The sequence below is a fragment of the Kribbella antibiotica genome, from assembly GCF_004349055.1.
In the GTDB taxonomy this organism is placed as follows: domain Bacteria; phylum Actinomycetota; class Actinomycetes; order Propionibacteriales; family Kribbellaceae; genus Kribbella; species Kribbella antibiotica.
Genome location: NZ_SMKX01000046.1, coordinates 1 through 52,954, shown reverse-complemented (window position 1 = coordinate 52,954; position 52,954 = coordinate 1). Strand labels below are relative to the sequence as shown.

Genomic DNA, 52,954 nt, shown 5'->3' with positions numbered 1-52,954 from the left:
GCCTCGGCCGGTTCACCGCTCGCCGCCCGGCACTCGTGGCAGTCGCCTCCGGCGCCGTGATGGTCGCGCTGGCCCTTGGCACACTGGGGATGAAGGTCGACTACGACGCCTTCAGCCAACTCCCGAAAGGCACCGAGTCCGCCCGCGCCGTCAAGGACCTGCAGGCCGGCTTCCCAGCCGGCGCACTCAACCCGACCACGGTCTTCGTGCGGAGCACCGACGGTACGCCGCTGGATCCGGCCGAGCTCACCCAGTACGCCGGGAAACTCGCGAAGGTCGACGGAGTCGGCGCCGTACTCCCGGCCGACGCGAAGGGCGGGCTGGCACTCCTCAACCCCGACAAGACGGTTGCCCAGATCAACGTCGTACTGAATGGGGCGCCATACGCGACGGCTTCACTGGATCTGGTCGACGGGAAGCTCAAGGACGTCGCGCATGCAGATGCGCCGGCTGGGACGACCGCGCTGGTTGGCGGCGTCACATCGAGCTACACCGACATCCGGGCCGCGAACACGCGCGATCTCTCGGTGATCTTCCCGGTCGCCGGCGGCCTGATCGCGATCATCCTCGCCCTGCTGCTGCGATCGCTGATCGCGCCGCTGGTGCTGATGCTCGCGGTGGTGCTGAGCTTCTTCAGCTCGATCGGGGCGACGGTCTTCGTCTTCCAGGGCATGGCGGGGCATGCCGGTGTGACATTCTCGCTGCCAATCATGCTCTACCTCTTTGTTGTTGCCATCGGCACCGACTACAACATCCTGATGATCGCGCGGCTCCGCGAAGAGGCTGAACGTGGCACCGATCCACGCGAGGCCGCCGACCTCGCGATCGAGCACGGCGGGCCTTCGGTCGCGTCCGCCGGACTCATCCTGGCCGGTACGTTCTCGTCGCTGATGCTCGCCGGGATGGCGTTGCTGACCGAGATGGGCTTCTCGGTCGCGGCCGGGATCGTCGTCTCGGCGTTCGTGATGTCGATCTTCCTGGTGCCGAGTGTGACCGCACTGCTCGGGAAGTGGGCTTGGTGGCCCCGCAAGATCAAGGTCCGTCAACCTGCCGCCGAGGACCGCGAACTCGAGTCCGTCGGCTCTTGAAGCAAGGGGATCCCCGGGCCCCCTGGTCCGGGGATCCCCTTGCCGTCTAGGGGGTCTTGAGGCGGACCGTGAACCAGGGCAGGAAGATCTGCAGCAGCGGCCCGACCGAGAGCGCATAGAGGACGGTGCCCAAGCCCACCACACCGCCGAGCAGGAACCCGATCGCGACCACGGTGACCTCGATCGCCGTACGGATCACGCGGACGCTCAGTCCGGTACGGCGGACCAGGCCCGTCATCAGGCCGTCGCGCGGGCCGGGGCCGAGCTGAGCGCCGATGTAGAGAGCGCCGGCGAGCGCATTGATGACCACTCCGGAGACCACGAAGACGATCCGGAGCCACAGGGCGCCCGGCTGGTCGACCACCGCCAGCGTGAAATTGGCGGCGATCCCGATCACGATCGCGTTGCTCACGGTGCCGAGCCCCGGCCACTGCCGCAGCGGGATCCAGGCCAGCAGGACCACGAAGCTGGTGATGATCGCGATCGTCCCGAAATTCAGCGGCACGTGCCTGGCGACGCCGGTGTGCAGCACGTCCCACGGGCCTGGCCCGAGGTGACTCTGGACCATCAGCGCCATCGAGGCGCCGTACAGGACGAGACCGACGTACAACTGGACGAGGCGGCGCGGCAGGTGGCCTGCTTTGAGCTGCTGAAGGGGGTTGATCGCGGCAAGCTGACGGGGAGGGGCTGCGGAAGTGGCGGTCACCTGCCCAGTTTGCGGGCCAACTGGCCTGGTGATCGATAGCCAATTGCGCAATAGTGGACTGCATGATCGGTCAACAGCTTCCCGCCAGCACCCTCGATGGCCTGCTCGGCAACTGGTCCACGGACGCCGGACCGGCGTACCGGGTGCTTGCCGACCGGCTCCGCCTGCTGATCGCGGACGGGCGCATCATGCCCGGCGCGCGGCTGCCGAGTGAGCGCGAGCTGACCGACGCTCTTGGAGTCAGCCGTACGACGGTGGCATCGGCGTACCGGGAGTTGCGGGACCGCGGCTACCTGGTGAGCCGGCGCGGGTCCGGGAGCGTGACCGCGCTGCCGTCGAAGGTCGGTCCGGAGCTCGGGCGGCACCATGCGCCAGGGATCGACACGGAGGGGTTGTACGACTTCACCTGCGCGGCGCCGGCCGCCGTACCGGGGATCAGTACGGCGGTCGCCGCGGCCTCGACGCAGTTGCCGGTGCACCTCGCGACGCCGGGGTATCACCCACAAGGGTTGCCGGAGCTGCGGGCGGAGGTTGCTGCCATGTACGACGATCGCGGGCTGCCGACGTCGCCGGATCAGATCATCATCACCGCGGGAGCATTGGCGGCGACCTCGATCGCGATCCGGGCGTTCACGCAGATCGGCGACCGGGTGCTGACCGAGAGCCCGACGCACCCGAACTCGGTGGATGCGATCCGGCGCAGCGGTTGCCGCGTTGTGGCCGCACCGATGAGTCCGGGCGGCTGGGACCTTCCGTTGCTGGAAGCAACCATTCGGCAGACGGCGCCGCGGGCGGCCTGGATGGTGGTCGACTTCCAGAATCCAACCGGTTGGTTAATGCCGGCGGCCGAGCGGCAGCAACTGGCGACCGCATTCGCGCGCAGCCGGACGACGGCGATCATCGACGAGACACTGGGCGAGCTCTGGCTCGACGGGCAGGAGATGCCGCCGCCGTTCGCCGCCTACCACCCGGAGGGCGTGATCACGGTCGGGTCGGTCAGCAAGTCGTACTGGGGTGGGCTGCGGATCGGCTGGATGCGGGTTCCGTCGTCGCTGGTCGCCCGGGTGCTGGATGCGCGGGCGTCGCTCGACCTGGGCGCTCCGGTGCTCGACCAGCTCGTGGTCGCGGAGCTGCTGCGCGACCGGGCCACCCTGCTGCCAGAGCGCCGGGCGGACCTGGCCAGGCGACGTGACGCGCTGGCTGCGGCGGTGTCATCAGAGCTGCCCGACTGGCGGTTTGAGCTCCCCGGTGGCGGGCTGTCGCTGTGGTGCGAGCTCCCTGAGCCCGTGGGCTCCAGTCTGGTCGGGGTGGCGCAGCGGAACGGCGTACTGGTCGTGGCCGGTTCACGCTTCTCCCCGGACGGTGGGCTCGAGTCGTTCATCCGGCTCCCCTACACGCTGGAGCCCGATGCACTCCGCGACGGCGTCCGGCAGCTGGCCGCGTCGTACCGGTCCCTCACCGGCACCCAGAGCAACCCAGGCTTCACCCCAGCGATGATCGCGTGACGTCATCGTCCCGTAAGGGGTGCGGGGAAGGTTCGCCTCAGTGGTCGTGTTGAGAGACTATGAGAGTCAACTGCGAGAGGCGTGAGAATGTCGTTCTTCAAGCGGAACACAGCCCTGGTCGAGCCGGAGCGTGCACTGCCCGGCCGCCCCACCGCCGGCTACAGCGTGCCGGCCGAGAACATCGTGCTGCACACACCGCAGACCGATCCTGCCCCTGAGGGGTTCGAGGAGGTCTGGTTCGGGACCGGCTGCTTCTGGGGCACCGAGGAGATCTTCTGGCAGCTCCCCGGCGTCTACACCACCGCAGTCGGGTATGCGGGCGGCTACTCCCCCAACCCGACGTACGAAGAGGTCTGCACCGGCGGCACGGGCCACACCGAGGCCGTCCGCATCGTCTACGACCCCACCAAGACCACCTTCACCGACCTGCTGAAGGTCTTCTGGGAGACCCACGACCCGACGCAGGGCATGCGCCAGGGCAACGACCTGGGCTCCCAGTACCGCTCCGCCATCTACTACACGACGGACGCCCAGCGCGCCGAGGCCGAACGCACCCGCGACCTCTACGCCCCCGTCATCAAGCCCCTCGGCTACGGCGACATCACCACCGAGATCGCCCCGCTGGGCACGCACTACTACGCCGAGGCGTACCACCAGCAGTACCTGCACAAGAACCCGAACGGCTACCGCTGCCACAGCAACACCGGAGCGCCGTTCCCCAGCTAGTCCTCCGGGCATCCGCCCGTCGCGCTACTTGCGACGGGCGAGGTGCACGTGCACCTGCGCGTCGAGCTCCACGCTTTCGGGCAGTACTTCGAGGGTCCGGCGGAAGACCTCGTCCCGGTCTGTCGGCGCGAGCATCACGTACGCCGACACCGTCGAGAGGTGGCCGACGTACTCCTCGGCGCTGATCGTCAGCCGCCGTTCGATGATCGTCTGCCGGACATCGGTGAACCACTCGGACTGCAGAAGCTCCGTCCCAGGCCACTGCATCGGCTGATCCGCAGGCGTCCCGTCGGGCGAAGGCACCCCGTCCTCCTCCAGGTACGGCGCCCGCGCCGCCCGCGCGATTTCCCTGAGCTCCGGGTCCGCCAACCCGACGGGTATCCCGAACGAGGCGAACACCCCGCCCGGCCGGACGAGCGCCGCCATCCGCTCCCAGCGCCCTTCCGGCTTGGTCCAATGCAGCGCAGCAGCCGAATACACCAGCTCGTACGACGTATCCAGCGGCAGGTCCTCGAACGCGGCCAGCGCAGTCGTCACATTCGCCGGCACGTGCTTCCGCATCTCCGCAAGCATGTCCGCATCCGGCTCCGTCGCCGTCACCGCAATCCCAGCCCCCGCGAACAGCCGCGTCGCCTTGCCAGTCCCAGCGCCAAACTCAAGCGCAGTCCGAATCGGCGTACCGGCGTACTCCGTCACAACGTCGACAAGCTCCGCCGAATACCCAGGCCGGAACCGTTCGTACGTCTCCGCCACCGACCCAAAACTCAACGCCCGCTCAACCATGCAAGCATCCTGGCAGCTCCCCCGACCCCACCGCCTGCCATTTTCCCTGCTCGAATCAGCCGCGATCCGGAAGCTGGGGAGTGTTACCAGTCGTTTCGGGTTCGTAGCGCTCCCCGGCACCAAGACGCCAGCCACCCTTGAGCACCCCTCAGTCGACTTCCGGCCCGATCCGTGACTGAACCGTGCTCAAGGAGGCTTGTCGCGGAGTCCGCGCGGAGACCGGCTGGCCGAACTTGGGGTGCACCAGCCGGTGCGCGATTGACTCGTCAGGTGCGAACGACCGACTGCGGGAAATCGAAGGCGTTGGCTGGGTCGTAGGACTGCACGGTGGACTTGAGACGCGCGCGGTTGCTGCCCCAGAACGCCGTACCCCAGTTGGTTTGTTCGGGGTGGATGTAGTTCACGTAGGAGCCGGATCCCGCCACCGGCGTGAGAGCGTTCTGTACGGCGGTGACGCCGGAACCGTTGCTGGCGTTCCAGGTGTAGATCTGGACGGAGGCAACGGCGGAGCGGTGCGGGTAGGCGGTGTCGGTCGCGCTGAGCGCCTTCACCTTGCCGCCGACACCGTCGAACAGAAGGACCATGTCGCGTTGGTTGCGCATGATGTCGACGACCTGGTCGGCCTTCGACTTGCTGAGGGTGGTGGCGAGCACGCGCGAACCGGCGCGGAAGGTCTCGCGCGTGATGGTGCCACCGGGCTCGGTATCGAGGTAGCAGGCCTGAATGGCCTTGTCGGCGCAGCCCGCGAAGTGCTGCATGGTGTTGAGGTAGGTGCTCTTTGTGGTCGTGCGCTTGCTCGGCGACGAGCCGACCGCGGAGACCAGCGTGTTGAGGTGCTTGTCGAGATCGCTGCTCGAGCCGGTCCACACGCCGGTGATCTCGTTACTGGGCGACGATCCGGCGCCGACGGACAATGTCGTCGTGAGACCGTCCGGCGCGTTGGACTGCCAGGAAGTCCACGAGGACAGGACACTCGCGGTCTTGCTCGCCGAGAACGCGAGCTCGAACCTGATCGGGCTGGGCGCCGGCGCGGTGCTGAACACGAACTCCGTGACGATCCCGGCGTGACCACCGCCGCCACCACGCAGCGCCCAGAACAGGTCGGCGTCCCGGTTCGCATCAACAGTGTGTACGGCGCCGTCCGCCGTCACGATCGTCGCGGACTTGAGCAGGTCACAGGTCAGACCGAAGGCCCGCGTCAGTACGCCGACGCCGCCGCCGAGCGTCAGTCCGGCGATCCCGACCGTCGAACACGTGCCACCCGGCAAAGCCCGGTTACTCGCGGCCAAACCGGCGTACACGTCGATCAGTTTGGCGCCCGCACCGATCGCCACGGTGTTGTCGGAGCGCACGTTGACATGTTTGAGCGCGGCGACATCGACCACCACACCCTGATCGGGCGTCGAGTAACCGGCATAGCTATGCCCACCCGACCGCGCCGCGAACGGCACCCCACGACCGGCCGCCTTCTGAATGCACGCAATAACATCAGCCTGGTTGGCCACCTGCGCGATCGCCGCCGGCTGCCGCGCCGGCAACGCGAGATTCCAGGTGCGCGCAGCCTCGGCGTACCCAGAGTCCCCAGGCCGCAGCAGCCTTCCACTCATTGCAGCCTTCAGGCCTGCGTAGTCGATGTCCGCGGCGGCAGCAAGCGCACTCCGAGTACCGACCGCAGCCGCTCCTGCAGCGGCCGCACCAAGCGCAAGAAACCGACGTCTACTGAATCCGGATCGGGTATTCACGGAATCCTCCGAAAGCTGAGTCGCGCTCCTCGGGGCGGAGTGCGCGGCGAATCCCTGGAGGCTACTGGCAGCCCTCACCCCAACGCGAGCAGTGACCACACGCCCGCGGCAAGCGCTTACCCGAGCGGCCTCAAGAATCTCCGCGCCCTCCTGCGGAATCCCCACCCATTCCATTCGCCGCAAATGAGAGCGGGCTCACACCGCACAGGCCTGCAACAGTTCCAGGTGTACCGATCAACGGGTAGTGGTCGGCGCGACCGCAGCAACCCAGGCGCACCGACCCGCCGAAAGGCCGTTCGGCAGGCACCACTACCCGTTCATCGGTACGGCGTCTGTGGCAGCATGCGCCGAATGGGTCTCTACATGCGTGCGGTCATCACCAGTTGGCCCGAGCACGAGTTCGCCGCCCTCGGCACATTCATCGGCGAGCAGGACGAAGGGTTCGTGGTGAGCGGGCTCGATTGGCCCGACTTCGAGATCCACGATGCGCGCGGAAACGCCGTATTGGTTGCTGATCTGACGCTCGGCGACGACGTCCGCGAGGAGCTTGCCGAAGAGCTGGAGGCCCTCGAGGACCTCGCGGGATCACCCGCCGCACGCCAAAAGGTCGAGTCGCACCTCGCAACCGCAACGGCCGTGGTCGGCATGCAGATCCTGATGTCGCGCTACGACGACTCCGTGGCCGCCGCCAACCAGCTCATCACCTTCCTCGAACGAACTCCCGGCGTACTGACCCAGGTAGACACCGTCGGCTGGTACGACGGCGACGACCTCATCCTCCAGGAACCCGAGTGACTACTCCGCCGGTCCTGGTTGAACTGAAGGAGTTCAATGAGCCGCCGAATGCATTTGCGCGGTGGATCTAGCTGGGAATCCCTGCTGGCAGGTGGCTCTCGTCGTTGAACATCAGGAGAGCTGCAGGGCGGTTGGGGGTGTAGCGGATCACGGTGAGGCCGCAGTTCGAGTGGTTGAGGGTTAGCCAGCGCCAGGGTGGGGCGTCGAGGGCGTCGCGGACGAGCCAGGCGATGAGGAAATTGTGGGTGATCAGGAGCTCGTGATTGCTGGTTGACGGACCGGTGAAACGGGCCACGGCCCGCTCAGCAATATGAGGGCCTTGGGCAAGTTCTTCAGGCGTTGCCTGGTGGAGGAAGTCGAGGTAGTAGTCGGCGGAGTCCGTGGGCAGCTCGTTCCGCAGCGGGACGTACGGGATGTGATCGCCGGCTTCTTCGGAGGCCTGCAAGGGTGCCTGGTGGTTGAGTAAGCGCGCGGTTTGGACGGCTCGTGGGAGCGGGCTGTGGTGGATCGTGGTGAACGGGATCTCCTTCAGGCGTTGGCCTAGGCGGGCCGCCTGATCGCGGCCGCGGTCGGTGAGCCCGGATTCGTCGGGGAGCGCCTCGGCATGCCTGGCGAGATAGAGATCGGTCATGGCGGTACGACGCGGGCTGCCAGGAAGTTGTTCGGGGCACCGTGATTGAATTCCGCGGGTCCGGGGGGGACAGCGAGAGAAGTGAGGAGCTCTTAGTGAGCAAGCTTGTACGTGCAGTTCTCGGCATCCCGGCAGCGGTAGTGCTGATCGCCGTCGGAACCACGGCCGTGGCAAACGCGACCGCCGGCACGCCGAGTGGAGCACCGCCGTCGGGCCTCGGGGTCACGTGTGTCTCGACGGCCGGGGCGAAGGCGTGCTTCGGTGACGCTGCCGACAAGGTGTGGGTGAAGGACACGAAGGCGAACGGCGAGTCCGCCGCCGGCACGATCTACAACACCGACTCGAAGTCGGACTGGTACCGCGAGTGCTTCAACACCCGCGGGGAAGCTGGCGGCTGGGTGGTGTGCGACTTCGACGTCCCCGAGAACCGCGAGGGACTTCTGTGGGCCGTCAACAAGCCCTTCGTCGGCAACGAAACCAGCACCAAGATCTGGACCACCCTCATCTGAGATCCCGGCCGTACGACGCCACCCCCGCTGTCCTCAAATAGCGGGGGTGACGTCGTTGCGCGCTCAGCCCATGGACTTCTGACCGTCGATGGCTTCGCGGATGATGTCGGCGTGGCCGGCGTGCTGGGCGGTCTCCGCGGTGATGTGCAGGAACACCCGCCGTACGGACCAGAAGACGCCCGGGGGCTGCCAGGGAGCGGAAGGAAGCTCGTACGACGCGTTGAGGTCGAGGGTGCGGACCAGGTCGTCCGTGGTCGCCGCTACCTTCTCGTACGCCGCCAGTACGTCGGCCAGCGTCTCGCCGTCGAGCAGCCGGAAGTTGTCGGTCCACTCGGCGATCACCTCGGGCGTGAATTCCTTCGAGGTGTCTTTGCCTTGGGCGAAGTCCTGCCAGTTCTTCTCGACCGCGGTCACGTGCTTGATCAGCCCGCCGACAGTCAGTTCGCTGATCGTGCTCCGGGTACTCGCCTGCTCGTCGGTCAGCCCTTGCGCGGTGTGCCGCAGGAAGTACCGGTGCTTGCCCAGGAAGTCGAGGATGTCGTCCCGCTCGTTCGTCGTCATGCTCCGACTCTAAAAGAAGTAGCGGCCAGTTGGTGTCCGCTATTCCAACGAAAACCAGAAGACTTCCCCGCCGCCCGAACCTAGTCTGCCGCCATGGAGATCCGCCCGCTGCAGCCCGAAGATCCGCCGGTGATCGCCGCCGCCTTCAAGGAGCTGGGCTGGCCCAAACCGGTCGAGCAGTACGAGCGCTACCTGGCCGAGCAGACTGAAGGCACCCGCGACATCCTCGTCGCCTGGGTCGACGGCGCGTACGCCGGCTACGTCACGGTCCGCTGGGAGTCGCCGTACGAGCCGTTCAATGGCATCCCCGAGATCCAGGACTTCAACGTCCTCCCGAAACTCCGCCGCCGCGGCATCGGCACCGCCCTCATGGACGCCGCCGAATCTCTCGTCGCCACCCGCTCCGACATCGTCGGCATCGGCGTCGGCCTCTACTCCGACTACGGCAACGCCCAACGCATGTACGTCCGCCGCGGCTACCTCCCCGACGGCCGAGGCCTCATCTACGACGGCCGCCAGGTCCCGCCCATGGAAACCGTCCGCAACGACGACTCCCTCACCCTCATGTTCACCAAACCCCTGAAGCGGACGTAGAACGTCCGGAACGCGGTTTAGCGTGGGTCTATGGCTGAGGACTTGGTGGATCAGGACTTCCGCGGCGGTTTGGTGCGGGAGGTCAACTTCCGGGATGCGCGGTTCGAGCGGGTCGGTTTCCGTGGGGCGACGATGCGCGGGGTGGAGTTCAACGACGCGCAGATCGATGGGGATGTCGAGGGGCTGGTGATCAACGGCGTCGAGGTGTGGCCGTTGATCGAGGCGGAGCTGGACCGGCGGGATCCGGAGCGGGTGAAGATGCGGCCCAAGGATGCTGACGGAGTCCGTACGGCGTGGGACGTCGTCGAGCGGTTGTGGGCGGGGACGGTCGAGCGGGCGCGTCAGTTGCCCGAGGAGAAGTTGCACGTGCGAGTGGACGGCGAGTGGTCGTTCATTCAGACCCTCCGGCATCTCGTGTATGCGACCGAGGTGTGGATCTACCGCGTGGTCCAGGGCGAGCCCGAGCCGTGGCACGCGTTGAGCCTTCCGTACGACGGCGCAAAGCCGCATCCACGGCTGCCCTGGGATCTCGACGTACAGCCGAGTCTTGACGAGGTGCTCGCGATAAGGCACGACCGGATGACCCGAGTACGCCAGTACGTCGACCAGCTGACCGATGCCGAGTTCAACTCACAAACCACCCCGGTCGAGGGCCCGAGTTGGCCGCCGGCGGATGCGTACGACGTCAAGATGTGCCTGGAGATCCTCCTCAACGAGGAATGGCAGCACCGCCTGTACGCCGAGCGTGACCTACAACTGCTTTAGCCGCTGCTGAATCGCGGCGGCGCAGCGGGTGTCATGGTCGCCCGTGCACAGCATCGCCGCCGGATCAGCGAGCACCAACTGCCGAGTCACCTCAAGAATGGCGGCGATCGGTATCCGGCGCGCACGGCAGTCGCCGATCATCACCTCAGTAGTTGCCGGACGCAACAATGGCTCCAGAAGATCGAAATGCTGACTCGAGCCCGAGATGTTCGGGAGCTCCGCCCACGACCCCTCACCGATCTTCGCGTACCGGTAGAACAGCGACCGCCCGAGGTGCTGCTCAGCCACGTGAATCGTCGTATTCGACGTGTGCCCGACCCCCAGCAGCAACACATCACCCCCAAGCGCCTCAATCGGCCCGAGAGGCCAGTCGAGACGCTGCCCCGCCAGCACTTCCGCCGCCCGCTCCCCCACAGCCAGCCAAGCCATCAGCGGATGCGAACTCCGCAACGGCGCAAACGACGTCCGCAGTACGTCGGGAATCTGCCCCAGCCACTTGTCGACCGGAAGATCATCCCGGTACGCCGTCGCCTCCGCCATGCCGGCGTCGAATGTCGCCCAGTCCTCCGCCGGCGGCCAAGCGTTGTCCGGCCGCTCCAACCCCGGCGGCACCCCAACCCCCGTCAGATCAAACGTCCAGCCCGGCATCAACACCGTCCCACAGGTATCCACCAGCGCCTGGCACACCGCCTCCGCCCCGCCCTCGACGTACCCGAAGGATTTCAGCGACGAATGCACCAGCACATCGGACGACCGATCCAACCCCAACTGCCGCAGTCCGTCCGTGATCTCAACCTGAGTGACCATTGGCCAAGCATGTCACCCAGGACCCCGACGCGCCTTAGGATTTCCCCATGCGTGAGCGGGTCTTGAAGGCAGCAGCGGAGTGGATCTTTGTGCCACCGGATGCCGTGGACGTCGTCACCGACGACTACCGGGCCGTTGTGTACGGCGGGCGCGGGCCGTCGGTGCAGTGGTCGTCGACGGTGCGGCCGCTCGATGCGGTGATCGCCGAGGTGCGCGCGCTGGGGCAGCCGGTGCAGTGGTGGGTGGATGATCGGACGCAACCGGCCGATACCGGGGAAGTCCTGCAGAGTAAGGGATTTCGCGAGATCGAGGTGGTCGAGGTGCTGGCGCGCAACTTGCCAGGCGACCTGAGCCCGCGGCTCGACGTACCGGATGATGTGGTCGTGCGGCCGGCGTTGGATGCGGCAGGCATCGAGGCTGCCGCGGCGGTGGACTCCGAGGTGTTCGGATGGGCGCCGCCGAGCCGGAACGAGCTCGACCACGAGATCGCCGCGGTCGCGCGGGGTGAGCGGTCACCGTTGCGATTCGTGGCGGAGATCGACGGTGAGATCGTGGGTGCGGCCGGCTACACCTTGCTGGGTGACGTGGTCGGCCTGTGGGGCGCCGCAGTTCTGGAGAAGGCGCGCGGCCGAGGTGTCTATCGCGCCTTGATCGCCGCCCGCTGCGAGGCCGCAGTCGCCGCCGGAGCAAACCTCGCGCTGGTCAGAGCACGCACAGCGACGAGTGCCCCCACCCTGCGCCGCATCGGTTTCGTTGCCTACGGCACCAAGCGCTGCTACCAGCTCTGAAACAACCCGGACGACCGATAGGCCGCATACAGGTCGAGCACCACCTGGGTCGGCGGGTGCAGTTCCTCCGGCGGCTCAGCGAAGAAACCGAGCTCCAGCACCTCGGATTCCTCGGCCTGCAAGGTGCCGGTCCACGACCGGGCCTCGAAGATCAGCGAGAAGCACTGCAGTAGGTCGCCGTTCGGATAAGACACCGTATGCAGATCACCCCGCGACAGCGACGCGAACGGCACCAGGGCCTCCGGCGCAACCACCAACCCGGTCTCCTCGAACAGCTCCCGCGCCGCCGTCATCCGGAAGCTGTCCCCCGGCTCGGAAGCTCCGGCCGGGAGCGCCCACAACCCGGAGTCCCGGCTCCGCTGGTACAGGATCCGCGAGTCCGCATCAACCACCAGCGTCTGCGCCCCGGGCGTCAGCAGGAGCCGCGATCCAACTTGCTGCCGAACTTCCCACAGGTACGAACCCTCAAACGTCATGAGCGCATTGGATCAGATGAGAAGGTTGGGCATGTGGCGGCATTGAAGCGGTGGACCCTGGCGGCCGGGCTCTTGCTGGGCCTGGTCTGGGCCGGCATCGTCTCGGCCTCGATGCCGAGCTGGTGGGACGCGGGGCACTCGTGCTTCGAGAAGCTTGGCCCACTGGTCGACCCGGATCCGACCGTGCACACCAGCTGGTTCCCGCCGTCCGCGACCTGCGACTTCGGCGGCGGCGACGTCCGCGACTATCTGTCGACCGCCCAGACCACCATCTTCTCGATCACCGGCGTCCTCGTCCTCGCCCTGATCGCCGCCGGCATCGCCTTCCAGATCCAATCCCTCAAAGGCGACCCCGGCCCGATCACCTCGGCCGAGGGCAAAGACCTTACCCGCAGGCACCGCAACCACCTCCTGTACGGCGCTCTCGACGTACTCGTGGTCGTCGCCATCCTCACTGCTCTCAACGCGGCAGCAATCATCTTCGGCGAGGTGGTCGGCGGCGTCCTTTTCGCAATCACCGCAGTCACCGTGTTGGCCGCCCTCGCCGGCGTCCTCGATCGCCAGACCGGTCCACTCCCCACCACCGCGCTCGCCAGTCGCCGCCGGGGAGCCGCCACCGGCGCGATCATCTTCGGCGTGATCTTCGCAGCGACCGCGCTCACCGGACAGCTACCGTTCTTCCGGCTCTGGGCCGCCCCGCTCGCCGCGATCACCTACGCCGCCATCACCCACCGGCAGTGGGCCAAGGCTGAGACGCCGAAGGCGGACGAGCAGGTCAGCACGTAAAGTCTGGGCTGTGAGCATCATCGGCGGCCCAGGTCAGGTCCTCAGCGAGGACGAGGTGACGACGTTCATCGGTGACGCCTTGGCCGGCGCCGGGCTGGAGGGGCGCAGCGTCTGCGTGATCGTCCCCGACGCCACCCGCAGTTGCCCGCTCCCGCTACTGATCCGAGCGGTCCATCAAAGCCTGAAGGACCGCGTCAGCAAGCTCACCATCTTGATTGCCCTCGGCACCCATGCCGAGATGACGCCCGACGAGCTCCACAAACACCTCGGTGCCGAGTACGACGGGGTGATCAACCACGAGTGGTGGAAGCCCGAGACCTTCGCCGACCTCGGCACGATCAGCGCCGACCGCGTCCGTGAGATCTCCGGCGGACTGCTGGACGACGAGGTCCCGGTCCGCCTCAACAGGGCAGTCGTGGAGCACGATGTCGCGCTGGTCGTCGGCCCGGTCTTCCCGCATGAGGTCGTCGGTTTCTCCGGCGGCAACAAGTACTTCTTTCCCGGTGTCGCCGGCCAAGAGGTCATCGACGTCTCGCACTGGCTCGGCGCCCTGATCACCAGCGCCAGCATCATCGGCACCCTCGGCGTCACCCCGGTGCGCGCCCTCATCAACGAGGCCGCCGCGCTCATCCCCGCCGAGAAACTGGCGCTCGCTGTGGTCGCCCAGTCCGGCACGAACGCCCTGCATGCAGTTGCCTTCGGCAACACCGTCGAGGCTTGGCAGGAGGCGGCCCAGGTCTCCGCCCAAACCCACGTGACCTACCTCGACAGACCCGTACGGCGGGTTGTCTCGGTCATGCCCGAGAAGTACGCCGACATCTGGACCGCCGCCAAGGGCTTCTACAAGCTCGAGCCGGTCGTCGCCGACGGCGGCGAGGTCATCCTCTACGCCCCGCACGTGCAGCAGATCGCCGCGATGCACCCCGAGATCGAGGAGATCGGCTACCACTGCCGCGACTACTTCCTCGGCCAGTGGGAGAAGTTCCGCGACCTCCACTGGGGCGTCCTCGCGCACTCGACCCACCTCCGCGGCGCCGGCACCTGGGACCCGATCAACGGCGAGCAGCTCCGCGTCCAGGTCACGCTCGCCACCGGCATCCCCGAAGACGTCGTCCGCCGGGCCAACCTCAACTACCTCGACCCGGCCACGATCAACCTCGCCGACTACGAGGCCGACCCCGACACCCTCGTCGTACCGAATGCCGGCGAAGTTCTGCACCGCCTGAAGTAGGCGGTTCCCAGGAGAGTGACTCGCCGGTAACCTCTGGGCGTATGACAGAGGTCGTGATCATCGGATCCGGGTTCGCCGGGTTGTGCATGGGGATCAAGCTGAAGCAGTCCGGGTGCGAGGACTTCGTCATCCTGGAGAAGGCCGACCGCCTCGGCGGCACCTGGCGGGACAACACCTATCCCGGCTGCGCGTGCGACGTACCGTCGTACTTGTACTCGTATTCCTTCGAGCAGAATCCGCACTGGTCCAGGATGTTCGCGCCCTGGGAGGAGATCCTCGCCTACCTCGAACGCTGCGCCGAGAAGTACGGGATCGCCGACAAGATCCGGTACGGCGCCGAGGTCACCGAGGCCGCGTTCGACGAGACCAGCGGCGAGTGGACGGTCACGGTCAACGGCGGCGAGACGATCGAGACGCAGGCCCTGGTGACCGGCGTTGGCAGTCTGCAGCGCCCCAAGTGGCCGGAGATCGCGGGCCTCGACTCCTTCGCCGGTACGACGTTCCACTCGGCGCAGTGGGATCATTCCCACGACCTGGCCGGTCGCCGGGTCGCAGTGATCGGCACCGGGGCGTCGGCGATCCAGTTCGTCCCGCAGATCGCCAAGCAGGTCGGGCAGCTGGACGTCTACCAGCGCAACGCCCCCTGGATCACGTCGAAGCCGGACCGCACGATCGGCGCTCTCGAACGCCGTCTGCACCAGCGCTTCCCGGCCGCGCAACGCACGATCCGGAACGCGATCTACTGGGGCCTGGAGGTTCGGGGCGCCGGCTTCGCGGGGAACCCGAAGTTGATGAAGGGCCTTGAAATACAGGCGAAACAGCATCTCAAGAAGCAGGTCACGGACCCCGACTTGCGTGCGCGACTGACCCCGAACTACCAGATCGGCTGCAAGCGACTGCTGATCTCCAACGACTACTATCCGACCTTCAGCCGGTCGAACGTGGAGCTGGTGACCACGTCGATCAGCCGGGTCACCGAGAACGCCGTGGTCACCGCGGACGGGATCGAGCGGCCGTGCGACACGATCGTGGTCGGTACTGGTTTCGATGTCGGCGCGGGCCTGACCCGGATGCCGATCCTGGGCAAGGACGGGGTCGACCTGTCCGAGCACTGGAAGCGCGACGGGATCAGCGCGCACCTGGGGATCACCGCCGCCGGCTACCCGAACCTGTTCTTCTTGACCGGCCCGAACACCGGGCTCGGACACACCTCGATGGTCTTCATGATCGAGGCCCAGGTCCGGTACGTGATGCAGGCGCTGGATCTGCTCCGGACCAGGCGGGCGACGTACCTCGAGGTTCGCGCCGACGCGCAGCGCGAGTTCGTCGACGATATCCAGGACGAGCTGCGGGAAACCGTCTGGGAGTCCGGCTGCACGAGCTGGTACCACGACGATGCGGGGCGGAACTCGGTCGTGTGGCCGGAGTTCAGCGTCTCGTACTGGCGCCGGACCCGGAAGCTCGATCCGTCGGACTTCGTGCTCGTGAAGTAGGGGGAACCCGCACTCCGGAAGGATGAGCCCTCAGGGTCGGGCATACGACCTAGGGATGAAGCGAAGACCGGTCTTGGGACCGATGTCCGCAAGGGCGATCTGAAGGAACCTTGAGTTATGGAAATCCTTCAGATCGCCGGAGCAGCAGCCATCGTCATCGGCATCATCGTGATGGCCCTGATCGCCATCGTGCCTGCTGTCGTAGACCGTTAAATCCAAGTCCTCCCCGGCCAGGGGAGGTCAGTCGGCGGACAAGTGGACCAGCAGGTCCTGCCGGGTCAGTACGCCCACCGGCTTGCCGTCGTCCAGCACCATCAGGGCGTCCCGATCCTCGAGTAGCTCGACCGCCTTCGTGACGGCCTCGCCGGCACCCAGGGACGGCAACGCCGGGTCCATGTGCTGCTCGACCATGTCGGCCAGCCGCGCCTTGCCGGAGTACAACGCGTCCATCAGCGTCCGCTCCGACACCGCGCCGGCCACCTCGGCCGCCATCACCGGTGGCTCCGCGCGGACCACCGGCATCTGAGAGACGCCGTACTCGCGCAGGATCGCGACCGCTTCGGCGATCGTCTCGTGCGGGTGGGTGTGCACCAGCGGCGGCAGGTTGCCGTCCTTGCAGCTGAGCACGTCGCCGAGCGTGGTGCCCTGGCGGTTGTGCGCGAGGAACCCGTACTGCGCCAGCCAGTCGTCGTTGAAGACCTTCGTCAGATAACCGCGGCCACCGTCGGGCAGCAGCACGACGATCACGGCGTCGGGGTCGTCGATCTCGTGCGCCAGCCGGATCGCCGCGGCGGCCGCCATACCGGCGGAGCCGCCGACGAGCATGGCCTCTTCGCGGGCGAGCCGACGGGTGAGCGAGAACGAGTCCGCGTCCGAGACCTCGATGATCCGGTCGCAGATGTCCTTGTCGTAGGTCTCCGGCCAGAAGTCCTCACCGACACCCTCGACCAGGTACGGCCGGCCGGAGCCGCCGGAGTAGACCGAGCCCTCGGGGTCGGCGCCGATGATCTGGACGCGACCGCCGGAGACCTCCTTGAGGTACTTACCGGTGCCGCTGATGGTGCCGCCGGTGCCGACGCCCGCCACGAAGTGCGTGATCTTTCCCTCGGTCTGCTCCCACAGCTCGGGACCAGTCGTCTCGTAGTGCGAGCGCGGGTTGTTCACGTTGGCGTACTGGTTCGGCTTCCAGGCGCCCTCGATCTCGCGGACCAGGCGGTCGGAGACGTTGTAGTACGAGTCCGGGTGCTCCGGCGCCACGGCGGTCGGGCAGACCACGACCTCGGCGCCGTACGCCTTCAGGACGTTGCGCTTGTCCTCACTGACCTTGTCCGGGCAGACGAAGACGCACTTGTAGCCCTTCTGCTGGGCAACCATCGCGAGGCCGACGCCGGTGTTCCCGGAGGTCGGCTCGACGATCGTGCCGCCCGGCTTGAGCTCGCCGGAGGCCTCCGCGGCCTCGATCATCCGGACCGCGATCCGGTCCTTCACCGAGCCACCGGGGTTGAAGTACTCGACCTTGGCCAGGACGAGTGGTTTCGCCCCGTCCGTGGTCTTGGTCAGCCTGACCAGCGGGGTGTTGCCGACCAGGTCCAGGAGAGATTCTGCGTAGCGCACAACTTCAGAGTAGCGATCGTCGTGTCGTTTCCACTATTTCGCTTGCTTGTGGGTGACAGCGTGTAATTCTTGTACTCATGAGTAAAGGCAAAGCCAGGGCGGCCCGCAGGCTCGCCCAGGCCGCGGCCTTCGGGGGCGGGGGACTCGGACTCATCGGTGCCACGTTGTACGGCGTACTGACCGCAGAGGCCGAGTACGCCAAGCGCGTGATCGGCCCGATGCGTTACTACCCCACTCCGGGGAGCGGTCTGTTCGGCAGATACCCAGGACTTCCGATCACGTTCGCCATGCTCGGCGACTCCAGCGCGGCCGGTTACGGCACCGACTCACCCGACGAGACCCCTGGCGTGATCCTCGCCTCGGGGCTCACCGACCTGGCCGAGCGCCCGGTCCGGCTGGTCGACGTCACCAAGACCGGCGCCAAGTCGACCGACCTGGCCCAGCAGGTCGACGCCGCACTGCAGGCCGGGCCGCATGTCGCGGTCATCATGATCGGCGCGAACGACATCAAGGCGCAGATGTCGCCGTCGGTCTCGGTCCGCCTGTTGTCCGCGGCAGTCCGGCGACTGCGCGCGGCGAACTGTGAGGTCGTCGTCGGAACCTGCCCGGACCTGGGCGTCGTGCCGACGATGATGCCGCCGCTGCGGCAGTTCGCCCGTGCCTGGAGTCTCCGGCTCGCCGCCGCGCAGACGATCGCCGTGGTCGAGGCCGGCGGGCGGACGGTGTCACTCGGCTCAATGCTCGGACCGGCCTTCAAGGCCGACCCGACGATGTGGGGCCGGGACAACTTCCACCCCTCCGCCATCGGGTACGCCGCTGCCTCGGCCGCGCTCCTGCCTTCCGTGGCCGCTGCCATGGGGGTCGGTCCGGAGTCGTTCGTGCCCCCCGAGTCGTTCCGCGGCGAAGCGATCCTTCCGATCGCGGAGGCCGCCGTACAGGCTGCCAAGACGGCCGGGACCGAGGTCGCGGCGACCGAGGTGGCCGGGCGCGAGCGCGGTCCGCGGGGTCGTTGGGCGGCGCTGCGGCATCGCCGCCGGCACCCGAAGGCCGAGGTCGACCGGGTCGAGACCACCGAGGACACCGACGCCGTACCGGTGTGAGATCCAGCCTGTTGATTAACCCCTGAATCAAGTTCCGGAACCGGCGGACCGTTGACTGGGAGCGCTTCCAGTTCCACGGTGGAGCCCCGCCCCACCATTCCGGAGGTTCGCCCATGAAAAGGTTCCGCCCCGCCTTGCTCGCGCTGGCCGCGCTCACGCTGCTGAGCGCCGTACTGGCTCCCGCCCAGGCTGCCACCACCGCCATCGGCGGCAGCTTCACCGACAACTTCGACGGGTTCAACACCGGCCGCTGGCACAAGGCCGACGGCTGGACCAACGGAAGTATGTTCAACGCCGGCTGGCGTGCTGACCACGTCTGGTTCAGCGGCGGCGTGATGGGCCTCAATCTGGATACCGCGAACTGTCCTGGTGGATGTTCGGGGCGTCCGTACGCGTCCGGTGAGTACCGCACCAACGACTTGTTCTCCTACGGCCGGTTCGAGACCCGAATGAAGGCGGTCAAGGCATCTGGCACGGTGACGTCGATGTTCACCTACACCGGCCCGAGCGACGGCCAGCCCTGGGACGAGATCGATGTCGAGATCCTCGGCAAGAACACCACCCAGATGCAGACCAACTACTTCACCAACGGCACCGGCGGGCACGAGAAGATCATCAACCTCGGCTTCGACGCCGCGGCCGGCTACCACGACTACGCGATCGAGTGGTGGAACCAGGGCACGATCAACTGGTTCGTCGACGGGCGACTTGTGCACCAGGAGAACGGATCGCGCGGCGCGCTGCCGACGCGCCCGATGCGGATGATGCTGAACCTCTGGCCCGGTGTCGGTGTCGACGGCTGGCTCGGCCCGTTCAACTACTCGGGACAGCTGACCGCTACGTACGACTGGGCGCGCTACACCAAGTACTGAGGCGCCGTCTCCTGATATAGGACTTTCACGAAGAACCCCTTGCCTGTAGGCGTCTTCGTGGTGCACAGTCGATGTAACGCGATACCCCGATCAACGGGAGGCGACGATGGGCTTGAACCACTCCGAGGAAACGCACCAGCGTTTGGTGGAGAAGGTGCCCAAATGCACCGGACGCGGTATGACGGAATGGTTCCAGCTGATGAACGACGGACCGTCGTTCCTGCGCTTCGACGACCGAGTGCGATGGCTCTCCAGCGAGTACGAACTCGCGCATGGGCACGCAACCGCCATCGTCCATGAGTACGACCTCGTCAAAGCACACCGGCGAATGAGCTGACAGCCGAACAGGAGAAGAGATTCTCGGAAGGCCTGCCCCTACAGGTGGAGGGGCGGGCCTTTCCTGTTCTGCACAACCTGTTGCCTACAAGGGTTTCTGAGCCACCAGCTCCAGCTCGTTGCCTTCAGGATCGGCGATCGAGCAACGATCCGGTAGCTCGTGGCGAATGCGCCCACCGGCCTGCAGCGCTTGCTCGATGCGGGCCGGCAATTGGTCGTGCGCGATGTCGAGCTCGAGCCGAATCCTGTTGCGCTGCTGGCGTCGCTCCGTCTCACCCGCATCCGACTGCTGAAAGATGAACCCAGGATTGAGCCGCCGCGGGTCGTAACTGTCCGAGCCCTCGGCATAACCAAGCGCACTGATCCAGAACCCCTTCACAGCCGGTACGTCGACTGCCGCGAGCCCTAGTTGCACAAAGCGAAGCAGTTCCGGCTCCGCAGTGAGCCCAAGCGCGCGAGCCGCAGCTTGAACCTGCACGGCCAGTTCGAGGAAGGCGGATCCGCCTGCCTCCCAAGCATCTTTGCCGTGATCGATCAGGACACCTTGAGCCCGAACGTCCAGCATCAACGCGATCCCGGCCGCATCGGCCAACTCAGCCACTGCGGTCACCAGCTGCACCGCCTGCGCTGCTGAGGTCGTCGGATAGAAAGTCATTGCCGCAAACAACGTTCGCCAGTCCGAGGCCTCCGGCGCGAGCACGTCGCCCGGCACTAGATCCAGCTCGTTACCCTCACTGTCCGGGAGCATCACACCCCAAGGACCCGTCGGCTGCCGACCCGCCCGGACCGTCTCAACCACACCCTCCGGCCGCACCACATCGAGGTGGAACCGATCCCGCAGCGGCCGCACCTCCGCGCTCTCCAGCACCACGACCTCCGGATCCCGGTGGAACGGATCCCGGCCTTCGTAGCCGAACCCCTCATGCCAAAACTGCCGAACGCTCGGCACATCCACGGCGTCGAACACGATCCGCATCTCCTGCAACGCCGCCGGATCGCCCGGCACCGCAGCCAGCGCCGAAATGCCCTCGGTGTCGTCCTCGAGAGCCACCCGGACCCGCACTCCGCTAGGCCGCACATCCACAGCAGGCAACGGCCCTGCCGCGGCAATCCGTCGTACCAGCTCTGCTGAGGCCGTCAGCGAAGGCTGCTCGAACCAGGCCGCCGCCCGCTGCCCGATGACCCGCCATCCACCCGCTTCGTCAACCATGGCATCACCGTAGACCCGGTTGCGGACACTTTGCGTCCGGTTCCGGAACGGCCGAAGGGCCGACTCTGGTGAGCCGGCCCTTCGGATTGCGTTGTCGTGCTGGTGCTTAGTCGCCACCGCGGAGGATGGCGAGGATGCGCAGCATGTTCCAGTACAGCCAGACCAGCGTGACGGTCAGGCCGAAGGCCGCGCGCCAGGCCTCGTTCTGCGGGGCGCCGGCGCGGACGCCCTGCTCCACCATGTCGAAGTCGAGGATCAGGTTGAAGACCGCCAGGCCGACACCGAGCGCCGCGAACAGCAGGCCCATCGGGCCCATCCCGCTGATTCCCGTGCTGAACCCGAGCAGTCCGAGCACGAAGTTGACCAGCAGCACCCCGGCGAAGCCCATCGTCGCGAGGATGACCATCTTCTGGAACTTCGGTGTCACCTTGATGGCGAAGTACTTGTACGCCCCCAGCGTCAGGCCCGCCGTCACCAGCGTGGCCAGGATCGCCTGCACGACGATCGCCGAGTCACCACCGGTCCAAGCGACGATGACCTTGCTGCCGACGCCGAGGAAGACACCCTCGAACGCGGCGTAGACCATCACCAGCACGGGGTTGATCTTGCGTGAGAACGACAGCACCATCGCGATCGCGAAGGCCAGCAGCGCACCGCCGAGGAACGCCGGCAGGACGAGGTGGTCCGGCACCCTGTTCCACGCGATGGCGCCGACCACGGCTACCACACCCAGCGTGATCGCCGTCTTGACGATGACGTCGTCCAGCGTCATCGGGCGGCTACCGGCCGGTGCGCCCTGGTACTGCTGGGGCGGCACACCCGGACCGCCGTACTGACCGGGCTGCTGACCGTACGGAGCGGCCCCCGGATAAGCCTGGCCATGGCCAGGCGCGAACGCACTCGACCGGTTCAGGACCGGGTTACTGCTCTGCATGAGATTCCTCCTGGAGACCCACATCTGGAGTCGTATCGAAATACTACGGTCCCACCCTTAACAACATCTGAGAATCCGGCTCCTGTTCCCCAACCGAAACCCCAACCCTGCAACAAATTCAATCGGCCACCGATGTAGTTCTGGTGCCGACCCAGCGCATCCGTTGCCCACCCCGGGGCGGAGCACCGTTCAGCACCCACAGAATCCGCTGTCCGATGCTCAGCTTGCAGGCCAGATGTTCCAGTCCCGAGCGCATCACCACCGGTCCAAGGATCGGCAGCAGCCGCTCATCGACCCGGCGTGTCAGCGACCGGTGGTAGGCCCACAAGATCGCCGTCATCACCAGACCCAACGCCAGGACCGCCACAACTATGCCGATCGCCCCGAAGTAGTAGGCACCGGCCGCACCGAGAACCGCCCCGGCGATCCAGCCACCGAACTTGAACACCTTGAAGTGCCGCCGCACGCCGAGGCTGGTCGCCACCAGCAGCTGGGCGATCATGAACTCCTGCAGAGCCGAGCACCACTCGGCAACCACCGGCCGCAAAACCAGCACCGCTGCCCCGCTCTTGCGCTCAAGCCGCAGCGGCTGACCCCCACCGGGCTCCCACCGCCCCGACGCCACTGGGCACCCTGTCGCGGCCGCCAACTCCCCCACCCGCACCGCCAGCTCCTGCTCGTTCATCTGCGAATACTCGCGGACGCGGACGGGCGCCGTACAGGGCGTTTCCGGTTGTTGCAGGTCAGCGCAGGCGACGGAGGCGTTCGGTGGCATTGTTCGAGATCCACCGGGGGATCATGCCGCAGACCGGTCTGGACCGCCAGGGCGCGGCTTGGCGCCGTACCTGTATGGGCAGGTACGGCGCTGGCCGGCGGCCGCCCAGGACGTCGTGCTCCCGCAGGCCGAGTCAGTGAGGCTGAGTGATGAGGGCGGTGGCGACTTGGTCGGCAAGAGCTATCGCCACCTGACGTTGTTCGAGGTCGGGGCGGGCGATGTGGGTGGCGGCGGTGAGCAGGAATCGGCCGCGGACCCGGCCGGCGTGCTGGATCGGGAGCTCGATCTCGGCGTTGGTGGGCAGGCCGTCGCGTTCGACCTTGAGCACATGACCGCCGCGGGTGACAGTGCCGTCGGCGTTGAGCTGTGGAGCCGACGTCCGGTTGCTTCCAGCAACGAAACGCACCTTGTCGATCCCCAGTACGACGGTGATTTCCGCGCAGACGTGATCGATCAGGTCCTGCGTGGATCCGCCCTCGGAGACCGCCTGGGACGTCGTGATCACTCCCTCGAGATACCCACGATGCCGGGAAGCGCGAGCTTGTTGCCTTCGGCCCCAGATCGCGATCTCGCTGACCGCGACCCCGATCACCACCAGCAGGATCGTGGTCTCGACGTCATCGCGGTTGTCGATCGTGAATCGGTCGTACGGAACCGTCAGGAAGAAGTCGAACCACACCGCACTCGAGACGGCAGCAACCACACCACCCGACCGGTACCCGAACGCGGCCACCCCGACGATCACCACCGCCAGCACGAGAGCGGCGTTCGCATTGTCAAAGCTGTCCCGCGACAACGCCAGCAACCCACAAACCGCCGGCGGAACCACCAGCGCGACCCCAAGCACCCGATTGCGATTCACAACACCAGTAACCCTCGCGCCCCCACCCCAGTTCAACCCCTCTCACGAACGTCTATCAGCCGTAATCCGGTAGCTCAGCCAGACACCGCGCCCTATCGTGCTGTCATGTACGCGATCCGACCGGCCACCGAAGCCGATGTCACCTTTCTGGTGGACGTAGCCGCAACCGCCAGCCACCCGGACGCCGACTTCGACCGCGACCAGTACGCCGCCTGGACCCGCCGCATGATCGAAGACCTCGCCGGCCCGTCGACCACCAGCGTCATCGAGGTCAACGGCCGACCCGCCGGCCGCCTTCGCGTCGCCCGTACCGCAGCCTCCATCGAGCTCTGCGGCATCCAACTGGCCCCATCGATTCAGAACCAAGGCATCGGTACGGCGATCATCCGCGCCCTGCAGGAGGAAGCCGCTGCTCGCGGTGTCGCTCTCGACCTCGGCGTCGAACGCACCAACCCGAACGCCCGCCGGCTCTACGAGCGCCTCGGCTTCCGCAAGTACGCCGAAGACGACCGCGAGGACAAACTCCGCTGGCGGCACGACATCTGGACCAGCGACGTCGCCGGGCGTTATGACGATCCGGGCGACCGCATGTTCTCCACAGCGCTACTCGACGCGACCACCGCCCGGCTCGCGGAACTCGCCGGCACCGGACGGGCACTGGAATTCGCCATCGGGACCGGCCGAGTCGCCGTACCGCTGGCCGAACGCGGAGTCCCGGTCAGCGGTATCGAGCTCTCCCCACCGATGGTCGAGGTCCTCCGCACGAAGACCGACGAGTCCACCATCCCTGTCACGATCGGCGATATGGCCGCCGTACGGGTGCCTGGTGAGTTCTCGCTCGTCTACCTGGTCTACAACACGATCTCCAACCTGCTCACGCAGGAGGACCAGGTCGCCTGTTTCCGCAACGCCGCCCGGCATCTCTCCCCCGGCGGCCGCTTCGTCATCGAGCTCTGGGTCCCCGAGCTCCGCCGTCTCCCACCGGGCACGCCCGCCACGGTAGGAATCGCCGACCCCGGCTACATCCTTCTCGACACGTACGACGTACTGCATCAGCACGTCACGTCGTACCACTTCACGTTCACCGAGGGCGGCACCGAGGCGCGGCTCGAGCGCTCACCCCACCGCTACATCTGGCCGGCCGAACTCGACCTGATGGCCCAGCTGGCCGGCTTCACGCTGGAGTCCCGGCACGCGGACTGGAGCGGCGGCGAGTTCACCGCCGACTCCCCGTCGCACGTCTCGGTCTACCGGCTGCCTTAAATCTCCGGTGGGATGTGGGTTGAGCCGGACTGGGTGAGTTTCTGGACTGTGTACGCCTCGGCTCGGCCGGGGCGGGTGGAGTCGGTGAAGTGGAAGACGGCGCGGCGGCGGACTACCTCAGTGCGGAGGTCGGCGGGGTTCACTAGTTCCACGCGGTCGGCCTCGGGCGCCCAGGCGAAGCGGACGCACTCCACTGCCGTGTGCGCGCCGGTCGTCTGTTTGCGAAGCAGGGCGTACGCCGCCTCGGTTGCGGGGATGACAGGTGCTTCGACGATGGCAATGTCCAGCTGCACCAGCACTGGTTTCACCGGTCCCTCGTCGACGTGCAGCAGGAGTCGCAAGCGCTCGCCTGGGTTGAACTGCCCCATTGCCAGCAGTGCGAGCTCGTAGAGCTTGCCTGCGGTGAGGAGTCCAGGCCCGCCGGGGAGGTCGCGCGGAGTCTGGTCGAGGTCGATCCTCTGCAGGGTCAGCTTGACCGGCGGGTTCCCGGGCGGAGCCTCGTCCCAGTCGAAGCGCAGTGCCAGCGTGCTGTCGCGGTTGCACTCTCGACGTTCTGCAGAGAGCGTGATGGCCCGCTGCGGGCTGGTCCCTGCCTGCTTCGGGAACTGCACCGAGACGCTGGCATGCGCAGACGGCGAGGCGAGCCGCCGGTTGTACTCCGGGTCCTCGAAGTGCACATGCCGAGGAGAGAGCGGCAGGTACGACGCTCCCGGGTTGGCCACGCGGAGCGGGAACCGCAGCGCGTGGCTGTAGCCGTCGTGGTACGCCGACGCTCCCGTAGGCACAAATTGCGCCTTGATCCGTGCCAGCGCAGTAGCACCAGGCGGTAGTCCAGCGACCAGGTCCCGTGCTCGGGCGCTGCGGGTTGCCGGGGCACCCGGCAGGCCGAACTGCCGGATGAAGAACTTGTCCGTCTCGACGATGTCGACGTCTGGCCCCGGAAGCGGTACGCCGACAGCAGCGAGCTGCTCCCGCAGTTGCGGTGTCAGCACCACTGTTGGCGCGGTGACGTCAGCAAGCGCCACCACCCGCCCAGCAACCGCCAACTCCAGCGTCAGAGCCCAGTCGCGGATCCCAGCCGGCACAGGCTGCCCGGCAAGCAGTGTGAAGCTTCCGTCGACCCGGTAGACGAACGTGAGGACACCGTCCCACTCCACGTCCAGCGCGTCTCGCTCGACCGCTGCCAGCTGCAGCCGCAAGCGCTGGGCAGTCTGTCGATACGTCGGCTCGCTGAACTCGGCCCGGAACGCCTCATCAGCAGGAGACGCCGTCACCAGCGCCGGCCGCTCAGCATCAAAGTGACTCGCCCAGGTCCGCAGCGCGATCTCTTGCCGCTCGTCGCTGTTGGCCGGCAACGGCACCGGCCGTGGAGCCCGATGCTGCACTGGGAGCCCACCGGACAGCAGCCCCAGCCCCTGCGGCCGCGGGTGCTCACCATCCAGTACGACGCCGCTCTGTCGCAGCAGGTGGTTCCGGAGCGTCAGGAACACCCCGGCCCGCGCACCGCTCACCAGATAGCGCAGTCCACCCGGCAAAACCGGCTGCCACCGCGCCAGCCCCGCCGGAATGTTGCCCTGCGGGTGCTCCGGAAGCGCCGGCTGATCGAACAACTCCCCCGTCAGGGCAGGCAGTGGCGGGTTGGGAGGCACTGGCAGCAGACTGCTCACCGCAGGTGCCCGGAACCGCCGTGGCAGTCCAGCCGCCGGCCGGTCCGTGTGCAGTGCGGAGCGGAACTGCACCGCGCGCTGCACCGTCTGCCACCACAACGTCTGTCCAGTCTCGCCAGGCGTGGCCGCTCCGCTGACGCCCTGCTGCCCTTCGGTGTACCGCACACTCATGCGCAGCGCGCTGAGCCCCCATGGCCACCCCGGGTGCTCAGCCAGGTGTATCGGCTGCACTCCGATCGTCTGAGGCGGCGCGAGCTCGAAATCATGAGCGCCCACCGGGATCGCGGCGATATTGCACTGCCCTTCGCGATACCGCAGGTCACCGAGCCCGGGGCGGATGCGGAATAGCCGCTTCGCCAGCGGCGAAGCAGGCGCCACCCGCACCAGAGCAAAGGCGTAGCCAGTTGTCAGCGCCGCCTCCCCCAGGTTGTCGGCGCGAGTGTTGTCACTGATCGTCCGATACCGCAGTACGGCGATCGACGACTCCGGCGCCAGCAACCGCTGCGACTGCACCGCCCAGCTCTGAGCCAGCGCACGCAACTCGTCAGCTGGCTCGTCGGTGCTCCACATGCGGCTCGCCACCGGCTGCAGGCCCGCCGTACCGGGTGCGAGGCAGAGCAGCTCTGCCAGCAGCAGCCGCGGTTCCAGCGGCGACGGGCCACCGGCCGGAATGACAGGGGCCGGCCGCCATTGCAGCCCCAGGTAGGGGCTCACGACCAGATGCAGTGGGCGCGGGTTGTCCACGCCATCGACCGTCAGTGGCGCCGGGATCAACGTCGCCGCGGGATACCGACGGGGCCCCTCCGCTGCAGGCTGGCCAACCAGCCCGCTGCTCGCGATCAGCGCTGCCGCCAGCATCCACCCGTACGGCGGACCACCAGCCGGCGCCACCGTGCTCACGGACTGCGTCAGCAGCAGACTGTCCTCCCGCCACAACAGACCGGCGTACGGCGAGGGGTCTGCCAGTGCAGGCTGGTTGTCGGGCCGAGGCGGGTAGAACGGTCGGCGTGGATCGAACGCTCGCCGCAGTGCGACCGAGCGGCTGAGCCGGGCCGGTGTCTCGGGCAGCGCCGCCAGAATGCTTTGCAGCAAGGTCTCCTGCGGTTCGGTCGGCGGGTTCTGTGCGCGGAACCAGCTCTCCTCCAGAGCCAGCGGGTCGAGCCTGGCAAAGCTATGGCCAACGGCCGTGTCCAGACTCGCAACGGTGACGGTCCGCGCAGCGTTGTCGGCCCAGCCTGACAAAGCGAGTACCAGCGCTGGCAGCGCAGTCGTCGGGGCCGAGGTACGCAACCGCGAGATCAGCAGCACCGGGTCTGTCTGCAACGGGCTCGACGACTGCGCCAAGTCACGGGCAGTGTCTTGCAACCGGCCGACAAAAGGCATGTTCAGCAACAGCCAGCGCGGATCGGTTGGATCACTGGGTGCATAGTCGGCCGGGCTGCTGAGCAACGCTCCCTGGCTTCCGGTCGGGAGGTACTGCAGCGTGGTCGCCACACTCTCGCCGGCCGGCACCTGCTTGATCAGGTGGTTGGCGCTCGCCTCGAGCACCAGAGTGTCTGCAGGTAGCGCATCGAGCGCCCCGGCAGGGCTAGCGGCAGTGCCGGCGAGCAGTGTCGACAGCCCGGTAGCCAGGTAGCCCCCGGTCACGGCGCCGAGCGCACTGACGCCCTCCACTGGGTCGGTGGTCTCAAGACCAGCCATAGCTCGCAAGAGCTGGGCAGCACGCTGAGGCGCCAGCAGCCGCACCTCCTGCACAGCAGTCCAGCGCGTCTCGCGGCCGAGCGTCCCACCGGTGGCGGTCGGAGTCACCTCGACCAACTGGTGCTCAACCACCGCAAGTGGCTGCCAGCTGCGTCCCTGGGCGAAGGTGAACAGCAGCGGGCCGTCCGCACCGGTCAGACTGGTCGCGGGCAACTCGTGCTGGTTCAACAGCACCCGGATCGTATGGCGAAGATGCGTCAGCGGCGGTGGTCCCGCCAACCGCGCCGCCGGCAGCGTGATGCGCGCATTGGCCGCGTCGTAGTTGAGCTGCTGTGGCCACGAGACCAGGTTGGTCGCGGTCAGCATTCCGTTGAGCAGAAAGGTCTCTTGCCACTCTGAGCCCTGCAGCCGCGAGGTGTAACCGACCACCAGGTCACCGGACGACGAGCCGTACAGCTCTGCGTTGTCGGCAGCTCGGTTAGCCCGTGGGTCTTGCAGCGAGTGACCCCAGTGCGCGACGAGCAACGCCTCCACGAACGCACTGGTGAGCTTGAGCTTCGGCACACCATTCGGCTGCACACTGGCCAGGAAGGTCACCGTGGCGAAACCAGGTGCCGCCCGCTCGCTCAGACCGGGCGTCTGCGCGTCCGCCAGCCGCATACCCGGCAGGAACTGCAGTCCCCCAGGCTGAGGCGCCGAGTAGCCGTTCCAGCTGAACTGCAGGGTCGTGTCGTCAGCCAGCGCGGCAGGCGAACCGTCGGGCAGTGCGACGGCGAGGTCGAGATCCCCGAACAGCTTCGCCGTACCGAGGCCGAAGCGATCCGCACCGTGCGCCATCAGGTTCACGTTGATCGTGCTCGTGAAGGCCTCTCCGCGAGCTGCCGAAGGTGCACTGGTCGGGCCCGCCCCGAAGCGCGCAGCAACCTCTTCAGCGCTGAGGGCACGGTTGTAGACGGCGAGCATCCGATAGGTGCCGGTCCAGGCATGGCCGCCGGTGAGCTCGTTGCCGAGGGCAAGCTCGAACTGATCGCTCCACGCGGCCAGGCTGCCGGCCACGGTCTGCTCCGCCTTGAGCTGCCCGTTCTGATAGATCCGCATTCGGCCGTCGGCGGAGCGCGTCAGAGCAAGATGCATCAGGTCGGTGCCGACCGGTCCGGCCGCAGTGACCAGGTCCGGCTCACCCGCCGCATCCGTGCCGTCGGAGCGCACCCACGCACCCATCGTCGACGAGTCGAGGACCACCAGCTTGTGCTGCTGCAGCGTCAGGTTGCGGTGCTGGAGGTCCGGCGCCATGGTGAGGATGGTGAGGTCGCCCCCGCCGATCAGCCCGGCAACCGGCTTCACCCACGCTTCGATGCTGAGCTCGTTACTTGCCTTGACCGCAGCAGTCAGCTTCGTCGCCGCACTGCCGGACCGGACGAATTTCCCACCGGTCAGCGTCAGGCCATCGGGAGTCCAGGTCATGCCCTGCGCCGTGCCACCAGTCAGGTTCAGCGGCGCACCGATTCCAGAGGTGTCACGGACGACAGCCCCGCTCCCCTCCGCGAAGCGGTAGAGCGTCTGCAGCCCGGTCGACGGCCGCCCGACCCGTACGGCGACCGCCAGGTTCAGCGTGTGCTGCCCGCCGGGCAGGTCGAGATTGAGTGCCACCTGCTGGGGCGTGATCGGATCCGAACCAGTTGCCCCAGGCAACGTGAACGGCGGGGTGGTCGGGTTGGGGAAGCTGATCGACGGCAGGTCGACCGCCCACTCGACCTGGAAGAGGTGGAACGACAGCCGCACCTGTTGAACAGTCAGACCGGCCCCACCGGAGGCCAGAGCGATGCCGCCGATCCGCAGTCGCGGCGCATCACCGGCTTCGCCCGCAGTGGTCGCCAGCGGCCACTCCAGGGGCGCCCCGACCAGACTGACGGCGCTCAGGCTCAGCGCCGTACCGGCTCCAGCGAAGGTCAGCCGGACCGCGTTGCTCAGCTCGGTCTGCTCGTCGTCCGAGCCTGCTACTGGCAGCTGCAGCCGTCCGATTACCTCGACCGCGGAGACGCCGTCACCGGCGAACGTCACCCGATCGAGCACCAGTGGAAAGAACTGCAGCCCAAAGAGATCGAGAGCAGGTAGTGGCGCGTCAGGGTCGTCTGCGAACGGCCGCAGGCGCCACTCGTACCCAGTGCGGTGCTCGTATTCCGTACTGCGTGCCTCAGGGTCATTGCTGTCCAGATCGAGCTCGACTGCCTTCGGCGAACGCGCAGCGGCCTTGGTGAACGCAGCTCCCTGAGCCGGCAAGTCCCGGAACCACAGCTGCCAGGTCTCCGCGGCGTGGCCGAGCGTGAGCGGCAGCCGTGTGGTGGTCAGCTGTACGTCGCCTGCCGTCGGATGGCTCAGTGGCGTCCGCATCAGGTTCGGCGCGGTCTGGCTCGCTCCGCGCACCAGTCCACGCTGGTCGGCGTAGCCGTCGGCGCCACTGCGGGCGGCCATACTGCCGGCCGTCAACTGGTACTGCGCCGGATCCGCCGGTGCCCCCGGCGGCAACCGCCGCAACCCGTCCGCGCCGTCGGTGAACTTGCCGTCGATCCCAGTCAGCGCCGCCTCACGCGTAAGCGACAGCGGCGCACTGGCCGCCGGGGCGGCATTGTCCAAAAGCACCTCACCGGGGTACTCGTCCAGGTCGAGGGTGGCCTTGACGGGCCACGTGCGGTTAGACGCCAGGTGCTGCAGCACGGTCTTTCCGGACTGCTGCCCGAACGCAGCCACACTGTCGGCAGCGGCCAGGTTGGCGCGCTCAGCGAGCTGCTGCCAGTGGGCTGCGTAGTCCGCTCGAGTGAGTGGCCGCGGCGGTTCGGGCGCCGCGGTGTCAGGCAGTGGCGAGCTCTCTCGCGGGTCCTTGGGGATCCTGGGCAGCTGTGCGAGCGCCTGCACCTCATCGGTGTAGGGCAGGTCGTAGCGGTACTGAATCGGCAGACCGAGCCCGGCGTCGTTCTGCGGCGAAACGGACTCCGGCCGTGGGTCGAGCACGAGACCCGGCACGGACAACGCTGCCAGGGGCAGGTCGAACAGCTCATCCTCCCCCACCCCCACCCACTCACGAGCAGGGGCGAAGCCACCGGCGTACCGGGGCCAGCCCGCAGCGCCGTCTGCAGTGAACCGCCAGCCGTTCGGCAGATCCACACCGTCCTGCCGTGTCACTGGCAGCTCGAATGGGACGAGCTGCCGACTGGCAATCGGCACGTTGGGTGGGCTGACGCTCTGAGTCAGCGCAAGCGCCTGCACCATCGGCAGGGTCGGATGCCGCCGCCACACGAGCGGTAACGCTGCACCGACTGTGTCCGGCCGCAGCACCCCGCTTGTGACGAGAGACTTCAGGAGCGCGGAGTCAACGCCGTACTGGAAGGCCCAGGCGGCAAGGGCCGCCGAGGGAGCGGGTGTGCTCCGGTAGCCGAAGCTGATCGCGTCGAAGGCGAGTCGGACCAGTGGCGCGAACAGCTCGCGTCCCGTGACCGTGCGCAGCGGCACCGTCGTCAGACCGCCAACCCAGTCGTCGAAATCGGGTAAGGCGTCCTTGGCGGACGGCGCCTCGGTGCTCAGCCAGAACAGGCCGTTGAGCGCCACCTCGGGTGCGTCCAGCTTCAGGTCTACCGACTGCAGCTGGTACTCCGTTCCGTTCGGACCAAGCACCCAGCTTGCAGTGAGGCGCCGGGCGGCAGCGAGCGTCAGACTCCACGGCTGCTCACCAGGAACATGCCCGAGCACCTCCGGGTCGTCGTTGCCGAAGCTGACCGCACCGCGCAATAGGTTGTCCGGAACCTCAGCAGGCTCCGGCCGAGCCACACCAGCATCCAGATAGACCTGCTCGGACAGGTTGGGCAGCGGGAGCTGCGCCCAGCCGTCATCCAGCGGTGTGAACCCCCACAGCACCGCCGGGTCGAGCGGCTGCGACTCACCAGGGGCAGGCTGACTCCACGACGGCTCAGGCTCGTGCAGGGTGGCTCGGAGTCGTCGTGCGGCCTCGTTCGGGTCGAAGGCCAGTGTGGTGGCAGCCAGCGTGGCCTGCTCGTTCCAACTGGTGCCAGCACGAGTGGCCTGGTAGCTCAGGGTGGAGCCGGGCTGGGCAGCACCGGCGGTGACATCCATCCGCAGCTTGGTCCCGTCGACTGCCAGCCGCACGACGGCCGGAGTGATCCGTCCGAGCGTGTCCGGCTGGGCAGCTGGGTCGTAGGGCTGCCGATCGCTCAGCAGCACACTGAACTCGTCGCCCGCAAAGCTGATCGGTCGTGTGCCCGGCTGCTCCGACCAGGGCGCGATCTCCCAGTACAGGCGGGGAACAGCCAGCGGGTTGGCGAGCTCCAACGTGGCCCACTCAGGAGTGGCCGGCGGAACGAGCAGACCGTTCAGTGGGTGCTTCGGATTGAGGAAGCGGTTCAGCCGTCGCCATGAATCGACCAGGGCCGTCCGCTCGCCGTCGGTCAGCCGCTCCACCTCGACAGTCATCCGGAAGCTGCGCACGGACGCTGGGAACACCCGGGCGAGCTGGAACACAGCCTTGACCGGAGCGGTGTCCCACAGCAGCCGGATCTGCCCGTACGCCGAGACTCCGGAGGCATGCACAGACAGGGCCCCGAGCAGTTTGGCCGCACCGGTCCGCCCGGTGATCGGCGCCGTACCGAGTCCCAGGCCGGAGTAGAGCTTCTGAGTCGCGTTGCTCTGCGCGGTCAACGGGTCAAGGACGATCTCACCGCCTAGGCAGGTGAAGGTCGGCAGCTTGCCGGCGATGCTCGTCGGCCAGCCGTCAGCAGGAGCCTGCAGCAGCAACAGGCTCGCGGTACCGGCGGTGATCGCGGCCCGGATCGCCGCTGGGGCCAGCTTGCCGTCCGGCTTCGTCCCGGTGGTGCGCTTCCAGACGTACTGCGGTGTGCTGCCGTCGGTCGGATTGATCGTGACGCTGGTGACCCAGACCAGCGCCAGCAGCGATCCCGGCGCCAGCACGTTGTTGTCGCCGGCTACCTGGCGCGGCGTCGTGTCGACGTACAGCGTGCGGAAGGCGAGGTTGGCGACCGGGTCGGCCAGCTTGATCACCTCGGCCTCAGCCGTCCAGAACGGGCCCGCGATACGCACCTTGGGCAGCTCGGGGAGTTTCGCCATCTCCTGCTCCTGGTCTGCTAGAGGGCCTAGATGTTCGCGGGGTCGATCGGACGCGGCTCACTCGGTACGGCGCTGCCGCGGCGGGCGCGGATCACCAAGTCCCGTCCACGCATGCCGCTGCCCTGGCTGGCTCGGTGCAGCCGCCGGAGAGCGCGCTGGTCGGGCCGGCCTGGGTAGCGCGTGATCAGCGCCTCCGGATCGGTGGCGCGCATCATGCCGTGGTAGCGCAGCAGCAATGTGCCGAGCAGCAGCTTGTCCGCCACCACTCCGGTCAGCGCGGTTTGCAGCGGCCGCACCGGCACGGTGAAGGGCACTGTGATGACCGCGTCCTGTGCGTGGTCCCCGTCCTGCACAGCGACGATCAGCTCCTCGACCGCCTCGCTGAACTCCCGGAACTTCGCCCAGCGCCGTAGCGCCTCGGTGTCCACAGTAGTCATCGCCCCGGTCCAGCCGAGCGAGACGTACGCCGTACCGGCTGCGTTACGGGCGAGCTGCGCCTTGTTCGCAAGCTCGTCTGGGATCTGCTCCGGCCCGACCGGGATCTCCACTCGGGTCACAGCATCCGGAGCCGCACCGGTCGCCTGAGTGACGATCTGCGCGATGGCTCCCGTGAAAGCGCTGTCGCCGGGAAGCTGCTGCAGCTGAGTCGCTGCAGCGTCCGACGGCCCTTCCCACACCAGCGTCATGGTCTGAGTGGGCACGAAGTCGATCAGCCCGTCGAACCCGCTGGGCAGGTTCGTAGCGGCCGCACTGACCGGCTCGGTGACGTACCAAGTCTCGAACAGCGCCTGGATCTTCGCTGCGTCCGCGGCGCTCATCAGCCGGACCAGAGCGTCCCGGTCGGCCTTCGTCATCACACCGGCGAACAGCAGCCGCCCGTGCTCTTCGATCGCAACGCGGTTGCGGGTATCCGGTGGCAGGTTCGCCGTGGAGTAGCCAGTGCTCAGCTGCTCCTCGGTCACCTGCACCAGGTCTACCGCCAGCGGGAAGTCACCCAGTACGCCGGTCGGCGGCAGGAGCGTGGTCTGTGCGACCAGGAATCGCTTCCCCAGCTGGCGATGCGTGAACTTCTGCGCCTCCACGTCGTAGAAGCATTCAGCCTGTACTTCGATGTTGCCGCTGAACAGTTCGACGATCTGGTACACGACCTCGGGGTCGGGCAGCGCGCTCAGCTTGCGGGCAGGCGCCGTACCGGTGGTTGCGTCAGGCGCCTCACCTGGCCACCGCTGCTGTGCGTCGTCCGGCAGGCTGTCCCAGAACCGGCGCAGCGGGATGGTGATGCTGCGCACGCGGGTGTCACGCCGGAACTCACCCGGCTGTCCATCCGGGAACGGTGGCAGCCGGCGCCACACGATGTCCGATCCGGTCACGGTTGCTTTAGGCAACGGTGACCGGTACGTCAGGTCGCGCTGGGTGACGCTGTTGATCGGCGAGACCGTGTTGTCGGTCTGGGCGATCAGCAGCAGGCGGTGGTCGTAGTAGAACGGCAGCGCCCGCCACTGCAAAGCAACCACGCCCTGCGAGAAGTTCCCGACCCGCTCGGGCAGGTCGAGACCGCGGAGCTCGTCCAGCTCGTCGGTGCTGTCCAGAGCCAGATGGTCCGGCTCTCCCGGAAGCTGCTGCGGGATGCCTGGGTACTCGCCCTCGATCAGTCGCACCGGCAGCTGGAGCTGGTGGTCCTTGGCGAAGTCGAGCAGCCAGTAGTACCAGCTCGCATAGCCGAAGCGACGCAGCAGGCTGAAGGCGATCTGCCGGAAGGTGAGCTGACGGACCAGGGTCTGGTTGCGCTCGGCCAGTGCCTGCTCGTGATGCTGGGCGACGATCACTTCCCAGAGTGCGCCCGGGGCCGCCGGCCGCGCCGGAGTGGCCGCCTCGTCGAGTCTGCGCGAGCTGAGGATCAGTGGCGCGTCGACGGCCTGCGTACGGTCGATGACCACGTCGAGCCCACCCGCAGCCGGATCCACCGTCACGACTGGCGTGTCGATCTCAGTGGCCGCCCGGCCTGGGAACAGCGTGGGCGAACGGCGCAGACTCTGCCAGAGCAGGTCATAGCGGCCGTAAGGCTGCAAGTAGTAGCGCAGTGTGTGTGCCCAGCGGTCTTCAACGAGCTGGGTATAAGTGAGACGCCCGCTGTCGTCTGGTGTGGCTACTGCGGGCGACCCTGCGCGTGGGTACGCCGTAGCTGCCCACGGCCCGGCGCCTGTCTTACCGAGCACGCCCGGCCCCGCATTGATCGCACCGCTGGCGTCGAAGAAGCGAGCCGTCCACGCCAGCACGTCGGGCAGCACCTGCGCGATCTCGGTCTCACCGGTAGGCACTGTGACCGCTCTGGTCTCCTTGAGGTCAGTGCTGTTCAGTGTCTCCAGGTAGTACTTCAGCCGCAGCCAGTGCGTGCTCTCGGGCGTGGTGCCGTCAGCGAAGGCCTTGGCCAGCGCACCGGTCGAGACGGTGAAGTGGTTGGTGCGCTCGTCGGTCGGACCGAAGTCGTCGATCTGCACTGTGCCCGCCAGACTCTCGGCAGCCTGCCGGTCCGCTGCTGCCAGCGATGGCTTGAGCTGCTTGAGCTGGTCAGCACTGAGCATGGTGCTCGCACTGAGCGTCTTGAGGGTGCTGTCGTACGTTAGGACCGCCTGGTCGAGTGGCCCGATCGGAGCCGCAGTCAGCCTGATCGAAGGACGCACCTCGATCGTCGCAGGGAGCTCGGCACCGCGCAGGAACACTGCAGCCTCACCGTTGAGCGGAAGCCTCACGATCTGGGCGATGTTCTCCTGCGGATCGAGCTCCCGCTGGCCGGCACCGCTGTCCGGCCGGTTGACCACACCGCAGGGCTTGGTGAGCGTGAAGCGCACGTCCACCTCGGTGTTCGAGTGCCCCTTGATCGTGACAGCGCGGTAGCGCAGTCGCTGCTGAACGGTCGGTCGCAGACTGATCTGCACCATGGCCAGCAGGTCGTCGGTCGCAGCCGGCCGCTCACTGAGCTGGACGCTGCGGCCCGGCTGGAAGAGCAGCTCAACGTGGAAGTGACGCCGGAAGGCCGCAAAGGCTGCCGCATCGGGGTCAGCGCTGTTCCCCAGCTGCGTAAGGAGTTCCTGAAGCAGCTCGACCAGCTTCGGCCCGTACAGGGTCCCTGTGACCGGGTCATGCAGGCTGAACGTCACCGCCAGCCCGAGACGTTGCAGGACACCCCAGCCATACCGGTCTGCGCCCGGCGGGCAACTGGCCATGAAGTCAGCCAGGTCGTTGGGCAGCGTCGGCGGGCTGACCTGCAGTGCGGCCGCATAGCCGTTCGACAACAAGCCCTGCCCGTCGATGACGCTGCCAGGCCGCATGGCCCGCAAGCGCTCCACGAGACGTTCAAGAAGCGGATGTGTGGCTGTCTTACGGCGCCCATCGGGCTGCGTGACGCCCGCCCACTCCGGCCACTCCAGGTGCGAGTCCTGCCAGGAGTACCAAGGCCCACGCTCCTCTTGGATGCCGTGAGCAGAGGCGTCCGGCTGGCGGCGGCGCTGGATCGCACCGGGATACCAGGCCTCCCACTGGCTGGTGTTCAGGGTGTCCCCTGGCATCAGCGGCAGGTCGTCGGCCGGGAGCATCTGGACCTCTTGCAGGAGCCGCAGCTCCTCGGCCAGCCGGGCACCACTGGCGAACGTGTCAGTGGTGGCCGCGTCGATGTTCAGCTCGTACAGGCGGAAGCCGGCGTTCAGATCCAGTGGATACGCCGCCGAGCCGCTCGGACCCTGGTTCCACCGGAACCGGATCGCCCGGATCCCCAGCGGATGCGGCTGGAACCCGACGATCGCCCCGAGATCGCCAGTGAAGACGAAGGGCGCCGTACTGGTCGGGAGTGGCATCGGCGTGTGCGCCGGGCCTGGCTCGGCCCGCTCGTCCTCGGGCTGCACCACGGCGAAGCTGGTCGGGCGCGGGAGCCACTCCAGCTCGGCCGGCCGGCGTTCCTCGCGCGGATTGCCCGACACCTCGACATGGTCGCTTGGCGCTGCTGACGTCGGTGGCGTCGCTACCGCCTCAGCAGCGAGCAGGAGCTGCACCGGCGCCAGTGCCGACGGCACGTCGCGGTCGGAGATCGTCTGGAAGAACACTCGCCACGCCTCGGGCCGCCACGGCCCCTCGGGTAGCACGCCTTTGGCACGCAGTACGTCGACCGGGATCACTGCCACGCGTGCACCAGGAGGCCCGAAGACATGCTCAAGGTCGATCTTGATATCGGTCGGCAGCGGACGGGCGTTGGACGTCGGCAGACCGGCAGTGCGCCCGCGCTGCGTCGTACTGTCCAGTCCGTAGGAACCGATCGGCACAGTGCTCTCGCGGCGGAAGATCAGCCGGTACGTGCGGATCGGAACCGACGGCCCGTTCTCACGAGCCGGTTCGGTCCACTCCACCGACACCTGTCGCGGCGGCAGCACCTGCGGCGTCGCTGCGCTCCCTGCGGGCTCCAGATCGGACGGAGCGATGCTGTAGCTGACGGTGAGATCCCCATCGACAGGTACGGCGGGTGGCGTGTTCGGGTACCGCGTTGCGATCAGGGTCAGCGGTCGTCCCGCCGTACCGGCGTAGTCGACCGGAGTGATCGTGTAGACGTAGCTGCGCCCCTCACGCGGCAGTGCAGCGAGGTCCGCCGCGGTGTCGGCGAAGTGATCCACCACCTGGAAGCGCGGCTGCAGCATCGAGAGCGTGTCCGGCTCATCCCGGTGCAGCACCTTGACGGGCTTCACTGTGGTGGTGTGCTCGGCCTCATCGCCGTCCATCGACCGCCGCCGTACCAGGTAGTGCGCGAGGTGGTGGTCCGGGTCGTTCTGGACGCGCGTCACGCCGGTCCCGGCCGCGCGCTGCCAGGTGAGGTCCCAGGTCAGGGCGATCGTGCCGGCGTCGTTGTACTGACGCACCTGCTCGAACTCGGGCGGGTACAGGCTGAACTGGGACTTCGCGACATTGAACGTACGGACGTCCTCACTCGTCGCACCAGGCGCAGTCGCCTCGGGCCGCTCCCGCTGGCTGATCGACGGCTGCGCTGCGCGCGTGGTCGCCACTCCGTCCAGCCAGGCCGGGAGGCGGTTGTTGGTGGGCCGCACCGCGAACACCAGCCCCATCTGGAAGGCCAGGGAACTCGCTGCCAGCTTGTCGCGCTCCTGCTGACTGCTCTGCGCGTGGAACGCCCGCAGGTCGGAAATGATGTCGTGAATGATCACCCCGCGCAGCTGGTGCGCCTGCTGGTTGCCCTGCGCAGTACTGACCGTACTGGGGTCGCTGTTGTCGCCGGCCAGGCCATCGGCGGAGTAGACCGACGTCTTCGGGTCGAAGGCCTTCTCGAGCAGCTGCTCGTAGAGTTCGTCCGGGTCACGCTTGAGAAACGGTGAGCCGTTGAACTGCTCGTATGCGCCTCGTACAGCCGCTTCGAACGAGCTGTCCGATGGGTTCTGCACCCGCGGGTCAACGACCGCAGTCCGCTCGGTGCCAAGGCCGTCGGGGTCGCCGACCGGATGCCCAACCGCAGTTGGGCCCGCCCCGGTGTAGACCTGCTTGAAGGCGTTGCCGACGTGCTGCGCCAGGCTGAGTCCGTCCATCGGCACCGCTGGATCCGGCTGCCCGGTCACCGGGTTCACCAGGCGGCTCTCGGCAGCTCCCTGATAGAGGACTGCGTCCCACTTGACCGACCAGCTGATTGGCTGGCCGGACGTGAGCGCAGCAGTCACGTCGATGAACCCTGCGTTGGGCAGTGGCTCGAAGTGCCGCAGCGCATAGCCCTCACCGGCGGCCGGGATCGGCACGCGCAGAGCGAAGTCCTTCGTGACCACAGTGTTCGGTGCCGGCGGAGGCGGCAGGAAGCCCACCTCCGGCGCGGCCACCGGGAAGCCATCGACTACTACGACGTTTCCTCCGGCGTCACGCAGCAGCCGCTCGGCCTGAGGCAGCAGCACGAAGTAGACCTGCCCCTCGACATCCCAGCTCGGCGACTCACGCAGTACGAAGACCGTGTAGCCGGGCACGTGGAACGAGTCGACCACGGGCTCCATGACCACGGCCAGATCCTGATCAAACGCCCGCACGGCGTCCCGCCGTACACCCGCAGTACCGGGGACCGGCTCCACCTCGGTCGCCTCGAGCCCCAGCGACAGGAACTCCTTGGTCCGATCGAGAGCGGCCTGGACGTTGTCCTCCTTGAAGGCCACCCTGACTGTGGCCTGCAGGCTGTGCCCGCAGCAGGAAACACCGATGACCCCGACGCCGCGGACACCCGGGATGCTCAGGCCCTTGGCCCCGATTTCGAGTCCGGCGCTGAACGTGATCTCCAGGCTGAAGCTGAACGACAGTTTGATGGTGGTGAAGACCAGCGGGATCTTGATCCAGAACTCGATCGAGAAACTGATCTGCACCTCCAGCCCGATCGCGCCGTAGACGGCCGAGTCGTCGAGCGGGTTGCGGAGGTCGATCACGCCGATGTAGCGCGCCCCGAACGCCACCCGCGCCAGCGCGCTGACCCGCATCCCGATCAGGCCGAGATCCACGCCGGCGCTCAGTTCGAGCTTGCCGCGGGCCAGGAAGCTCGTGCCGAGCACCAGTTCGGTGGTCGAGACGCGGAAGATGAAGCCGCCCTCGACCTCGACCGACAGCGGGCCGAGCGTCGTGTGCCAGCGCAGCATGTTCGGCCAGCCGAGCTCGTAGTGGAACAGCCCCGGTTCGATCAGCAGGGTCGCCGAGAAGCGGCTGTTGCCGATCGCGTCGCGGACGAAGTCCGGCAGTGGCGGATGGACGCCAGGCTTGCCGCCCTCGGGCTTGGAGACGTGCGCCAGAAACCGCTTCTGCCGCGGGGACAGCAGCACGAACCCACTCAGGATCGGGTTCTCGCGCGCGCCGTCCTTGTTGGTGACGTAGTCGTTGTAGTTCGTGTTGAACCAGCCGCGCACCGCCATGAAGAAGGTCAGGTCGCTGCGGAACGCGATGATCGCGTCGACCAGGAAAATACAGGCGAGATCCATCTCCGCGAACTCTTCGTAGCGCAGCGGCGAGGCCGAGGCCGACGTCTGCGAGATCATCGCGCGCAGCACGATCGTCCAGCGCGGGTCCTGGCCGGCCTCCTCCAGATCCACCGCCCAGCGGTCGCGTTTGGACAGATCGCCCTGGGTCCGGGAGAGCCCTTCGAGGGTTTTGAGCAGCTTCTTGACGTCGTTCTCGGCATCGGCCGCCTTGATCGCCGCGATCGTGTACCGGTAGCCGAAGCCCAGCCCGACCTCCCGCAGATAGATCTGCACGACCGGGATCATGAAGCTGACCTTGCGGATCTCCAGGTAGAGGAACCACGCCCGCAACCACGGCTGCCCCGGCCCCCGCCGTACCCGCAGGAAGCCGAAGCTGGCCGCGATCGTGGGCAGGCCCTGAATCTGTACGACGCCTTCGCCGACCAAGCCGGTCTGGTCGGGCTCGTCGACGAAATCGACCACACCGCTGAGCTTGAACGCGGCGCCGAGCGCCAGATTCACGGCCAGGCGTGTGAAGTGCAGGCGCGGCACGAACTCGCCCGGAGCGGGGAGACCGATGAACAGCTGGTGATAGTCGGGCCGTGAGTCCGGGGTGTCGCCTGGGCCTTGGGCGAACCGCAACTGGCCGGTCACCTGCATGGCGCCGTCACCGTCGAAGAACTCGCACTGCGGGACGAAACCGATCGCACGCAGCTCCATCTCGAAACAGCCGAGGAAGTTGAAGGTGACCGGCTTCGGGAGCTCGATCAGGAATTTCACATGCTTGGCGATCACGCTCGCATCGCCGGTGAGTGGGCACTGGACGAGGTCGATCCGTACCTTGCCCAGCAAGGCCAACGGGCCGTTGGAGTCGTCACCGGGCGCCGGGGTGAACTGGGCGGAACCAGTGACGGTGAAGTACAGGTGGAACGCGCCGTCATCGACGAAGCGCAGCCCCAGGGCGTCGACGGAGAACTGGAAGCGAGTTCCCTTGCAGTCAAGGAGTTTCACGCCGCGCAGATTCGCAGCGCCTTGAACAAGCGTCAGGTTGCCGCCGTCGCGCTGGGCGAACTGGAGGGCGATATCGGCCGTGGCATCGCCGACAAGGTCCGGCGGCAGCGGACCGGAACCGGCGAGCGTGAAGTCGGCGATGCGGTTCTCACGAATCGTGAAACCGCTGTCAGTGAAGCGGAAACGCGTCCGCAACCCGTTCAGCCGGGCCGGCCGATCGGTCACCGTTGCGGCGAGGTTGACGCCCTTCGGTGTCAGCGCGAAGTCCTTCACGCTGAAGGTGATCGGCTCCTCGCTGGCCCGCGTGAAATCAAGCTCCAGTACGGCGCCGTCCGGCTGCTGGATCTGGTAGTGATAGTTCTTCGTGGCGATCGTGAAGTAGTGGAAGGTCTTGTCGCCCAGGTCCTTCCCCTTGAACCGCCACCGCATCCCGAACAGCTCGGGGAACTCCCGCTCGGCCTCCTTCGACCGCAACTGGATCCCCTGCTCGTGATCGACCTTGAGCGCGAACGTGCTCAGATCGAAGGTGAGCCGGCAGAGCAGATCGAAGCTCAGACTCAGAACCTTCAACCGCATCCCGATGTCGAAGCTGACCTCACCCTGCGGCAGCGTGATCGGCAGCCCGGTGAGCGGCGTGTCCGTGTAGAGCTGCAGGAACTGCCCGTTGTCGGCATTGCCCTGCTTGAGAAACGGCAGCGTGAAATCGCCGCTGTCGAGGTTGACACTCAGCTGCGCAGTCCAGCCCGGCGTGAGATCGGCCGGGTCGTAGACGGTCGGCGTACAGTCCTCGAGGTCGAGCGGCGGAATCGGAGTACCGAGCTCTTGAAAGAAGCCCGGAAGCTTCGGGGAGCCAAGCTCGACATCGAGCAGCACCAGGCTGCGCGATCCGCCGGGCGGCTTCAGGCTGACACTGAACAACGGCTTGTCCGGCGGCTGCGGCGGTTCGTCGTTGTGCAGCTCACGATCACCGTCGCGCCCCCAGGCGAAGGTGCTGCCTGCGGTCAGCGGATCGTTGCCGGTCAACGTGACGACGAACGCGGCGCGCGTCCCCATCAGCAACAGCGAGAATCGGCCGGAGGCCGGCACGTTGACGCTCAGCCCTGGCAGCGAGAACGACGCGCCCGGAGCGGCCGCCTGCCAGTCGACCCGGACCTCTTCCAGCCCGTCACCGATGATCATCCGCAAGGTGATCTGCTGGTCCCCAGCCGGACTACGGTCGCCCAGGTTCGGAACAAGCTTCCCGAGCAGCGCGTTCAGCCCGCCCTTCCACTGCAGGACAAGGCAAGCCTTCCCACCCTCCCGATGGAAGGTCACCGCGGCGCCGTCAACGATCGCGCCGGTCGCGCCGATCTGCACCGGGTACGGCAGCTGCGCGGAGAACGGAGCATCGAAACTGATGCCGTCCTTGCTCGCGCTCACATCGAGCTTCGGTACGCCGATCTCGACGTACGGGCGACTGGGGTCAGGCTCGTAGCCCCCGTTCACCTTCCGCATCGGGCGCAACAACTCCGGCCCGAACCGAAGCGCAACGGGCACATCGGTCACCTTGAGGACCGTCTTCGGGAAGATGTCGATCCCGAGTCCGATCCCCTCGGCATCACTCCCCCGCTGGACGACGAGGCTCACCGCAGCGAGCCCAGGCAGCGGTAGGACGAGGTCCTCCTCCAGCAGCAACCGGCTGACGAGGCTGGCCTTGTCGAGCGTGGCAACAGCTTCCGGCGGCTCGATCCAGATGTGGGAGAGGACGGCAGGATCGGGTGGCTTGGGCAGGAACGCCGGCCACTTCTCGCCCAGATAGTCCTTCAGGGTCACGAAGATTCTCATGGCCGGCAACCTCCCCAAGGCTGGCGCGAGTCGACGTCGGAGTAACGGTCGTACTTCTCCTGCTCCTCCTCGGCGAGGATTATCGGTGTGGGAAAATCCACGCGGGTGACACTCGGTGGCAGGAGGACACCGCTGCCCGGCGTACCCCAGGCGCTGTTCCAGACATTGAGCGCCTTGTTGATATCGGCAATCTTCTGCTGATCGGCCGCGGCGAGACGGAAAGCGTCACCCCACAGCCCGATCCGGTACTGCTGCACCAGCGCATCTTCGTCGTCCAGGAAGGCGACCGCGTGTTCGATATCGGTGTAGAGACTGCGCCGGGTGACGTTGGCCGACCCGATGATTGCCCAGTGGTCGTCGACGATCGTGCTCTTGCTGTGCACCACAACGTCGCGCGAAAACCTCGCAACCTGTGTGCGCTGCCCGGAGGTCAATCCCTTCAGCAACCCCTGGGTCAGCGCGAACGACGCGTACGGCGGTAGCGCCGGATCGGTCGGATCGGCGAGTCCGGTGACCAGGAGCACCCTGAGATCGGGTTTGTGCTGGACAGCCTCTCGCACTGCCTCCAACAGCTCCATCGACCAGTACGCCTGATCCTCGATGTAGATGTACTGCTCGGCGGCCTTGATCGCCTTGAGCCAAGCGGTGCGAATCTCGAAGCGACCATCCGGAGCGAACGAGATCTTCTGGTTCTCGGGCAATTGGTTGAAGCTCGTGTAGTTGAACTGGGGCAGGGTGCGCAGTGACTGCACACGATGTTTGCCCACTGGTGCGGTCGACAAGGTACGCGCAGCCAACTCAGGGGTCCCAAGCGTGTGGCTGGGGACATCGGCGGTCGCGAGGCGGAAGGGTCGCACTTTTCGAACTCTGATCTCGTTCCACATCTCGCGGAAGTAGTCGTGCAGCGCCTGCACAGCCGGGCCCTCGACTCTGGTCTGCACGTCGTGCCAGTCTTCGGCAGGATGCGGCTGACCGCCGTGGCGGTCGCCCGAGAAGTCGATCCCACCGGTGTACCCGACGGCACTGCTGCCGCTCCCAACGACCACGAGCTTGGTGTGTGCCGCACCGGCGGAGTGGGTCAGGATGTTGACCCAGACCTTCTCGGCAAGGGTGGCTTCGGCGCGCAACTCCTTGATGGAGGCCAAGGTGCCGATGTTGGTGCTGCGAACCGAAGCCAACCCGCCCTTCACTGCCTTGGACTGGACGAAGTTGCTGGCCATGATCGCGAACGAGGCCCAGCCCAGAACCCGGACATCGACTCCAGCCTTCGCCTTGGCCTTCAGCAGGTCTGTCAGCAGGCCAGGGGCCCCGGGGCCGTCGAGTGAGAACGGCTTCTTCAGCTCCACCAGATCGACCGTCGTCCCCGACCCGCCCGGTGCAGGGTCGACGTTGCCACCCACCAGATGCAACCACCAGCCGGTGAGGTAGATGAACTGATTCTTGTTCTCTTCCGGAGTCCCACGACCGAGACGGTCGATCTCCTTCTTCACATCGGCGAAGTAGGTGGTGCCGTCGATCAGCGGGGTGATCTTGTTGCCGCTGAACGTGGCGGGCAGTGGCTCGGACGGCAGAACCACGTCCTCGGGCTGGACGAAGTACTTCTTGATCAACGCTTCGATGTCAGCCACCAGATAGCCCCCCAGCTATGTGCAGCACCGCGGGCCGGACGTGGGCGTTCCGGCCATCACCGTAAGAATTCCACAGGTGGCAGTGGGTGACAACGAGGTCGGCCCGATCGGGCAACGCCGTACCGAAGGACTGGTAGTAGTCGGCCGATCCGTCCCCGGCCACGCTCAGCACCTCCGCCGATCCCGGCTGCGACGGCACCACTACCAGTCCTTCGGGACGCATACTGCTTTTCATGGCAGACGAACCGTTGTTCACTCGATTGGCGCCGGTGCTGAATGTCTCCGATCTGGCTGCAGAGCGCGCGTTCTACGAGAGACTCGGCCTGCCGGTGATCTATGCGGGCGACGAGTATCCGGACTTCATCGCGTTCGGCACCGAGACGATCCACTTCGGAATCCAGCAGGCCAGCGGCGAGAACGATCCGCCGAGTGTGCTCACCTGGCAGATCGCCGTGTCCGACGTTGACGCGGCGGCGGAACGGTGCCGGGTGGCGGGGGTGGAGTTCGAACTGGAGATCAACGAGCCGGCGCCGGACTGGAAGTATCGGCGGCTGATCCTTCGGACCCCCAGCGGCTATCGGCTGGCACTTGAAGGGCCGACTGAGTAGCACGTGTCTTGCGGTTGGATGACGGACCGGCGGATAGCTCGGAGAACGCGGGGAACAGGGTCACGATAGGGCCGTGGGTGATCACTCCCGCGAGGGATTCCGGTGGGTGAGATCACTCCCAGGAGGGTTTGTGAAAGTTTTCACGAACGGATAACCTGAAGTAGACATGAAGTCGTGAACCACACTCAGGGAGAGTGAATCGCATGACAGCCCAGGTGCCGCACATCCTCGTCGTCGGAGGCGGTTACGTCGGGATGTACACCGCGTACGGACTGCGTCGCGCGGCCCGGAAAGGCAAGATCCGGGTCACGGTGGTGGACCCGCGATCGGTGATGACCTACCAGCCGTTCCTGCCGGAGGCGGCCGCTGGATCAGTGGAGCCGCGGCACGTGGTGGTGCCGCTGCGCAAGACCCTCAAGGGCTGCCGGATCGTGACCGGTCGGGTGGTCGGGATCGACCACGCGGACAAGGTCGCGAAGGTGATGCCCGAGGAGGGCCCGGAGTACGAGTTGGCCTACGACCAGATCGTGGTCGCACTCGGTTCGATCGCGCGCACGCTGCCGATCCCGGGGCTGGCCGAGGAGGCGCTCGGATTCAAGAACGTCGAAGAAGCGATCGCGCTGCGCAACAAGGTGCTGGATCGCCTGGACGTCGCGAGCTCGCAGCCTGACCCCGCCCTGCGCAAGTCGGCGCTGACCTTCGTCTTCGTCGGTGGTGGATACGCCGGGGTCGAGGCGTTCGCGGAGCTCGAGGACATGGCCCGCTACGCCACCCGGTACTACGACAACATCAAGCCCGAGGACATGCGCTGGGTGCTCGTCGAGGCGACCAACCGGATTCTGCCCGAGGTCGGTCCCGACCTGGGCAAGTACACGGTCGACCAGCTCCGCAAGCGCAACATGGACATCAAGCTGGAGACCCGGCTGGAGTCCTGCGAGAAGGGCCGCGTGGTCCTGAGTGACGGCGAGGAGTTCGACGCCGACACGATCGTCTGGACCGCCGGTGTGAAGGCGAACCCGGCGCTGGCCGCGACCGACTTCCCGCTGGACGAGAAGGGCCGCGTCAAGTGCCTGGCCAACCTGCGGATCGAGGGTGTCACCGACGCCTGGTCCGCCGGCGACAACGCCGCCGTACCGGACCTCACGTCGGACAACGGCGCGTACTGCGCACCTAACGCGCAGCACGCCGTCCGCCAGGCCCGCCAGATCGCCGCGAACATCCTTCGCACCGTGGACGGCAAGGCCCCGCAGGACTACGAGCACAAGTACGTCGGCTCGGTGGCGAGCCTCGGCCTGCACAAGGGTGTCGCCCAGTTGTTCGGCATCAAGATCAAGGGCTGGCCGGCCTGGTTCCTGCACCGCACGTACCACGTCAGCCGCGTCCCCACCTTCAACCGGAAGGCCCGCGTCATCCTCGACTGGACGCTGGCGCTGTTCTTCCGCCGCGAGGTCACCTCGCTGGGCACCCTCCAGGCACCCCGCGAGGAGTTCCGCCGCGCAACGCAGTCCTAAACCAGGGACTTGAACATGTGAACGTCCTCGTGACCGGCCGGGATCCCTAGGGTCCGGCCGGTCTCGACGTATCCGTGCCGCTGGTAGAAACCCGGTGCTTGGAAGGTGAACGAGGACACGGCGATCCGGTCACAACCACGCCGCTGCGCTTCTGCCTCGGCTGCCAGCAGCACCTTGCTGCCCCAGCCGTCCTTCCGGCTGTCCTCACGGATCCAGACCATGTCGATCCCGCACAGGCCGCCCCACGTCCAAGCGGCCAGCCCGCCGACCAGCTCACCGGCCTCGTCGGTCACCTTGACCGAGAATGAGCCGCGGTCGCTTACACCGGTTGCCACGAAGTTGAAGGTGTCGAGTTCGTCGCTCAGGCGCTGCTCGAGCTCGGCGTCCTGCTCGCCGACGGTCAGAGTCTTGTCGTCGCTGGTCACGCGCGCAGGATATTCCGGCTCCGTGTCATCAGTGATCGACTGGAGCCGTGCCCCAGGTAGTGGGTGCCGTTCCTAGCTGTACGTCGAGCCGGCCGCCGCGGGTGGTGAAGCTCTCCGGCAACCAGGACTCCGCTCGCGGCCGCCCATTCAGCTGCGCCGACTGCACGTACTGGTTGGCGTCTGTGGTGGCCGGCGCGTTCACAGTGATCCGTACGCCGTTGCTGCGGCGGAGCTCGACTTTCGGGAAGAGCGGGCTGCCGACGAGGAGTTCGGCGCGGCCCGGGGTCTGCGGGAAGAGGCCGATCGCGGCGAAGATGTACCAGGCCGAGAGCGTGCCCAGGTCGTCGTTGCCGGGCAGACCGGCGGGGCCGGTGCCGTAGACCGTGTCCACGATTTCCCGCGTCGTCGCCTGAGTTTTCCACGGGACGCCGAGGCCGTTGTAGAGCCAGGGTGCGTGCAGGCCGGGCTCGTTGGTCGGGTCATAGCGGACTGCGCTGCCGCCCTTGACCGCCCAATTGCCCTGCTCGTCGTGGAAGAACCCGTCCAGCCGCTCAACCGCCTTGCCGTCCATGGCTTGCGCCAGGCCGGTGACGTCCTGCGGGACCATCCACGTGTACGTCGCGCTGGAACCCTGCGCGAATCCTGTCTGCGTGGACGGAGCGAAGCCGGGCTCCCAAGTTCCGTCCGAGCGCTTGGCCCGCTGGTAACCAACGGCCGGGTCGAAGGTGTTCTTCCACCAACTACCGCGATCCTTCAGATCGTTGACGTCGGCACCGAGCCGCTGACCCCACTGCGCCAGCGAGTAGTCGGCCAGAGAGTTCTCAAGGGTTTCCGCAGCGCCTCCCCAGCAGTGACAAGCATCTTGCGGGGCATAGTGCTTGGCCAGGTAGTTGTCGAGAGCTGGTCGCTGACCAGTACATTGCCCTAGGCAACCACCGTCGTTCTCGGCGTCCGCGTTCTGCACCCGCGCCTGGCGAGCCAGCGACTCAAACGCACCCCGTACGTCGAAGTTGCGCACTCCCATCGCGGTGAACGTGGCCAGCGTCGGTGCCGCCGGATCGCCCGTCATCACGTGCGTCGGGCCGTTGTTGTGCAGCCAGCGATCCCAAACGCCCTTGTTCTGCTGGGCAAACTGATACATCGACTGCGCGAAGTCACCGGCTACATCGGGCTTCAGCAACGCGAGCAGCTGAATGTGCGCGCGGTACTGATCCCAGCCGGAGAACGTTCCGTACTGCGCCTTCTGGCCGCGCGCGAGCCGGTGGATCTTCAGGTCGGACCCGAGGTAGCGGCCATCTACGTCGTTGAAGATGTTCGGCTGCAACAGCACGTGGTAGAGCGCGGTGTAGAACGTCGTGCGCTGCGCGTCGGTCCCGCCGGTGACGTCGATCGCCTGCAGCTCACGCCGCCAGGCCGCGTACCCTTCCGCCGCAATTCGGTCGACCGTCGCAGATCGCCGTACCTCGGTGCGTAGGTTTTGCTCGGCGCCGGCCAGGCTCACGTACGAGATGCCCAACTGCATCCGCACCTTGGCGCCGGGCGCGAACGTCACATAGCCGCCCGAGCCACGGCCGGCCCGGTCGGCGCCGGTTGCGTAGCCCTCGCCGCCGGTCGTGTGTGTGCTCCCCGCGGCCAGGTCGCCGTTCTTCCAGGTGCCGTTGGCAACAACCGGCTGGTCGAAGGACGCGGTGAAGTAGAGGCGGTAGTAGGTCTTGCGGTTGTTCACGCCACCGTTGGCCCGGCGGCCGCAGAACGCGCCGGTCAGCACGGATCCGGTCACCTTCCGGCCACTCGGGTCGATGGTGATCTCCGCATCCTCGCTGCCGTTCAGGGAGTTCGACGTACGGAAGAGGAGGTTCGCGGACTGGTCAGCCGGGAAGGTGAACTCGCCGACACCGGCTCGCGTGGTCACGGCCAGGTCGGTCTTCACGCCGGAGTCCAGGGTCACGGTGTAGCGGCCCGGGACGGCCTTCTCGTTCGCGTGGCTGAAGTTCGACGCGTACTTCGCGTCCTTCGTGTCTGCGGTCGGGGACGAGTCGACCGTGCCGACGTACGGGAGGATCGGGATGTCACCAGCGGCACCGGGGTTACAGCCCGCGCCGCTCAGGTGAGTGAGGCTGAAACCGCGGACGCGCGTGACGTCGTACTGGTATCCGTTGGCCGCGCCCGTGCTGGTCTGGTCGCCGCGCGTGCTCGTCGGACTCCACGAGATCATCCCGAACGGCCGGACCGCACCCGGCCAAGTCGTACCGTCGCGGAGCGAGCCGATCAGCGGATCGACGGACGCCGCCGGATCGTAGGACGGCTGCCCGTACGACGCCTGGGCGGGTACTGCTGGGACCAGCAGGGCAAGAGTGAGACCGGCTGCGAGCAAGCGCATGGGAGAGCCTCCCGTTGGGCGGACGGACGTTCCAACGATAGAAGCTACAGGTGGCCGGGAGGTGTCTTGCGCAAGATCTACTCGTGCAGCAGGTCGGCGTCGTGGACGAGCAGAGCGATCTGGACACGGTTGTTCAGATCGAGTTTGGTGAGAATCCGGGAGACGTGGGTCTTGACTGTCGGGACGCTCAGGTAGAGGGTCGCGCTGATCTCCGCGTTGGACTTTCCTTCGCCGACGGCGACCGCGATCTCGCGTTCGCGCTCGTTGAGGTCGGCCAGGCGGTGCACGGCCTTGGCCTTGCGCTGGTCCTGCCCGGACGCCGCGACTCGAGTGATCAAGCGCTTGGTGACGGTCGGCGACAACACCGGCTGGCCGCCCGCCACCCGCCGTACGGACTCGACGATCTCGGCCGGTGGGGTGTCCTTCAGGACGAATCCGGCGGCTCCGGCTCGAAGGGCGCGCAGGACATGTTCGTCGGCGTCGAACGTGGTCAGGATGATGATCTCGGGGGCGCCCGGCTTGCGTCGTACCGTCTCGGTGGCGGTCAGGCCGTCGGTGTTCGGCATCCGGATATCCATCAGTACGACGTCTGGGACGAGCCGCTCGATCAGGCCGGTGATTCCGGTGCCGTCACCGGCCTCGCCGACCACGCGGATATCCGGCGCACCGCCCAGCATGAGCTTGAGGCCGGCGCGCAACAGCGGATCGTCGTCGACGATGAGTACCCGGATCATGACGGCCACGGTAGCCAGGCGGAAAGGCGGAAGTCGCCGTCGGGGGTGCGGCCGTGTTCGAGCCGGCCGTCCACCAGGGCTGCGCGCTCCTTCAGGCCTTTGAGTCCTTGCCCCTCGCCACGGCGAACATCGGGGGCCGGGTTGCTGACCTCAAGCTCGAGTCCGTTGCCTGGGGCACCGACCACGCTGATGGCGACACGCTCCCCCGGCGCGTGTTTCATCGCGTTGGTCAAGCCTTCCTGGACGATCCGGTACGCCGTACGGCCGATGTGGTCGGGGAGGGTGCCGTTGATGTCCTGCTGGAGCTCGACGTGAACGCCGGCTGCCTGGGATGCCTCGACCAGGGCGGGCAGGTCCGCGAACGTGGGTTGGGGCAGCTCGCCGACCGGGGCGCGCAGCACGCCGATCACCTCGCGGAGGTCCTGGAGTGCCTGATGGGCGCTGGCTCGAATCACCTCGGACGCCTCGGCTACCTCTTTAGGCGTCGCATCCTCTCCGCGGTAGGCGAGGGCTCCGGCGTGCACGCTGAGCAGGGAGAGGCGATGACCCAGTACGTCGTGCATCTCGCGGGCAATCTCTTCTCGGGCCCGGAGTTGGCCCTGCTCGGCCTGCAGGCGGGCCACTGTCTCGGCACGGTCAGCGCGGTCTCGCAGCGTCTGGAGGAGTTGGCGACGGGAGCGGATGTAGAGGCCCCAGCCGGCGACGGCGGTGTAGAGCGAGACGGCGGCGATGGCCAGCGCGGCCGGTTCCTCCTGCTGTTTGACCTGGAGGTAAGCGGCGAGGGAGATCGAGTTGGCGGCGAACACGATCAGGGTGGTCCGCAGCGGGCGGTAGACCGCGACAGACAGGACCAGTACGAGCGTCGAGCCGCTGGCGGTCTCGGAGAAGATCGAGATCACCGCGGCCGCGAGGGCCAGCTGCACCGGCCAGCGGCGCCGCCACCAGAGCGTCAGGCACAGAGCCAGGCCCGAGACCAGGTCCAGCACGACCTTCCAGTCCGCGTCCATCGTCGCCAGAGTGTCCGAGAAGACGGCCAGGCCGAAGGCGAGCGCGAACAGGAACACGACAGCGTCGACACACCAGTCGCGCAGGTTGCGTCGTACGGGCGTGTCCATGGGTTGAATGTAGCGGCGCCGATTCGCCCTCGAGGCAGTTCTGGGCTGTCCGGATACCGAAGTCGGTGTGATCTCGTCCTTTGGTTGACGGTAAGTTCCCGGCATGACCCAGCTCGCAGTCACCGTCATCGGCCCGGATCGCCCGGGCATCATCGCGGACGTCACCGAGGCCCTGGCCGGCACCGGAGTCAACCTCGAAGACTCCACGATGACGCTCCTGCGCGGCCATTTCGCGATGATGATCGTCTGCTCCGGCTCCCTGTCCGAGGTCAACACCGCGCTGGAGCCGCTCCGCGGTGACCTGGTCATCACGGTCCGCGCCATGGGCCCGGAGAACGAGCACGCCGCGATCGGGCCGTCGTACCTGCTGAGCGTCCACGGTGCCGACCGCCCCGGCATCGTCGCCGCCGTCACCCGCCTCGTTGCCGCCTCCGGTGGCACGATCACCGACCTGGCCACCCGCCTGAGCGGCGACCTCTACGTCCTGACCGCCGAGGTCGAGCTCCCACTCACCGCCGACCTCGAAACCCTCGACCGCACTCTCGAGATCACCGCCGAAGAGCTCGGTGTCGGCGTCACCCTGAGCCCGGCGGAGAGCGACGACCTGTGAGCGTCGCCCACCTCAACCAGACCCTGGCCACCTGGAGCCCCGCCCAACTCGGCTACGCCGGCGAGGTCCTCGACGTCGTCCGCGCCCCGCACCCGGTCCTCTCCGCTGTGGGTGCTTTCGTCGACCCCCTGGACCCGGTCATGGTCGCGCTGGCCGCCGACCTCGTCGCCACCATGCGCGTCTCCCCCGGCTGCGTCGGCCTGGCCGCCCCCCAGGTCGGCATCTCCGCCCAAATGTTCGCCCTGGACGTCACCGGCCACCCCAAAACCCGCACCTGCCACGGCGTCTTCGTCCTCTGCAACGCCGTCGTCGTCGAATCCTCGCGCCAGGAAAAAGCCCGCGAAGGCTGCATGTCCGTCCCCGACTTCACCGGCGACGTCAAACGCGCCACCCGCCTGACCGTCACCGGTCTGCTCCCAGGCACCGGCGCCGAGGTCACCATCACCACCGACGCCTTCGAAGCCCGCGCCCTCCAGCACGAGATCGACCACTGCGCCGGCAAACTCTTCCTCGACCGAGTCGCCGGAGCGCACGCCGTACACCCCCGCAAGGTCTACAAATAACGTACCCTCGACCCGCGCCCGGGTGGCGGAACGGCAGACGCAGCGAGCTTAAACCTCGCAGCCGAAAGGCGTACGGGTTCGAATCCCGTCCCGGGCACACCATTTCCCCTCATCCCCGCGC

Annotated in this window: 39 protein-coding genes and 1 tRNA gene; 20 read left to right on the top strand and 20 right to left on the bottom strand. The window is 67.1% G+C overall.

Annotated elements, in window-relative coordinates; genetic code table 11:
• A partial coding sequence (locus E1263_RS17910) for an MMPL family transporter (RefSeq protein ID WP_165956660.1) occupies positions 1-1,088 on the top strand: 1,088 nt, incomplete at its 5' end.
• A 46-nt stretch (positions 1,089-1,134) separates the two neighbouring features.
• On the opposite strand, the gene yczE is transcribed toward E1263_RS17910, so the two are convergent.
• Entirely contained in the window at positions 1,135-1,794 is a 660-nt protein-coding gene (gene yczE, locus E1263_RS42765) for a membrane protein YczE (RefSeq protein ID WP_165956659.1), read from the bottom strand.
• Positions 1,795-1,856: 62 nt separating this feature from the next.
• On the opposite strand from yczE, the gene yczR reads away from it, so the two are divergent.
• Positions 1,857-3,299, top strand: a complete 1,443-nt coding sequence (gene yczR, locus E1263_RS17900) for a MocR-like transcription factor YczR (protein WP_132168744.1) — start codon at positions 1,857-1,859, stop codon at positions 3,297-3,299.
• 87 nt (positions 3,300-3,386) lie between these two features.
• On the top strand, positions 3,387-4,025 hold the full coding sequence (msrA, locus tag E1263_RS17895) for a peptide-methionine (S)-S-oxide reductase MsrA (RefSeq protein ID WP_132168742.1): 639 nt from the start codon (positions 3,387-3,389) through the stop codon (positions 4,023-4,025).
• Between the two features lie 24 nt (positions 4,026-4,049).
• Here the strand turns inward: msrA and E1263_RS17890 are convergent, their stop codons facing one another.
• Complete coding sequence (locus tag E1263_RS17890) at positions 4,050-4,808, bottom strand: class I SAM-dependent methyltransferase (protein WP_132168740.1); 759 nt, start codon at positions 4,806-4,808, stop codon at positions 4,050-4,052.
• A gap of 266 nt (positions 4,809-5,074) precedes the next feature.
• Positions 5,075-6,415: an FAD-binding oxidoreductase gene (locus E1263_RS17885; protein WP_165956658.1), complete on the bottom strand. Its 1,341-nt coding sequence runs from the start codon at positions 6,413-6,415 to the stop codon at positions 5,075-5,077.
• Positions 6,416-6,901: 486 nt separating this feature from the next.
• Here E1263_RS17885 and E1263_RS17880 point away from each other — a divergent pair, with 486 nt between their 5' ends.
• On the top strand, positions 6,902-7,345 hold the full coding sequence (locus tag E1263_RS17880) for a hypothetical protein (protein WP_132168736.1): 444 nt from the start codon (positions 6,902-6,904) through the stop codon (positions 7,343-7,345).
• Positions 7,346-7,412: 67 nt separating this feature from the next.
• Here E1263_RS17880 and E1263_RS17875 read toward each other — a convergent pair whose 3' ends face one another.
• Complete coding sequence (locus E1263_RS17875) at positions 7,413-7,976, bottom strand: histidine phosphatase family protein (RefSeq protein ID WP_132168734.1); 564 nt, start codon at positions 7,974-7,976, stop codon at positions 7,413-7,415.
• Positions 7,977-8,071: 95 nt separating this feature from the next.
• Here E1263_RS17875 and E1263_RS17870 point away from each other — a divergent pair, with 95 nt between their 5' ends.
• Entirely contained in the window at positions 8,072-8,485 is a 414-nt protein-coding gene (locus E1263_RS17870) for a hypothetical protein (RefSeq protein ID WP_132168732.1), read from the top strand.
• A 63-nt stretch (positions 8,486-8,548) separates the two neighbouring features.
• Here the strand turns inward: E1263_RS17870 and E1263_RS17865 are convergent, their stop codons facing one another.
• Positions 8,549-9,046 (bottom strand): DinB family protein, encoded by a 498-nt coding sequence (locus E1263_RS17865; protein ID WP_132168730.1) that lies wholly within the window; start codon positions 9,044-9,046, stop codon positions 8,549-8,551.
• Between the two features lie 93 nt (positions 9,047-9,139).
• Here E1263_RS17865 and E1263_RS17860 point away from each other — a divergent pair, with 93 nt between their 5' ends.
• Together E1263_RS17860 and E1263_RS17855 are read left to right on the top strand one after the other, a co-directional pair.
• On the top strand, positions 9,140-9,640 hold the full coding sequence (locus tag E1263_RS17860) for a GNAT family N-acetyltransferase (protein ID WP_132168728.1): 501 nt from the start codon (positions 9,140-9,142) through the stop codon (positions 9,638-9,640).
• A gap of 30 nt (positions 9,641-9,670) precedes the next feature.
• Positions 9,671-10,405: a DinB family protein gene (locus E1263_RS17855; RefSeq protein WP_132168726.1), complete on the top strand. Its 735-nt coding sequence runs from the start codon at positions 9,671-9,673 to the stop codon at positions 10,403-10,405.
• Here E1263_RS17855 and E1263_RS17850 read toward each other — a convergent pair.
• Positions 10,391-11,212 carry an AAC(3) family N-acetyltransferase gene (locus E1263_RS17850; RefSeq protein WP_132168724.1) on the bottom strand — a complete coding sequence of 274 codons (822 nt, stop codon included), beginning with the start codon at positions 11,210-11,212 and terminating at the stop codon, positions 10,391-10,393. The genes E1263_RS17855 and E1263_RS17850 overlap by 15 nt on opposite strands.
• Before the next feature lie 47 nt (positions 11,213-11,259).
• Here E1263_RS17850 and E1263_RS17845 point away from each other — a divergent pair, with 47 nt between their 5' ends.
• Positions 11,260-12,000, top strand: coding sequence for a GNAT family N-acetyltransferase (locus E1263_RS17845; RefSeq protein ID WP_132168722.1), 741 nt, complete (start codon positions 11,260-11,262; stop codon positions 11,998-12,000).
• Here E1263_RS17845 and E1263_RS17840 read toward each other — a convergent pair.
• Positions 11,988-12,476, bottom strand: a complete 489-nt coding sequence (locus E1263_RS17840; RefSeq protein WP_132168720.1) for an NUDIX domain-containing protein — start codon at positions 12,474-12,476, stop codon at positions 11,988-11,990. The two genes, E1263_RS17845 and E1263_RS17840, sit on opposite strands and share 13 nt — an antisense overlap.
• Positions 12,477-12,509: 33 nt before the next feature.
• Between E1263_RS17840 and E1263_RS17835 the strand changes: the two genes are divergently transcribed.
• Genes E1263_RS17835 through E1263_RS17825 form a run of 3 tightly spaced genes read left to right on the top strand, consistent with a single transcriptional unit; the run spans position 12,510 to position 15,986 of the window.
• The gene (locus E1263_RS17835; protein WP_132168718.1) at positions 12,510-13,262 is read left to right on the top strand and encodes a hypothetical protein; all 753 of its coding nucleotides are present in this window, start codon (positions 12,510-12,512) and stop codon (positions 13,260-13,262) included.
• Between the two features lie 10 nt (positions 13,263-13,272).
• Entirely contained in the window at positions 13,273-14,493 is a 1,221-nt protein-coding gene (locus tag E1263_RS17830; protein WP_202868939.1) for a lactate racemase domain-containing protein, read from the top strand.
• Positions 14,494-14,534: 41 nt separating this feature from the next.
• On the top strand, positions 14,535-15,986 hold the full coding sequence (locus E1263_RS17825; protein ID WP_132168717.1) for a flavin-containing monooxygenase: 1,452 nt from the start codon (positions 14,535-14,537) through the stop codon (positions 15,984-15,986).
• Between the two features lie 240 nt (positions 15,987-16,226).
• Here E1263_RS17825 and E1263_RS17820 read toward each other — a convergent pair whose 3' ends face one another.
• The gene (locus tag E1263_RS17820) at positions 16,227-17,600 is read right to left on the bottom strand and encodes a cystathionine beta-synthase (protein ID WP_132168715.1); all 1,374 of its coding nucleotides are present in this window, start codon (positions 17,598-17,600) and stop codon (positions 16,227-16,229) included.
• A gap of 77 nt (positions 17,601-17,677) precedes the next feature.
• Between E1263_RS17820 and E1263_RS17815 the strand changes: the two genes are divergently transcribed.
• The 3 genes from E1263_RS17815 (at position 17,678) to E1263_RS17805 (ending at position 19,909) form a co-directional block, all read left to right on the top strand.
• Positions 17,678-18,700 (top strand): SGNH/GDSL hydrolase family protein, encoded by a 1,023-nt coding sequence (locus E1263_RS17815; RefSeq protein WP_132168713.1) that lies wholly within the window; start codon positions 17,678-17,680, stop codon positions 18,698-18,700.
• A gap of 113 nt (positions 18,701-18,813) precedes the next feature.
• The gene (bglS, locus tag E1263_RS17810; RefSeq protein WP_132168711.1) at positions 18,814-19,572 is read left to right on the top strand and encodes a beta-glucanase; all 759 of its coding nucleotides are present in this window, start codon (positions 18,814-18,816) and stop codon (positions 19,570-19,572) included.
• Positions 19,573-19,678: 106 nt separating this feature from the next.
• On the top strand, positions 19,679-19,909 hold the full coding sequence (locus tag E1263_RS17805) for a DUF4287 domain-containing protein (protein ID WP_132168709.1): 231 nt from the start codon (positions 19,679-19,681) through the stop codon (positions 19,907-19,909).
• A gap of 84 nt (positions 19,910-19,993) precedes the next feature.
• On the opposite strand, the gene E1263_RS17800 is transcribed toward E1263_RS17805, so the two are convergent.
• From E1263_RS17800 to E1263_RS17785, 4 genes are all read right to left on the bottom strand, one after another.
• Positions 19,994-21,118 (bottom strand): VOC family protein, encoded by a 1,125-nt coding sequence (locus E1263_RS17800; protein WP_132168707.1) that lies wholly within the window; start codon positions 21,116-21,118, stop codon positions 19,994-19,996.
• A gap of 106 nt (positions 21,119-21,224) precedes the next feature.
• Positions 21,225-22,052: a Bax inhibitor-1/YccA family protein gene (locus E1263_RS17795; RefSeq protein WP_132168705.1), complete on the bottom strand. Its 828-nt coding sequence runs from the start codon at positions 22,050-22,052 to the stop codon at positions 21,225-21,227.
• 118 nt (positions 22,053-22,170) lie between these two features.
• Positions 22,171-22,737, bottom strand: coding sequence for a hypothetical protein (locus E1263_RS17790; RefSeq protein ID WP_132168703.1), 567 nt, complete (start codon positions 22,735-22,737; stop codon positions 22,171-22,173).
• Between the two features lie 223 nt (positions 22,738-22,960).
• Positions 22,961-23,689 (bottom strand): DUF4118 domain-containing protein, encoded by a 729-nt coding sequence (locus E1263_RS17785; protein ID WP_132168701.1) that lies wholly within the window; start codon positions 23,687-23,689, stop codon positions 22,961-22,963.
• Between the two features lie 105 nt (positions 23,690-23,794).
• Here E1263_RS17785 and E1263_RS43295 point away from each other — a divergent pair, with 105 nt between their 5' ends.
• The gene (locus E1263_RS43295; protein WP_132168699.1) at positions 23,795-24,952 is read left to right on the top strand and encodes a GNAT family N-acetyltransferase; all 1,158 of its coding nucleotides are present in this window, start codon (positions 23,795-23,797) and stop codon (positions 24,950-24,952) included.
• Here E1263_RS43295 and E1263_RS17775 read toward each other — a convergent pair.
• The 4 genes from E1263_RS17775 to E1263_RS17760 are packed head-to-tail and all read right to left on the bottom strand — an operon-like array spanning position 24,949 to position 45,122.
• Positions 24,949-33,453 (bottom strand): LamG domain-containing protein, encoded by an 8,505-nt coding sequence (locus tag E1263_RS17775; protein ID WP_132168697.1) that lies wholly within the window; start codon positions 33,451-33,453, stop codon positions 24,949-24,951. The genes E1263_RS43295 and E1263_RS17775 overlap by 4 nt on opposite strands.
• 26 nt (positions 33,454-33,479) lie before the next feature.
• The gene (locus tag E1263_RS17770; RefSeq protein ID WP_132168695.1) at positions 33,480-43,259 is read right to left on the bottom strand and encodes a hypothetical protein; all 9,780 of its coding nucleotides are present in this window, start codon (positions 43,257-43,259) and stop codon (positions 33,480-33,482) included.
• Entirely contained in the window at positions 43,256-44,887 is a 1,632-nt protein-coding gene (locus E1263_RS17765) for a phospholipase D family protein (protein WP_132168693.1), read from the bottom strand. The genes E1263_RS17770 and E1263_RS17765 overlap by 4 nt, the downstream gene beginning before the upstream one ends.
• A complete protein-coding gene (locus E1263_RS17760; protein WP_132168691.1) occupies positions 44,880-45,122 on the bottom strand; it encodes a hypothetical protein in 243 nt (80 codons plus the stop codon). Before E1263_RS17760 ends, E1263_RS17765 begins: the two co-directional genes overlap by 8 nt.
• Between E1263_RS17760 and E1263_RS17755 the strand changes: the two genes are divergently transcribed.
• Both E1263_RS17755 and E1263_RS17750 read left to right on the top strand, forming a co-directional pair.
• On the top strand, positions 45,121-45,495 hold the full coding sequence (locus E1263_RS17755) for a VOC family protein (RefSeq protein WP_132168689.1): 375 nt from the start codon (positions 45,121-45,123) through the stop codon (positions 45,493-45,495). The genes E1263_RS17760 and E1263_RS17755 overlap by 2 nt on opposite strands.
• Before the next feature lie 203 nt (positions 45,496-45,698).
• Positions 45,699-47,006: an NAD(P)/FAD-dependent oxidoreductase gene (locus E1263_RS17750; protein WP_132168687.1), complete on the top strand. Its 1,308-nt coding sequence runs from the start codon at positions 45,699-45,701 to the stop codon at positions 47,004-47,006.
• Here E1263_RS17750 and E1263_RS17745 read toward each other — a convergent pair.
• From E1263_RS17745 to E1263_RS17730, 4 genes are all read right to left on the bottom strand, one after another.
• Positions 47,003-47,431: a GNAT family N-acetyltransferase gene (locus E1263_RS17745; RefSeq protein WP_132168685.1), complete on the bottom strand. Its 429-nt coding sequence runs from the start codon at positions 47,429-47,431 to the stop codon at positions 47,003-47,005. The two genes, E1263_RS17750 and E1263_RS17745, sit on opposite strands and share 4 nt — an antisense overlap.
• 28 nt (positions 47,432-47,459) lie before the next feature.
• On the bottom strand, positions 47,460-49,811 hold the full coding sequence (locus tag E1263_RS17740; RefSeq protein ID WP_132168683.1) for a GH92 family glycosyl hydrolase: 2,352 nt from the start codon (positions 49,809-49,811) through the stop codon (positions 47,460-47,462).
• A gap of 77 nt (positions 49,812-49,888) precedes the next feature.
• The gene (locus tag E1263_RS17735; protein ID WP_132168681.1) at positions 49,889-50,545 is read right to left on the bottom strand and encodes a response regulator; all 657 of its coding nucleotides are present in this window, start codon (positions 50,543-50,545) and stop codon (positions 49,889-49,891) included.
• The gene (locus E1263_RS17730; protein WP_132168679.1) at positions 50,542-51,660 is read right to left on the bottom strand and encodes a sensor histidine kinase; all 1,119 of its coding nucleotides are present in this window, start codon (positions 51,658-51,660) and stop codon (positions 50,542-50,544) included. The genes E1263_RS17735 and E1263_RS17730 overlap by 4 nt, the downstream gene beginning before the upstream one ends.
• A 103-nt stretch (positions 51,661-51,763) precedes the next feature.
• Here E1263_RS17730 and E1263_RS17725 point away from each other — a divergent pair, with 103 nt between their 5' ends.
• The 3 genes from E1263_RS17725 to E1263_RS17715 all read left to right on the top strand — a co-directional run bounded on the left by E1263_RS17725 (position 51,764) and on the right by E1263_RS17715 (position 52,930).
• On the top strand, positions 51,764-52,270 hold the full coding sequence (locus tag E1263_RS17725) for a glycine cleavage system transcriptional repressor (RefSeq protein ID WP_132168677.1): 507 nt from the start codon (positions 51,764-51,766) through the stop codon (positions 52,268-52,270).
• The gene (locus E1263_RS17720; protein WP_202868938.1) at positions 52,267-52,833 is read left to right on the top strand and encodes a peptide deformylase; all 567 of its coding nucleotides are present in this window, start codon (positions 52,267-52,269) and stop codon (positions 52,831-52,833) included. The genes E1263_RS17725 and E1263_RS17720 overlap by 4 nt, the downstream gene beginning before the upstream one ends.
• A gap of 16 nt (positions 52,834-52,849) precedes the next feature.
• Positions 52,850-52,930, top strand: a tRNA-Leu gene (locus E1263_RS17715).
• Positions 52,931-52,954: the final 24 nt, after the last annotated feature.

Excerpts from the sequence above, each read along its gene's own strand:
- E1263_RS17825 (WP_132168717.1), top strand. The coding sequence starts at position 14,535 with ATGACAGAGGTCGTGATCATCGGATCCGGGTTCGCCGGGTTGTGCATG.
- E1263_RS17730 (WP_132168679.1), bottom strand. The coding sequence starts at position 51,660 with ATGGACACGCCCGTACGACGCAACCTGCGCGACTGGTGTGTCGACGCT.
- msrA (WP_132168742.1), top strand. The coding sequence starts at position 3,387 with ATGTCGTTCTTCAAGCGGAACACAGCCCTGGTCGAGCCGGAGCGTGCA.
- E1263_RS17755 (WP_132168689.1), top strand. The coding sequence starts at position 45,121 with ATGGCAGACGAACCGTTGTTCACTCGATTGGCGCCGGTGCTGAATGTC.
- yczR (WP_132168744.1), top strand. The coding sequence starts at position 1,857 with ATGATCGGTCAACAGCTTCCCGCCAGCACCCTCGATGGCCTGCTCGGC.
- E1263_RS17725 (WP_132168677.1), top strand. The coding sequence starts at position 51,764 with ATGACCCAGCTCGCAGTCACCGTCATCGGCCCGGATCGCCCGGGCATC.
- E1263_RS17880 (WP_132168736.1), top strand. The coding sequence starts at position 6,902 with ATGGGTCTCTACATGCGTGCGGTCATCACCAGTTGGCCCGAGCACGAG.
- E1263_RS17860 (WP_132168728.1), top strand. The coding sequence starts at position 9,140 with ATGGAGATCCGCCCGCTGCAGCCCGAAGATCCGCCGGTGATCGCCGCC.
- E1263_RS17840 (WP_132168720.1), bottom strand. The coding sequence starts at position 12,476 with ATGACGTTTGAGGGTTCGTACCTGTGGGAAGTTCGGCAGCAAGTTGGA.
- E1263_RS17845 (WP_132168722.1), top strand. The coding sequence starts at position 11,260 with ATGCGTGAGCGGGTCTTGAAGGCAGCAGCGGAGTGGATCTTTGTGCCA.
- E1263_RS17805 (WP_132168709.1), top strand. The coding sequence starts at position 19,679 with ATGGGCTTGAACCACTCCGAGGAAACGCACCAGCGTTTGGTGGAGAAG.
- E1263_RS17855 (WP_132168726.1), top strand. The coding sequence starts at position 9,671 with ATGGCTGAGGACTTGGTGGATCAGGACTTCCGCGGCGGTTTGGTGCGG.
- bglS (WP_132168711.1), top strand. The coding sequence starts at position 18,814 with ATGAAAAGGTTCCGCCCCGCCTTGCTCGCGCTGGCCGCGCTCACGCTG.
- E1263_RS17890 (WP_132168740.1), bottom strand. The coding sequence starts at position 4,808 with ATGGTTGAGCGGGCGTTGAGTTTTGGGTCGGTGGCGGAGACGTACGAA.
- E1263_RS17740 (WP_132168683.1), bottom strand. The coding sequence starts at position 49,811 with ATGCGCTTGCTCGCAGCCGGTCTCACTCTTGCCCTGCTGGTCCCAGCA.
- E1263_RS17850 (WP_132168724.1), bottom strand. The coding sequence starts at position 11,212 with ATGGTCACTCAGGTTGAGATCACGGACGGACTGCGGCAGTTGGGGTTG.
- E1263_RS17885 (WP_165956658.1), bottom strand. The coding sequence starts at position 6,415 with ATGAGTGGAAGGCTGCTGCGGCCTGGGGACTCTGGGTACGCCGAGGCT.
- E1263_RS17795 (WP_132168705.1), bottom strand. The coding sequence starts at position 22,052 with ATGCAGAGCAGTAACCCGGTCCTGAACCGGTCGAGTGCGTTCGCGCCT.
- E1263_RS17875 (WP_132168734.1), bottom strand. The coding sequence starts at position 7,976 with ATGACCGATCTCTATCTCGCCAGGCATGCCGAGGCGCTCCCCGACGAA.
- E1263_RS17865 (WP_132168730.1), bottom strand. The coding sequence starts at position 9,046 with ATGACGACGAACGAGCGGGACGACATCCTCGACTTCCTGGGCAAGCAC.
- E1263_RS17775 (WP_132168697.1), bottom strand. The coding sequence starts at position 33,453 with ATGGCGAAACTCCCCGAGCTGCCCAAGGTGCGTATCGCGGGCCCGTTC.
- E1263_RS17815 (WP_132168713.1), top strand. The coding sequence starts at position 17,678 with ATGAGTAAAGGCAAAGCCAGGGCGGCCCGCAGGCTCGCCCAGGCCGCG.
- E1263_RS17735 (WP_132168681.1), bottom strand. The coding sequence starts at position 50,545 with ATGATCCGGGTACTCATCGTCGACGACGATCCGCTGTTGCGCGCCGGC.
- E1263_RS17800 (WP_132168707.1), bottom strand. The coding sequence starts at position 21,118 with ATGGTTGACGAAGCGGGTGGATGGCGGGTCATCGGGCAGCGGGCGGCG.
- E1263_RS17760 (WP_132168691.1), bottom strand. The coding sequence starts at position 45,122 with ATGAAAAGCAGTATGCGTCCCGAAGGACTGGTAGTGGTGCCGTCGCAG.
- E1263_RS17750 (WP_132168687.1), top strand. The coding sequence starts at position 45,699 with ATGACAGCCCAGGTGCCGCACATCCTCGTCGTCGGAGGCGGTTACGTC.
- E1263_RS17770 (WP_132168695.1), bottom strand. The coding sequence starts at position 43,259 with ATGAGAATCTTCGTGACCCTGAAGGACTATCTGGGCGAGAAGTGGCCG.
- E1263_RS17790 (WP_132168703.1), bottom strand. The coding sequence starts at position 22,737 with ATGAACGAGCAGGAGCTGGCGGTGCGGGTGGGGGAGTTGGCGGCCGCG.
- E1263_RS43295 (WP_132168699.1), top strand. The coding sequence starts at position 23,795 with ATGTACGCGATCCGACCGGCCACCGAAGCCGATGTCACCTTTCTGGTG.